Consider the following 57306-nt stretch of genomic DNA (forward strand, 5'->3'; position numbering starts at 1 on the left):
AGAAGAACGGCCCGATCAGGCTGGTCACGACCATGCCCACAACGCCGGTGTAAAACAGGCTGACATCGGCGCTGTCATAACGGCCGGCGAGCCGCGTCAACAGCGAGTAGAGCGCAAAGACGCAACAACTCGCCACCGGGATCAGCGTTGCCAGCGAAAACCGTTCGCCCAGCGGATCGATGATGATCATCACCCCCACAAGCCCGCTGATGATCGCCAGCCAGCGCCGCCAGCCGACCCTTTCGCCCAGGATCGGCACCGACAGCAGCGCCACGACGAGCGGGGCCGCCATGAAGATCGCCTGGCTCTGCGCCAGGCCGACGATCGAGAAGGAGAAGATCGCGATCAGGATCTGGGTGATCAGCAGCAGGCTCCGCACGATCTGGAGACCGAGATGATCCGTCCGGATCGCGGCGGCAAAGCCGCCCGGCCGGCGCGCCGCCAGCACCATGACGAAGCCCGCAAACGCCCAGAACCGCACCATGGCGATGAAGAACGGCGAATAAAGCGGGCCGAGATGGCGCGTGATCGCATCCTGCGCGGAAAAGATCGTGACCGCCGCGAAGGCCAGCAGAATGCCCGAGACTTTCATGCCGGCATTCCGGCGCTTCGCCCGGGCGTGTATGCGCAGGCGCTGCGCGCCGGGACTGGCGGGTTCGTCGAACCGGAATGGCGAATGGGCATGGTGAGCGGACTTTCGAAGGCGGTGCGGCCCGCAATAGCGGCGCAGCGCAGTATGTTATCGCTGAACCTAATCACGAAACACCGCCTTGGCAAAGGCCGGCGATGGCCCATGCGGTTCCGTCGGCGGATTTTTCCGGGCTTCACCGCCAAGACTGGTGACGGCGCGCCGATATGCCCATATAAGACCGCATGACTGACAGGAGTGCCGGGCATGAACGACCGCGAACACTGGGCGCCGCTGACGCGCATGAACGGGCTTGGCAACAAGATCCTGGTGATCGACATGCGCGGGCGGACCGACAAGGTCACCCCGCAGGCCGCCATCCGCCTCAACGCCCATCCCGACACCGCCTTCGACCAGATCATGGCGCTTTACGACCCGCGCGAGGATGCCCCCGACGGCTGGATCGACATCCTGAACTCCGACGGATCGATGGCCCAGGCCTGCGGCAACGGCACACGCTGCGTCGTCGACTATCTGTTTTCCGCTGACGGGCGCAGCCATTTCGATTTCCGCACGATTGCCGGCGCGCTCGTCGCCGACCGGTTCGAGGACGGGCGGATTTCGGTGGACATGGGACCGCCGGAATTCGCATGGGAAAAAATTCCTCTCTCCGGCTCGCCCGGCGACACCAAGCATATCGCGCTCTCCGAGCCCTTCGAGCCCGACCCAGCACTGCAGCGCTTTTCGGCGGCCTCCATGGGCAACCCCCATGCCGTGTTCTTCGTGCCGCGCGATGTCGACAGCTACGATCTCCTCGCCTTCGGCCCGCGCTACGAACATCATCCGATGTTTCCCGAGCGCGCCAATATCTCGCTGGCGCAGGTCACCTCGCCGTCCTCGCTGTCGCTGAAGACCTTCGAACGCGGCGCCGGCCTGACGCTTGCCTGCGGCTCCGCCGCCTGCGCCGCCGCCGTCACCGCCGCGCGCACCGGCCGCACCGGCCGCAAGGTCTCGGTCTACGTCCCGGCGGGCGCGCTTGAGATCGACTGGCGCGAGGACGACGACCACGTCATCATGACGGGGCCGGCGGAACATGAATGGTCGGGAAGAGTGGACCCCAACACGGGAGAATGGGAACGTTGAGTTTTTCTTCGTTGGGAAACGCGCTTAACAGCACCCCAGAGTTGTATTAAGCTTACCTCCGCGAGGGGGATCCAATGGCCACAGCATCCAATGACGGTCATTCAGGACTGCAGAGAAAGTGGCATCACCGGCTGACAGCACCGATACGCCAATTCTATAGCAACCCTTCCCGTCCCCAACTGGCTTTTTTCTGGCTCAATTTCGTATTGCCTGCCGGCTTTTATCTACTCGTGTCCGGCACGGTCCATTCGGTAGCCTTTTTTACCTACACCTTCTTCAAATATCCCTATGAACCGAGCTCCGCCCTCCAGATGGCCGCGATTGCCAATCTGGTACTCAAACTGATCTTCTTTCTCGGCATTGAGGTAGCCAACCTCTATGCGATGCGGCGCTTTCGCAGAAGCAGGCTGGCCTTTCTCGCCGCCTTCGTCTTGAACCCGCTTGCCCTGCCCACAGGCATGACGGCCTTCCTGCCTGCCCTTCTCAGCATTCTCCCCACATGGTCCGATATCGTGACTGAAGGGCTTTCTCTGGCACGCACCGGCGCAATTTCACCCTCCTCACTCTTGCTGCTGGTCCTCACCGGCCAGCCCGTCCTGTGAGGAAAGCGAGATGGCAAGTCCTTCCGAACGCCTTGGTAATGCCCTGACAAAACGCTACCGGCGCATGCGCGGCGATAACGCATCACTGGCAGATGCTCTGCTTTCAAGATTGCAGCAGGCGGACCCTGCGCTGAAGGCATTTTTCTGGATCAATTTCATAGTGCCGGCGGCCTACAGATTCTATATCAGCAAGCTCGGTCTCTGGAGCCAGTCGGCAGTCATTGCCCCGTTCAGGCAGGGCCTTGAAAACGGAACATATACATGGGCCGACATCTATGCCGACCCGGCTCGGGCGTTCATGCTCAACTGGTTTCCACTTGAAGTGATGCTCACGTCATTTCTCGTACTGCAGGTTCTGAATGTACGCTGCATGAAGCGGTTTTCTGAGCGCAGGCGGCTGTTTCAGCTTGTCCTTGCCAGCAATTTTCTTGCATTGCCCATCGGCAGTATCGGCATCTTGCCGGTTCTGCCGCGCCTACCCTTTGATCTTGCCACGTATGCCTTCCACCTCTTGCTGCTTTGAAGGACGCCCTTTCATTTCGCGGCCCGTTAGGCCATATAGCGGGCAAACCGGAATCCGAGAATTATGACCGTCCGTACCCTGACATTCGGCTGCAGGCTGAACACCTATGAGAGCGAAGTCATGCTCAAGGCCGCGACCGAGGCCGGGCTTGAGGATGCGATCCTGGTGAATACCTGCGCGGTGACCGGCGAGGCCGTGCGCCAGGCGCGGCAGGCGATCCGCAGGGCGCGGCGGGAAAACCCGTCCACCCGCATCGTCGTCACCGGCTGCGCTGCACAGACCGAGAAGGAGACCTTCGCGCGGATGCCGGAGGTCGATGCGGTGCTCGGCAACGCCGAAAAGCTCGAGGCCCGGCACTATCGCGACCTGCCCGATTTCGGCGTTTCGGCAGAAGAGAAGCTGATCGTCAACGACATCATGAGCGTGCTCGATACCGCGCCGCAGATGGTGGAAAGCATTGATGGCCATGTGCGCGCCTTCCTGCAGGTGCAGAACGGCTGCGACCACCGCTGCACCTTCTGCATCATCCCCTATGGCCGCGGCAATTCGCGTTCCGTGCCGATGGGCGCGGTGATCGACCAGGCCCGCACGCTTGCCGAACAGGGCTATCGCGAAGTGGTGCTGACCGGGGTCGACGCCACCTCCTATGGCGCGGACCTGCCCGGCGAGCCGACGCTCGGCCTGCTGGCGAAGACGCTGTTGAAACAGGTGCCGGAGATTGCCCGCCTCAGGCTGTCGTCGATCGACAGCATCGAGATCGATCGGCATCTGCTCGATCTTCTGGCCGACGAGCCGCGCTTCATGCCGCATCTGCATCTCTCGCTCCAGCACGGCGACGACCTGATCCTGAAGCGGATGAAGCGGCGGCATCTGTCGGCCGACGCGCTGGCCTTCATCGCCAGGGCGCGGGAACTGCGCCCAGGCATCGCCTTCGGCGCGGATTTCATCGCCGGCTTCCCGACCGAAACCGAGACGCATTTCGACAATCTGGTGCGCTTTGCCGAGGAAGCCGATATCGCCCAGCTTCACGTCTTCCCCTATAGCCCCCGCCCCGGCACGCCGGCCGCCCGTATGCCGCAGCTCGACCGGGCGCTGGTGAAGGAACGGGCGCGGCTTCTGCGCGAAACCGGCGCGCGGCTGAAGGCGCGGCACCTCGCCGACATGATCGGCAAAAGGGAAACCGTGCTCACCGAACGCGGCGAGAACGGCCATACCGAAAATTTCGCGCCGGTCGCCACCCCCGGCCTTGAACCGGGCCGGTTCGTGACGGCCCGCATCACCGGCCATGACGGCAAGCGGCTGATGGCGGATTTCAGCCCCGCCTGATAAGGCTTTTGGCCGCCCCGCGTTGACAAGCCTCCGTCGCAGCACGGATATAGGGGCAATGCGGGCGCGCCGGCTTGAAACAAACAGGAAAATATTCCCATGGCCCTTGGCTTCATGAAAAACGTCTTCACCTTCGGCAGGAAACAGGCCGCCGAGGAGAGCAAGCCGGAAGACGCAATCGCGCCAAGCGAAGCGGAAGCGGTTACCGCCGGCGAAGACGCCGAGGCCGCTCCTGCCGAAGAAACGCCCGTTGCGACCGAAACGCTCGCCGAGGCGAAGAGCGCCGATCCCTGGGACGATGACAGCATTGTCGGCGGCGTGGTCGGCCCGGGCAGCAAGCCGCAGCAAGAGGCGGAGAACGAAGCCGAGGCGTTGCCCGCCGCCGAGACGCATGAGGCCGAGCCGGAGCCGCGACCCGTTCCGGCCGAGGAGCCGGAGGAGACCGTCCCGGCCGAAGCAGCCTCCGCCGAGACTGCCGACGCGCCGAAGGCCGACAGCCCCGCCGAGCAGGAAAAGCCTGCGGAAGCGCCCGAACAGCCCGCGATCCGCAATCAGGGCTTCGAGATCGTCACCGGCCGGAAGGCCGAAGCCCCCGCCCCGCAACCCACAAAACGACAGACGTGGTTCCAGCGCCTGCGCGCCGGCCTGTTTCGTACCTCGCAACAGCTTTCCGGCCAGATCGCGGCCCTTTTCACCAAGCGCAAGCTCGACGAGGACGCGCTGGAGGAGCTGGAGGACCTCTTGATCCAGGCCGATCTCGGCGTCGAGACCGCGATGCGGATCACCGACACGCTGTCTTCAGAACGCTACGGCAAGGATGTCAGCGGCAATGACGTGGTGCGCATCATGGCAGGCGAGATCACCAAGGTGCTGACCCCGGTTGCCAAGCCGCTGCAACTCGACCTGTCCCACAAGCCGCATGTGATCCTCGTGGTCGGCGTCAACGGCACCGGCAAGACCACCACGATCGGTAAGCTGGCGGCAAAACTGACCCGCGCGGGCCTGAAGGTGACGCTCGGCGCCGGCGACACGTTTCGCGCGGCCGCGATCGAGCAGCTGAAAATCTGGTCGGAGCGCACCGGCGCGGAATTCGTGGGTACCAAACTGGGGGCGGATGCGGCGGGCCTTGCCTATGACGCCTTCAAGCGCGGCCAGGAAAACGGCTCCGATGTCGTGATCATCGACACCGCCGGCAGGCTGCAGAACAAGGCCGAGCTGATGGACGAGCTTGCCAAGATCGTGCGCGTGCTCGGCAAGCTCGATCCCGACGCCCCGCATACGGTGCTGCAGACGCTCGACGCCACCACCGGCCAGAACGCCATGAACCAGGTCGAAATCTTCCGCAATATCGCCGGCGTTTCGGGGCTGGTGATGACCAAGCTCGACGGCACCGCGCGCGGCGGCATTCTGGTGGCGATCGCCGCCAAACACAAATTGCCGGTCTATTTCATCGGCGTCGGCGAGGGCATCGACGACCTCGAACCCTTCGAGGCCGCCGAATTCGCCGAGGCGATCGCCGGCCGACAGGTGGAAGAGCAGGATTAAGGCGTCGCTTTTCGTTCAACGCCCCGAAATTCGCCGCTTTTGGGGTTGATGAGACGCGGCCGACAGGCCACTTAGCAGATCACGATCAAGAAACCGGCGGGACGATGACCGACACCACGAAAAAACTGACCACGGAGCAGAAGGAAGAACCGTTCCTGAAGCTTGCCTTCGAGCTCGGCCCGCTGATGGTGTTCTTCTTCGCCAATTTCCGCGGCGAATGGCTGATGAACACCTTTCCGGCACTGTCCGTGTTCGGCACGCCGCTTCTGGTGGCGACCGCGCTTTTCATGATCGCGACCGTTATATCGCTGATCGGATCGCGGATCGTGCTCGGCAATATCCCTCTGATGCCGCTGGTTTCGGGCGCGGTGGTGATGGTGTTCGGGGCGCTGTCGATCTGGCTGCAGGACGAGACCTTCATCAAGATGAAGCCGACCATTGTCAACGGGTTGTTCGCCGCCGTCCTGCTCGGCGGCCTCGTCTTCGGCCGTTCGCTGCTCGGCTACGTGTTCCACTCCGCCTTCCGGCTCGATGACGAGGGCTGGCGCAAGCTCACCTTCCGCTGGGGCCTGTTCTTCGTGTTTCTGGCCGTGCTCAACGAGGTGGTCTGGCGTAATTTCTCCGCCGATTTCTGGGTCAATTTCAAGGTCTGGGGCACGATGCCGATCACCATCGCCTTCACGCTGTTCCAGATGCCGCTGATCAACAGGCATACGGTGAACCCGGCGGAGGAAGAAGCGGAGGAGAGCTGACGCCTCTCTTCTCTTCCGCTTCAGTTCATCAGCTTCGATGCCGGGCCGATGCTGCGGTTGATCACCGGCAGGATTTCCTTTTCATAGGACGCTTGGTCGATCGGGCCGATCTTCTTGAAGATGATGGTGCCGTCGGCGCCGACCACGAAGGTCTCGGGGATGCCGTAGACGCCCCAGTCGATCGCCTCCGCGCCGTTTTCGTCGACGCCGATCGCGGCATAGGGATTGCCGAGCTCGTTGAGGAATTTCAGCGCGTTTGCCGGCTTGTCCTTGTAATTGATGCCGACGAGGTTGATCGCCGGATCTTTCGACAGTTCCAGAAGATAAGGGTGCTCGGCGCGGCAGGGGATGCACCATGAGGCGAAGACGTTCACCAGCGTGAACTTGCCATCAATCGCGGCATCGTCAAGCGCCGGGCGGTTGCTGCCCTCAAGCGCGGGCAGGTTGATCGCCGGCGCCGGCTTGCCGATCAGGACAGAGGGAATTTCGGACGGATCGTGGCCCGAGACGAACTGCCAGCCGAACACGCCGAACAGACCGACAACCACGACCAGCGGAATGGCCGCGACCAGATAGCGGCGCGTTTTGCCCTTCTCGCTTTCGCTCATGAGCGGCCCCGGACGCTGCGGCGGGCGGCGCCCGCCTTTTCCAGAGCGTCAAGCTCGCGCCGTCTGGCGCGGCCGTCGACGAGCAGCCAGAGCACCAGCGCGGCGAATACCAGCGCGGTCGCGCCGTAGGCGGCGTAGATGAAGAATGCGTGGCTCAATGAGTCATCCTCGGCGCTTCAGCCCGGCTGGCCGCGACCCGGCGCATGGCGGAAACGCGGCGGCGCAGGATCTCGTTGCGCATGGCGGCAAGATGCATGGTGAAAAAGGCGAAAGTGTAGGCGAGCGCCATCACGGCAAGCGGCCACAGGAACACCGGATCGATCGTCGGCCCGTCCAGCCGGATCACGCTTGCCGGCTGATGCAGCGTGTTCCACCAGTCGACCGAGAACTTGATGATCGGGATATTGACGACGCCGATGAGAATCAGGATCGCGGCAAGGCGGGCGGCGCGGGCCGGCTCGTCCACCGCGCGGTGCAGCGCGATGATGCCGAGATACATCAGGAACAGGATGAACACCGAGGTCAGCCGCGCATCCCAAACCCACCATGCGCCCCACATCGGCTTGCCCCAGAGCGAGCCCGTCAAAAGCGCCAGAAAGGTGAAGGCGGCCCCGATAGGAGCGGCAGCCTTGTGCGCGACATCGGCGAGCGGATGACGCCAGACAAGCGTGCCGAGCGCGGCAAAAGCCATCACCACATAGCACATCATCGAAAGCCAGGCGGCGGGCACATGAATATACATGATCCGCACAGTGTCGCCCTGCTGGTAGTCAGCCTCGGAGGTGAAAGAGAGCCAGAGCCCGACGGCGAAAAGCGCGACGGTCACGGCGATCATCGTCGGCAGCACGCGTCGGACGAGGCCCAGAAACCGCGTCGGGTTCGCAAGCCCCGAAAACATTCCGCCCTTTGCCATCGTCTGGTTCATCGCCGTCACCGCTTGCTGTCGATCATGGTTTCGCTCAATCATCCGCCTGACGCAAGGCCACAGCCGCGGCAACCGGGCCGACCACCGCAAAAAACAATGTGATCGCGGTGAGCAACAGGAAGGGCGGGAGGAACGGATCGATATCGGAGGTCACCGCATAGCTAGCCCCGACGCCGAAGATCAGCACCGGGATCGAGAGCGGCAGGATCAGGATCGGCACCAGCAGTCCGCCGCGCGGCAGCGAGACCGCGATCGCCGCGCCTGCCGCGCCGATAAAGGTGATGGCCGGCGAGCCGACGAATAGCGTGACGAAAGCCGCGCCAAGCCCGGCCGGGTCGATATTCATCAACAGCCCCATCGCCGGCGACAGGATCACCAGCGGCAGGACATAGCCGGTCCAGTGCGCCAGGCATTTGACCAGCACGATCAGCACCAGCGGCTCGTCGCGCATTTTCAGAATGTCGAGCGAGCCGTCGTCGCGCTCGGCGCGGAACATGCGGTCGAGCCCGATCAGCGTCGACAGCAGCACCGCGATCCACACCATGGCCGGGCCGATCCGCGCAAGCAGCGCCAGATCGGGGCCGACGCCGAAGGGCACGACCGCGACGACCGACAGGAAAAACAGCAGACCCACCAGCGCGCCGCCGCCGGCGCGGACAGACAGAAGCACATCGCGGCGATACAGCGCCCACATCGCTTAAGCCTCCGCATCCATGAAGGGGTCGGTGGCAAGCCGCACCGGGCCGGAAAAGCGCATTTCCCGCGCATTTGCGAGATCGAGCGGCTCATGGGTCGCCGCGATCACGATCCCTCCCGCGGCAAGATGCGCGTTCAGGAGGCCGGAAAACAGCGTCTTCGCCGCGCTGTCGAGCGCCGCGGTCGGCTCGTCGAGCAGCCATACCGGGCGATGGCTGCATAACAGCCGCGAAAACGCGATCCGCCGCTTCTGCCCCGCCGATAGAAAACCGAAAGGCAGGTCGAGTACGTCGATCAGGCCGACCGCATCGGCGGCGTCATCCACCGCCATCCCCGCGCCGTCGCCGAAATCGCCCGTCAGGGCCTTCCAGAAGTCGAGGTTCTCGCGCGCCGTCATCTCCGGCTTCATTGCGTTGAGATGGGCGAGGTAATGGGCGGCGAAGGCAAGCGGCAGGGGCTCGGCACCGTCGCCTGCAAGTAACCACGACTTGCCTTCCGCCCCGCCGACCAGCCCCAGCATTGCCCTGAGCGCGGTCGACTTTCCCGCCCCGTTCGGGCCCGTGAACATCAGGCTCTCGCCGGCGACAAGCGACAGCGAAAGCCCGCTGAAGATCAGCAGGTCGCCCCGGCTCACGGTCAGATCATCGGCCCTGACGGCAATTGTCATGATGTCTCTATCCCTGGAGCCGTCTCTGCCGTTCGAACGGCAAATTTAAAAAAAATTCAAATTTCAACACAGTTGATCTGGCACCTTTCTTAGAAATTATCTATAAGATGCGCAACCACGCCAGCGGCCGGCGTGAATCACATCCTTGCGCCGAACCTGGGGCATTTGTCCCACGTGCGGACAGCGGAAATGGTCGTACCCGCATCCTGATGTCGTAAGTACATGGGCGTTCGCACGGCTGGTCTAGGCCAATCAGAATGAGCGGGGTTTTATCCGTGGCTAAATCACTGGACAGTTTTGAATGTCGTTCCACACTCGATGTGGGCGGAAAAGAGTATGTCTACTACAGCCTGCCGAAGGCTGAAGCTAACGGGCTCGAAGGCGTCTCGAAGCTTCCGTTCTCCATGAAGGTTCTTCTGGAAAACCTGCTTCGCAACGAAGATGGCCGCTCGGTCACCAAAGACGACATTCTTGCTGTCGCCAAGTGGCTTAACGACAAGGGCACGGCCGGCGCCGAGATCGCCTACCGCCCGGCCCGCGTGCTGATGCAGGACTTCACCGGCGTTCCCGCCGTTGTCGACCTCGCCGCCATGCGCGACGGCATCGTCAATCTCGGCGGCGATCCGGAAAAGATCAACCCGCTGGTGCCCGTCGACCTTGTCATCGACCACTCGGTCATCGTCGACGAATTCGGCACGCCGCAGGCCTTCGCCCACAATGTCGAATATGAATACAAGCGCAATGGCGAGCGCTACCGCTTCCTGAAATGGGGCCAGCAGGCGTTCAAGAACTTCCGCGTTGTGCCCCCCGGCACCGGCATCTGTCACCAGGTGAACCTCGAATATCTCGGCCAGACCGTCTGGACCAAGGAAGAGGACGGCGCGGAAGTCGCCTACCCCGACACCTGCGTCGGCACTGACAGCCACACCACCATGATCAACGGCCTTGGCGTTCTCGGCTGGGGTGTCGGCGGCATCGAGGCGGAAGCCGCCATGCTCGGCCAGCCGGTTTCCATGCTGCTGCCGGAAGTCATCGGCTTCAAGCTCACCGGACAGCTCAAGGAAGGCGTCACCGCCACCGACCTCGTGCTGACCGTGGTTCAGATGCTGCGCAAGAAGGGCGTCGTCTCCAAGTTCGTCGAGTTCTACGGCGCCGGCCTTGATTCGATGACGCTCGCCGACCGCGCCACCATCGGCAATATGGGCCCGGAATACGGCGCGACCTGCGGCTTCTTCCCGGTCGACTTCGAAACGCTGCGCTATCTCGACATGTCGGGCCGCGCCAAGGACCGGATCGCGCTGGTCGAAGCCTATTCGAAGGCGCAGGGCATGTATCGCGAATCGGGCGGCGAGAACCCGGTCTTCACCGATACGCTGGAACTGGACCTCGGCGACGTCGTTCCGTCCATGGCCGGCCCGAAGCGCCCGGAAGGCCGGATCGCGCTCGAAAACATCGCCTCCGGTTTCTCCGAAGCCATGGTCGACATGTACAAGAAGGACAAGGGCGAGATCGACAAGCGCTATGCCGTTGAAGGCACCGATTACGATCTCGGCCATGGCGACGTCGCGATTGCCGCGATCACGTCCTGCACCAACACCTCCAACCCCTCGGTGCTGATCGCTGCCGGGCTTCTCGCCCGCAACGCCGTCGCCAAGGGCCTGAAGACCAAGCCTTGGGTCAAGACTTCGCTCGCGCCCGGATCGCAGGTCGTTGCCGAATACCTGGAAAAGGCCGGTCTGCAGGATGACCTCGACGCGCTCGGCTTCAACCTCGTTGGTTTCGGCTGCACCACCTGCATCGGCAATTCCGGTCCGCTGCCGGCCCCGGTCTCCAAGACCATCAACGACAAGGGCCTGATTGCCGCCGGCGTTCTCTCCGGCAACCGCAACTTCGAAGGCCGCATCTCGCCGGACGTTCAGGCCAACTATCTGGCATCCCCGCCGCTGGTTGTCGCCCATGCGCTGGCCGGCACGGTGAGGAAGGACCTGACGACCGAGCCGCTTGGCGAGGACAAGGACGGCAACCCGGTCTATCTCAAGGATATCTGGCCATCCTCGAAGGAAGTGCAGGAGACGATCGAGAAATACGTCACCCGCGAACTCTACGAGACCAAATATGCCGACGTCTTCAAGGGCGACGAGAACTGGCAGGCGGTTCAGATCCCCGACGGCCAGACCTATGCCTGGGACGACAACTCGACCTATGTCCAGAACCCGCCCTACTTCGTCGGCATGGGTAAGACGCCAACGGCTGTTTCCGATATCAAGGATGCCCGCATTCTCGGCCTGTTCGGCGACAAGATCACCACCGACCACATCTCTCCGGCCGGTTCGATCAAGGCGCAATCGCCTGCCGGCGAATATCTGATGGGCCACGATGTGGCGGTTGCCGACTTCAACCAGTACGGCACGCGTCGCGGCAATCATGAAGTGATGATGCGCGGCACCTTCGCCAATATCCGCATCCGCAACCACATGCTCGGCCCGAACGGCAAGGAGGGTGGCTACACCATCCACTATCCGTCCAAGGAAGAGATGTCGATCTTCGACGCGGCCATGGAATACAAGAAGGAAGGCGTTCCGCTCGTCATCTTCGCCGGCGGCGAATATGGCAACGGCTCCTCGCGCGACTGGGCGGCCAAGGGCACCAACCTGCTTGGCGTGCGCGCCGTAATTGCCGAAAGCTACGAGCGTATCCACCGCTCCAACCTCGTCGGCATGGGCGTCATCCCGTTCACCTTCGAGGACGGCGCGACCTGGGAAAGCCTCGGCCTGAAAGGCGACGAGACCGTCTCGATCGAAGGCCTCGCCGACATCAAGCCGCGCGAGAAGAAGATCGCCAAGGTCACCTTCGCCGATGGCACGGTCAAGGACGTCCCGATCCTCTGCCGGATCGACACGCTCGACGAACTCACCTACGTCAACAATGGCGGCATCCTGCAAACGGTGCTGCGCGACCTGGCGGCGTAAGGCTGCTGGTTTGACGGTTGAGAATCATGAGCCGGGCGGCACGAACCGCCCGGCTTTTTTGTGGTCAGGCGGTCTCTGCGTACCTGACCGCCCCGGCATTGATAAAACAGGCCTTGTCGAACAGGCCGAGATCGAGCGCATTCGGCAACCGCAGATCGGACAGGGTCGGAAAGGCCCGATTTGCCCCCTCGAAACGACGGTCAATCTGGGCGACGAAAACGAAAATATGGCCATGGCGACGGGCATGGGCGCGCAATACCCGGATCTGCTGGTCAAGCGGCGGGTTTTCGCGTCGCTGGTCCAGAAGTTGCAGATAATCGATGACCGCAAGCGTGCCGGCCGGCGCCGCGCCAAGCCTTGTGATCACATAGTCCGCCGAAATCCTGTCACTGTCGTCGAACACGAACCGGACCTCATCCGGCGTCCGGTTCAAGGCTCGGAAATGACGCAGCATGCCGACTGCCGTCTCCTCCAGCGAGAAGAAAAAGGCGCGGTGGCCGGCGCGCGCTGCGTTCAGCGCGAGTTCGAGCGCCAGCAGCGTCTTGCCCTGACCGGGACGCGCCGCCGACAGCAGCAGGTCGCCCGGCGCGAGCTTCTCATAGATGCCGTTGGCGGAACGGGCCGAGGGAACGGAGGCGGCAAGCGCGCTCCAGCTTTCAAAGCCTTCCTGGATCGCCAGGCGGTCCAGCGCACGATTGAGCGGAATGTCTTCTGCGCGGGCCAGTTTTCTGGCGCTATGTTTCAGCCGATAAACGGGTCGGGAGAGTTTCATGGATCAAACCTTCCATCCCGGACGAACGTGCAATCCCTCCTTATGCGATGGTCCGGACAGACGGTTTCATCGTGAAGCTCGGCACGTCAGGTGCTTTCCCGAATGGAGGGGGGCGGCGCGAGCAGCGCACGGTACGTATGATAACGGCAAATCCGATTCGGCAAAAGCGTGGACCAAACGGAACGCTTCCCAGCGAAAGGCGGAACGTTGTCCGGCCACCGGCGTTCACCCGATAACATCTGAAAAGCGCACCACCCGCGGAGCAACACGTGAGCGACAGCCCCGAGCAGGACCCGCAATCGCTGAGCGGCATCACGAAAGAGGCGCTGGACCATGCCGATGGCGCGCGGGTTTCGGTGGACGACATGCTGTCGACCTTCGGATCGGCCTCCTTCGTGCCGCTGCTGATCCTGCCGTCGCTACTGGTGATGTCGCCGCTCGGCGGTGTGCCGGGGCTCTCCTCGCTGTTCGGCATCATGATCGTGCTGATCGCGGCCCAGGGGCTGATCGGCCGCAACAGCATCTGGCTGCCCGGCCTCATCCGCCATCGCGCGATCGAACGCGACAAGGCAGCCAAGGCGATGAAAAAGATCTTGCCCGTCACGCGCTTCATCGACCGCCATTCGCACAGGCGGCTCTCCTTCCTGTTCCGCAGCCCGCTTGATCGCATTCTGCCGCTTGCCTGCGTGCTCGCCGGCGCGCTGATGCCGGTTTTAGAACTGGTGCCATTTGCCTCCGCCTTTCTGGGGCTCGCGGTCACGCTGATCGCCTATTCGATGCTCAGCCGCGACGGGCTGTTCGCGGTGCTCGCGGCCATTCCGATTGCTGGGGCCCTGTGGGTGGGCAAGACCGTGATCCTGTAACCTCACACGCGTTTTTCACCCCATCGTGACTTTCCGTTGATTCTGTATGGCGCTAGATTGGCCGCCATGTTTGATACGCGTTGGCCAATGTGGCCACGCAGCGATTGCAAACCGGTGAAGGCTCCTGCCGTGCTGAAGCAGACGATCATATCGGCCGCCGTTCTCGCGGCGTTCGCCGCCGCCACGGCGCATGCCGGCAAAATAGAAAAGCCGCTCGGCGTGGTGGAACTGTTCACCTCCCAGGGCTGTTCCTCCTGCCCGCCCGCCGACAAGGCCGCGGCAACGCTTGCCGATGACGGCGACGTGATCGTGCTCAGCTACCATGTCGATTACTGGAACTATCTCGGCTGGACCGACACGATGAGCAGCCCGGAAAACACCAAGCGGCAGTATGATTACAGCGCCGCGATGGGCCGTTCCGGCGTCTACACGCCGCAGGCCGTGGTCAACGGGCGGGCCGAGATGGTCGGCACCAGCCTGGACAAACTGCGAGCAACGCTTGCCGATCTGAAATCCGATGGCGATGGCCTGAACGTGCCGGTCAGCCTGCGCAAATCCGGCGATGAGGTGATCATCGATATCGGTAGCGGCAAGGGCAAGGCCGATGTGCTGGTGGTCTATTTCAAGAGCCGCGAGCAGGTCGCGATCAAGGACGGCGAGAACGAAGGCCGGACCATCGACTACCGCAATATCGTCACCGATGTGCAGACGGTGGGCATGTGGCACGGCGAGGCCACCAAGGTCACGCTGCCGGCCCGCGTTCTGGAACCGCGCGAGAGCGACGGCTGCGCGATCCTGCTGCAGGCCACCGACGCAGACGGCAATCCCGGCGCGATCTTCGGCGCGACGATGGTGACCGCGGACTGAGCCGCCGTAACCGCGTCCGAAAAACCGGAAAAGCCGCCGTTCCAGCACTTTCCGCCCGCTTCAGCGCGGAAAATTAACAACTTCTTTACCATGTTGCGCGAATCCTTGTGCCAGGACTTTTGATGCGGTTCTGCGCGCCGGGGGGATTTGCGCGCAGCCGCCAACATTTTGGGGCAGCGGTATGGCGCAGGCGCGGATGGCACAGGAGAGGGCAGAGGCAAGACCCGGTCTCGACGCGCTCAGCCAGACGATCGAAGGCCTCGAGGCGCGGCTTTCCGAGATGATGGAAGCCCGCGCGTCCGGCATGGCTCCGCGCGGACCTGCCAGATCGCCCGACTACCGCGACCGCGCCCCCCGCGAGCGCCGCCTGCCGGCCGAGCCCGCCAATGCCCGTCTCGACGCCGAACTGCGCGATATTTCCCGCACGCTGAAGGATCTCCGCCAGTCCGTGCGCGACGATTTCACCGCGAGCCTCAGGGACGAACTCGCCGGCCTTCACACCATGCTCTCCCAGATCGAGCGGCAGACCGATACCCGCGACATCGACGACGACACCCGCAGCGAGCTGCTGCGGATTTCCGAGGGCGTCGACTGGCTCTTGAGCAATGCGGCCGCCGATGACGACAGCCGGCTGATGGCCGAGTTCGATCATCTGCAATCGCTGCTGCGCGGCCTTGCCGATGCCAAGAGCGTGGCCCGCCTGGAAAGCCGTTTCGACAATCTCGAACGCCAGATCGCGCCCTTCGATCCGGCCCGGCTCGATCTCGAACTGACGGCGCTGGCGCGCGGTCTCGACGATGTGCGGCGTTTTCTTGAGTCCGATGATAGCGGCCACAGTCTTCAGGAGATCGAAGCCCGGATGGCGGGGCTTGCCGAAGCCATGGAGGTGCTTTGTGCGCGCATTCCCGCTTCCGGCGACCGGCTCGACGGCCAGATGCACGCGATCGAGCGCCGCATCGACGATATCGACCGCAATCTGGAGCGGATAGGCCGCCGCCAGAGCGAGACCGTGCGCGACCCGGCGGTGGAGCGGCTAGAATCCCGGCTTGGCGATCTTTCGAACGCGGTTGCCGCCGTCGACTGGCAGATGCGCGACCAGAGCACCAAGCAGGCGACGCTTCTGGAAAACCTCGACGCGGTTGCCCGCCGCATCGAAAGCCATAACAGCGCCGATGCCCATACCAGGCTCGAAACCCGCATCGAGGCGCTCGCGGGCGCGGTCGAGCGGATCGGCAGCGAGCGCAACACGCTCGGCAAGGCGGTCGCCACGCTTTCCGACAAGGTCGGCGATATTGATCTCACAAGCCTTGAGCGCCGGATCGCGGCGAAGCTGGACAGTGTCGGCGCGGGCAGACTGAGCGAGGCCGATCGGCGCGAAATCAGGGATCAGATCGGCCATCTGGCCGACCTGATAGAGAGCCGTGATCCCCGCGCGATCGAGGATGCGGTCAACCGGCTCAACGACAATATCGCCGGGCTCGACCTCAAGGGCGCCGAACGCCGCCTGGCGCAGAAGATCGACACGGCCGGCGCGGATGGGTTCAGCGCCCATGACCGGCGCGAGCTGAAAAGCCAGCTTTCCAACCTCGCGACGCTGATCGAAAACCGGCGCGGCATCGAGCCGGCAGCGCTCGAAGACGCCGTCTCCCGCATCACCGGAAAGATCGGCCAGATCGACTTTTCCGCCGCCGAACGCCGGCTCGCGGCCCAGATTTCCGCCATGCCGGTTGCCGGCGCAGACCCCGAACTGCGCCAGAAGATCGAAGCCAATCTTGTCGCCGAAAGCCGGGTGGCCGAGCGTCTGGACGCCCTCGACATCGCCGGCCTCGAGGAACGGCTGTCGCGCAAGATCGCCGCCGTGGAGCAGAACGGCGCGGAAAGCCGCCTCTCGGCGCAGTTGACGGCGCTTGCCAACCGGCTGGAGGAAAGCCGTCGCGACAAGAGCGGTCCCGAACTACAGAAGCTCGAACGCCAGATCGCCGAACTCACCACGCTGATGAACCGGCCGGAGCCGAAACTGCCGATCGGCGAGCTCGAGGAGCGGATCGGCGCGCGCATCGAGGCGCTGTCGGCCAGCAATGACGATCTGGTGATCGAGGCCGCCCAGCATGCGGCGGAAGAAGCGCTGAAGAATTTCGAGGCCGGACGCAAGGGCGAGAGCGACGAACATATCGAAATCATCAAGGGTCTCGCGGCTGATCTGAAGGCGCTGCGGATCCCGGCGAACGCCGATCAGGACAAGGCCAGCGCGGGCCTGCACGACACATTGAAGACGATCGCGAGCCGCCTCGATGCCATGCCCGGCGTCAAGACCCCGGAGGCCCCGGACGCCGCCGGGACGCCGGAAGCGCGCGAGAAGCCGCTGCCGCGTCCGCGGGTTCAGCCGTCCGCCCCCCTTGGCCCGCCGCCGTTCGAAACCCGTTTCCACGCCAGTTCTTCCGATGCGAAACCGGAGGAAGACGGTAGCCAGGACGTTCTGGATATCCTGTCGCGGGTGCGCGCGGGACAGAAGAGGGACGCGATGCCGAGCCACGGCCCCGTGCTGCCGGTGCATGAACGCCCGGTGTCGGAGAGCCGGAAAGGCGCGCGCTCCAAGCCCGCCGGCGTCATCAGCGAAGGTCTCGGCCCGCGCACGCCGCGCGCCGACCTGATCGCCGCGGCACGCCGCGCGGTCCACACGGCGGTCGAGGAAACCGGCGAAACGGAAACGACCGAGACGGCCGAGCCGCCCAAGGACAGGTTTTCCCGTCGACCGGTCTATCTCGCCGGCGGCGCGATCCTGCTTGCGATCCTGGCCTATCCGCTGCTGACCGGCATGGGCCGGGACCGCGACGCCATTCTCCAGGCGACGCAGTCGCTCGACGCCGCCACGATCAGGCGGGAAGCGCCGGCGCCCGCGCCGGTCAAGGTCAGCAACGTCGCGCCCGAGCGCGCCCCGGCCACGATCGACCTGACCATGACGCCGGTGGTCAAGAACAATTTCGCGCCCGAAGAGGTCGCAAGCGCGCCGGTGCGCGCCTTCAGCATGATCGAAACCGACAATGTGGTGACCGGCAGCATCGAGCCCGATGCGACCACGGACGCCGCCCCGTCGCCCGTGGCTGAAAAGCTCAAGAAGGCGGCTGCCGCGCTTGAAGACAAGGCGGAAGAAGCGGTGGAGACCGCCGCGGTGACCACACGGGATGTACTTGACGTGCTGAACGCGCCGGCAAAAGCGTCTCCCGACGCGGTTGAAGCGAAAATGCCCGTGGCCAGCGCGCCGCCGGCAGAGACCCCGCCCCGGCAGACCGAAGCCGCCGCAACGGCCTCCGAAACCGGTTTCCGGCCGATCACGGCCGATCTGCCGGCCGGCCTTGAAACCAAGCTTCTCGCCGATGCCGCCAAGGCCGGCGATCCGGCGGCGCTTTACGAGATCGGCCTGCGCTATCTCGACGGACTGGGCTTCAAGCAGGATCTCTCAAAGGCCGCCTTCTGGTTCGAACAGGCGGCCGAGCGCGGCTCCGCTCCCGCCGCCTTCCAGCTCGGCAGCCTCTACGAGAAGGGCACCGGGGTTGACGAGGACGCGGGCAAGGCCGTCTCGCTTTATCGCGAAGCCGCCGAAAAGGGCAATGTCAGCGCCATGCACAACCTCGCCGTCATGCTCGCCAATGGCGCGGACGGCGGCAAGCCCGATTTCACCGAGGCGGCCGAATGGTTCCAGAAGGCCGCCGATCACGGCGTCGCCGACAGCCAGTTCAACCTCGCCATCCTGCATGCCCGCGGCGCCGGCGCCGATGCCGATCTCGTGCAGTCCTACAAATGGTTCGCCGTCGCTGCCAAGGAAGGCGATGCCGAGGCCGCGAAGCGCCGCGACGAGGTGGCCGAAGCGCTCGGCGATGCCGATCTCAACCGTGGCCGCGAACTCGCCGAAAACTGGAAGGCCGAGCCGCTCGATGACGCCGCCAACCGCCTGACAAGCCCGAAAGAGTGGACCCCGGCTGACCTCGTCGCCGCCAGCGCACCCGTCGACAAGGAAACCGTGGTGCGCGATATCCAGACCATCCTCAACAAGAACGGCTACGATGCCGGAGCCGCAGACGGCGTGCTCGGCGCCAAGACCGATGCCGCGATCAAGGCGTTTCAGAAGGCAAACGGCTTTGCGGCGGACGGCGCGATCACGCCCGAACTGGTAAAGGCATTGCTGGCCCGCAACAGCGCCTGAAAAGAATTGCAATATCACGGCTTTGCGAATTGACTTGCAGGGCTTTGAGTCGCAGAAAGAAAGCATTCTTAAGAAGGCTGGATTCAACATCCGGCCCAAATGCTATTGGGGACACGCGTGTCGATCTACCTGCCGATTGCCGAACTTTCGGTCAATATTTTCGTGATACTCGGCATGGGCGCGGCAGTGGGTTTCTTATCGGGCATGTTCGGCGTTGGCGGCGGGTTTCTGATCACGCCGCTATTGATATTCTACCACATCCCGCCGGTGGTGGCGGTCGCGACCGGCGCAAGCCAGGTTGTCGCCTCCTCGGTCTCCGGCGCGCTCACCCATTTCCGGCGCGGCACGCTGGATATGAAGCTCGGCACGGTGTTGCTGACGGGCGGTATTGTCGGCGCGACCGTCGGCATATGGCTGTTCTCGATGTTGCGCGATCTTGGCCAGCTCGACCTGGTGATCTCGCTGCTCTACGTGGTGCTGTTGTCGTCAATCGGCGCGCTGATGCTGGTGGAGAGCATCCGCGCGATCAGGCGCAGCTCCAAGCAGCAATCCGTTTCCCTGCGAAAACCGGGCCAGCATAACTGGGTTCATCGCCTGCCGATCAAGATGCGCTTCAAGAAATCGAAGCTCTATCTCAGTGTCATTCCGGTGTTCGCGCTCGGCGGCATGATCGGCGTGCTCACCTCCTCGCTCGGCGTCGGCGGTGGCTTCATCATGGTGCCGGCGATGATCTACCTGTTGCGCATCCCGACCAATATCGTGGTCGGCACGTCGCTGTTCCAGATCATCTTCGTTTCCGCCTACACCACCGTGATACAGGCGACGACCAACTATTCGGTCGACATCGTGCTTGCCACGCTCCTGATGCTGTCGAGCGTTGTCGGCGCGCAATATGGCGTGCGCGTCGGCCAGAAGCTCAAGGGCGAGCAGTTGCGCGCGCTGCTGGCGATCCTGATCCTCGCCGTCGGCATCCGCCTCGCCTTCGGTCTGGTCGTCACGCCGAGCGATCTGTTCTCGGTCGTCTTCGAGGGGTCGCCGCAATGATCAAAACCGCCCTCCTTCTCCTCGCCGCCCTTGTTGTTCCCGCCGCAGCCCTTGCCCAGGTGCCGCAGCAGGAGACGCTCGAGATCGGCACCTCGACCAACCAGATCGCGATCACCTCGGATTTCTCCGGCGCCGATCTCACCGTGTTCGGCGCGATCAACGATGCCGATCCGATGCTACTTTCCAAGGGCGCCTACGATATCGTGGTGATCCTCGAAGGCCCGAAAGCCGAGGCCGATGTGCGCCGCAAGGAGCGCGTCTTCGGCATCTGGGTCAACCGCGAGACGGTCACCTTCGAGCATGTGCCGCGCTCCTATTCGATCTCGAGCACGCGGCCGCTGGATGAGGTGACCACGCCGCAGGCGCTCAATTCGGCCGGCATCGGCGTTTCGCATCTGCGGATCTCGCCCGTCGGCTATTTCGGCGATGCGAGCGACGTCGCCACCTTCCGCGAGGCGATGCTGCGGCTGAACGCCACGGAAGCGCTTTACGACAGCGAGCCGGACGGGGTGTCCTTCGTTTCCAACAGCCTGTTCAGGGCAAGCCTCAGGCTTTCGGTGAACATTCCCCAGGGCACCCATACGGTGCGCGCCTATCTGTTCAAGAACGGTCGCCAGATCGCCACCGAAACCCTGCCGCTGAAGGTCGTGAAGACCGGGCTCGAAGCCCGGCTCACCGTCGCCGCGCACGAATATCCGCTGTTCTACGGCCTCGGCGCGGTGGCCATCGCGCTGTTTTCGGGCTGGTTCGCCAGCGTTATTTTCCGCAAGAGCTGAGTTCAGCCATCATCAAGAAGGCGGGCGAGCGTGCTGCGGCCGAGCGCCGCCATGCCGGGATTGCTCGCCTCATAATACCAGACGAGCCCGATTGCCTGCGCAAACGCCCAGGCGGCGCCCCTTTGCCATTCGAGTTCATCCGAGCCGAGGCTCTGCCTGATGCGCGCCCGGCGCGTTGCATCGAAGAGATGCCAGCAAGCCACCAGGTCGAGCGCCGGATCGGCCGGCCCGAAGGCACCGCCATCAAGCACGCCCGCAAGGCGACCGTCTTTTGTCAGAAGATTGGCCGGGATCAGGTCGCGATGGCTCATCACGTCGGGTCCTCCCGGCGGCAGCAGTCGCAATCTTTCCCACAGGGCAGAAAGCCGCGCGACATCGAGCAGGCCGCGGCTGTTTTCAAGGCAGGTCGAAATCCAGGCGTCGTGATCCGTCAGGCGGCCGCCCCGCCCGCGCCCGTCAAACCGCCACCCTTTCGTATCCGCCTGCCTGAGCGCTGCGATCAGCCGGGCGATATCATCGGCAAATCCGTCGGACCCGGCCAGACCCACAGGCGTCGCGACCGCGCCCGGCAGAAATGTCTGCAGCGTCCAGTACATCGGATAGGCATCGCCCGGCCGGCCAAGGCCAAGCGGCTCCGAGCAGGGCACCGGACAACAGGCGGCCAGTTCGCCAAGCGCGCGCGCTTCGTCCTCAAGCCGGATGCGGCACGCATCGGCCGCCTCCAGTCGCCTGGGAAAGCGCGCCGCGATGTTTTGTCCGACGCGAAAGATCGCATGGTCCGTCCCGCCCGCAAGCGGGCTCACCGGCAGATCGCGATACCGGGGAAACTGGGCGAAGATCAGCGCGCGCGCCGCCGGGAGGCTGACCGGCACTTCATCGGCGTGCATCAGCAGCCAAGTGCTGCAAAGGGCAGCGAATAGACCCTGTCCGGCCCCAGCATGTGCACGTTGAGCAGCTTTCGGTTGAACAACCCGGCAAAGGCGCGGTGGCGCAGGTCGAGCCCGCCGCGCGTGGTGGCGAAGGCCGGCAGCATCAGCCGCGTCTCGTCGGCGGCAAAGCAGGGACGGCGGACGGATTTACCCGGGCGGTGCAGCACGGCGGAGGGGTGGAGATGGCCGCAGATTTCGGCCCCGGCATTGCGGGTCGGCTCATGGCAGAAAGTCAGTCCCTCGAACGCCCAGACATCGAAGACCCGACCCGGAAGCCCGCCAACGCCATCGGGATCGTGGTTGCCGTTGATCCACACCCAGTCGCAGCTTTCCGCAAGAGCCGAGAGTTTTTCACGGGTGTCAGCCGGCATTTCGCGCGCGCCGACACGGTCGTGGAAATTGTCGCCGAGCGAGACCACGCGCGCCGGGCGATAGCGGGCGATCACGGCTGAAAGGGCGGCAAGCGTGCGCCCGGTATCATAGGGCGGCAGGAAGAAGCCGCGCCGCGCATGGGCAGCACCGCGCTCCAGATGGAGATCGGAGACGACGAGGAGGCCGAGTTCGGGGAAGAAGGCAGCTCCGGACGCATCAAACAGAACGGCATGGCCCGAAAACCGGCGCGCGCGGCCGGCCTGCCCTTCCCGTTCCATCGCCTGCACGTTCATTCGCCTGCCTCTTCATGCATCATTTCCGCCGCCTCGAGCGCCGCCGCCAGTTCATCGGCGGCTTCCTGAAGCACGGCATCGCCGGCGCCGCCATTGACGCTTTCGCGGCCGATCTCCAAGAGCACCGGCACGGCCAGCGGCGAGACCCGCTCGAGCCGGTAGTGCACCAGATGGCCCTTGATTCGTTCCAGCATTGTGCCAAGCCGGGCGATATCCAGCAAGCCGGCCGCCGCGTCCGCTTGCGTTGCCTGCAGCAGGATATGGTCGGGTTCGTGGCTGCGCAGCACATCATAGATCAGATCGGCGGAGACCGTCATCTGCCTTCCGGTCTTCTCCTTGCCCGGAAAGCGCCGCTCGATCAGGCCGGCAATGGTGGCGCAGGCGCGGAAGGTGCGCTTCAGCATGTAGCTCTCGTCCAGCCATGCCTCGAGATCGTCGCCAAGCATGTCCTCGTCGAACAATTCCTTCAGGTCGAGCGTGCCATCGACCAGCATCGCGCCGATATCCTTCAGCCCCCAGATCGCCAGCGAATAGTCGGTGGAAACGAAGCCGGTGGGCGCGGCACCCATGCGCTCCAGTCGCCGGGTCAGAAGCATGCCAAGCGTCTGGTGCGCAAGCCGCCCCTCGAAGGGATAGGCCACCATGTAGAACCGATTTTCGAGCGGAAAGGTCTCCACCAGCAATTCGCCGCGCTTCGGCAGGTGGGAGTGCTGCTGTTGCAGCGACAGCCATTCGCGCACCGGGCCGGGCAGCGCCTTGCGGCGCTCCGGATCGTCAAGCATGGCACGCACGCCATCGGCGAGATAGGTCGACAGCGGAAACTTGCCGCCGGCATAGGCCGGTATCTTGGGGTCGGTATCGAAAGCGACCGAGGCCAGGCATTCATTCTCGCGAATGCCCTCGAAACGCAGCACCTTGCCGGAAAACAGGAAGGTGTCGCCGGGCCGCAGCATCTCGATGAAATATTCCTCGACCTCGCCCAGCGTCGGCCCGCCCCTAAGCGGCCCGCTGCGCTTGCCCGCTCTGACAAGCCTGATCTTCAGCATCGGCATCTCGACGATGGTGCCGAGGTTGAGGCGGTACTGGCGGGCGACATCGGGATGGGAGATCCGCCACAGCCCGTCCGCCATCTGGCGGATCTTGGCATAGCGCTCATAGCTGCGCAGCGCATAGCCGCCGGTCGCGACGAAATCGACCACGCGGGCGAAGGTCTCGCGATCAAGGCCGGTATAGGGCAACGCGGTGCGCACCTCGTCATAAAGCGCGTCGATCTCGAAGGGCTCGGCGCAGGCCATACCGAGCACGTGCTGGGCGAGCACATCGAGCGCGCCCTCGCCGATCGGCGGGCTATCCTGCGCGCCGACATAATTGGCGTCGAGGGCGGCCTGGCATTCCATCACCTCGAACCGGTTGGCGGGCACCAGAATGGCGCGGCTCGGCTCGTCCATGCGGTGGTTGGCGCGGCCGATCCGCTGGGCAAGCCGGCTTGCCCCCTTCGGCGCGCCGATATGCATGACGAGGTCGATATCGCCCCAGTCAATGCCGAGATCGAGGGTGGAGGTGGCGACGACCGCGCGCAATTTGCCGGCCGCCATCGCCGCCTCCACCTTGCGGCGCTGGCCGACATCGAGCGAGCCGTGATGCAGCGCGATCGGCAGGTTGTCGTCATTGATGCCCCATAATTCCTGAAACACGATCTCGGCCTGCGAGCGGGTGTTGACGAAGATCAGCGTCATCCGCCGCTGTTTCAGTTCCTCGTAGATATCGGGCGCGGCATAGCGCGCCGAATGGCCGGACCAGGGAATGCGCGCGGACGCCTTCAGGATGGTGATTTCAGGCCGTGCGCCGCCCTTGACCGTGATCAGCCCGGCATGGGGCGGGTCGCCCACCCCGGTCTGCGCCACCAGCCAGCGCTGCAATTCCATCGGATCGGAGACGGTGGCGGAAAGGCCGATGGCGGTGAGCTCCGGCCGCAGCCGCCTGAGCCGCGCAAGCCCGAGCGACAGAAGATGGCCGCGCTTGGAGGTGACCAGCGAATGCAGCTCGTCGAAGATCACATAGCGGAGATCCTCGAAGAAGCGGTCGGCATCCTTGCCGGCAAGCAGCAGGGCAAGCTGCTCCGGGGTCGTCAGCAGGATATCCGGAGGCTTCAGGCGCTGGCGCTGGCGCTTGGCCTGGGGCGTATCGCCGGTGCGAGTTTCCATGGTGATGGGAAGACCGGTCTCGACGACCGGGCGCTCCAGATTGCGGGCGATATCGACGGCGAGCGCCTTCAGCGGCGAGATGTAAAGCGTGTGGACCCCGCGCGGCCTGACACCGGGCTTTTGCGGCCCGCGCCGGTCGAGATCGGAAAGGGACGGCAGGAAACCCGCAAGCGTCTTGCCCGCGCCGGTCGGCGCGATCAGCAGCATGTCCTCGCCCGCGCCCGCGCGCGCCAGCAGTTCAAGCTGGTGCGGGCGCGGCTGCCAGCCATTCTCGGCAAACCAGCGGCGAAAGCGCTCCGGCAATGTTTCCGTTTCGTTCATGAGCGCAAAATGGCAATTATCGCGGGCAAACGCCAGCGGATATTTTGTCGTCCTACATCGCGATGTAGCGATCGCGCCGGTGATTGATGGCAAGCACCAGATTGATGACCACGGCACCCGCGACGGAACAGGCGATGATGAAGGGCGTCGCCACGAAGAAGGAGAGCAGCAGCACGCAGCCGTCGAGCATCAGTTGCACATAGCCCGCCTTCCAGCCGAACCGGTCCTGCAGATAGAGCGCCAGAATGCCGAACCCGCCGAGGCTTGCCGAATGGCGAAACAGGATCAGCAGCGCCGCCCCCACCAGAACGCCGCCGAACAGCGCGCCGACGAGGGGATCGGTCTCGCCGATCGATATGAAATCCGGCACCACCGCCGTGAGAACCGAAGTCAGCGCCACGGCGACAAAGGTCTTGAGGGTGAATTTCAGCCCCAGCCGCTTCCATGCGAAATAGTAGAACGGCAGATTGACGATGAAGAAAGCGAGGCCGAAATCGAGTGCGGTCGCATAGGTCAGCAGAAAGGCGAGACCGGCCGTGCCGCCGGTCAACAGCCCACCGGCCTTCAGCACCATCACGCCCAGGCAGGCGAGCATGGACCCCGCGATGATGCCCTGCGCATCCTCAAGCGCCGAATGGCTTTCGGAGGTCGAACTGACAATCCCGGCGAGAAAGCGGTTTTCGGACAAGGCATCAAGCTCCGGACATGAAAAATCGGGACCGGACCGGCCCCGATAAGTCCATCGCTCAAATCGATGCGCGCGTCAAACCGGAGCGTCCGGCAACTCGATTACACCACGTCGTCCTGGTTGACGCGGCCGCCCTCGCCTTCCCAGTTCAGGATGCGGCGGGTTTCGCTGCCGGTGAATTTCAGGCGTATGCCGACGCCGCCCTCCTTCTCCTCGGGCAGGAAAATCACGCCGAGCGCTTCGAGCGTCATCTTCAGTTTCTCGACCGAATTGTCGCCCAGATCGGCTGTGCCGTTCTCGAACGCCTCGATCCGATCCTCCGCGATCCCGCTTTCGGCCGAAAGCGTCGGGCGGTCGATCCGGGCGAGAATGCGCGCGGCGTGGCAAAGTTCAGGCGTGAAGGTCATGGTCAGCCTCCTTTCGGTCTGTTGGACACGTTTGGAGGGTAAACGCGCATGACCGTGCGGGGGTTCCGTCCACCCGCATGCCAGGGCGTCAGGAGAGAAGTTTGACCGCCAGAAACAGGATGCCGGGAACCGGTTCGCCCGCATCCTTGCGCAGGGCCGCCCGTTCATGGCGCTCCAGCGCGAAACCGGCCTCAGACAACAGGCCCTCGACATAGGCGAAGGCGTGGGCGTAACGCAGCGACGGTAGCAGGGTATAGGCCTCGGCCTCGCCGCCATCCTCGACCGAAAACAGGAACAGGCCGCCGGGCGCGATCAGGGCCGCGACATTCGCCATCAGGCTTTCAAGCGCGCCGAGATACATCAGCACATCGGCGGCGACGACAAGATCGGCGCGGTGATGCGCGAGCTCCGGCGAAAACAGCCCGCTTTCTTCCGGCGCAAGCAGAAGATCGGCCTGGGCGAGGCGCTGATACACCGCCTTCTCCTCCGCCTTGGCCAGCATGTTGGCTGACAGATCGAAGCCTTCGAGGCGGTCGACCCGCGCGCAGAACGCAGCGCCCGAAAGCCCGGTTCCACAGCCGAGATCAGCGCAAAGCCTGAAGCAGCGCGGCGCGCCCTCGCTCTTTTCCAGAAGCGCCGCAAGCCTTTCCGGCGCGTTGTAATCGAGCCGCTCGGTCAGCGCCGCATCGAAATGATCGGCATAGGAATCGAACAGCGCCTCGACATAGCGGCCCGGCGGATGGGCGGGCGGCTCGGACGCACCGAGAACGGCGAGCTTCAGGCTGGCGGCGAACAGGTCGTCATCATCCTCGCCCTCGAGCTTTTCGAGCGTTGCGATCGCCGCCGCGACATCGCCGGCATGCTCGCGATAGGCGGCCAGCAGCGCGAGGCCCGCCGGCCAGTCCGGCGCAAGCGCCATCGCCTGCTCCATCACCTCGGCGGCAGCGGCATGATCGCCGGCCTCGTCCAGCATGCGGGCATAATCGGCGCGGCGATCGGCAATCAGATCGCCCGAGGAAAGGGAAAGAAGGCTCATGTCTCGAAAACCGGTAGGGAACTGAGCGCCAATGTCGCTTTTCCATTCGAAAAGCAAGCGGAATCGCATCGCCGCTTTTTTCTTGAATGCGCCGCAAAGCCTCTTTATCTAGCCGGTAAAGGAGAGCGGCATGAGCAACAACGTCAACAGGTTCCTGGGCGGCACGGTCGTCGGAACGATCGTCCGCCTGCTGGTGGTCTCGCTGATCGTCGGCTTCATCCTGTCGGCGCTCGGCATTCATCCGCTCGACATCTATTACGGCATCATCGATTTCCTGCGAAACATCTGGAATCGCGGCTTTGCGGCCCTTGGCGAGGTCGGCCATTATTTCGTGCTGGGCGCGATCATCGTCGTGCCGGTCTTCCTGATCATCCGCATTCTGAGCTATCGCCGTTGACACAGATCGCCACCACCCGCCGCGTCCTCCTGCTGGGCGCGCTTGCCGCTGGCGTTGCCGCCTGCAGCCCGTTTTTCGGCAGCGACCTTCCGCGCGGTGATGTCGACAGCGAGGCAATGACGTCCACCTTCCTGCCCTGGGTCAATGATCTGCGCAAAAGCCGGGGGCTTCCAGCGCTTTCCTATTCGCGCGCCTGCGAGCAGGCGGCGATCGATCAGGCAAGCCGCATGGCACTGGCCGACAAGATGAACCACATCACCGGCGGCGAGAGCGTGCTGGCCCGGTTCAAGCGCATGGGCCTGCCGCTGCCGGCGGCCGAAAACATCGCCATGCAGCAGCGCACACCGGAGCGCGCCTTCCAGGCCTGGGTCAATTCACCGGGGCATTTGAAGAACATGTTGGGAAATTATTCCCATATCGGCGTCGCCCGCGCCGTCAGCCCGAATTCCGGCAACCAGCCCTTCTGGGCGATGTGCCTCAGCCAGTAAACGGTTTTGCAGCCCATTCCGCAACGCCGCTATCGCGCAACGCGCGCGGCGCACTGACGCCTGCTTCGCGCATGGCGGCGATGATGGCCGTCAGGCTGTCATCGATCAGTTGCGGCCCCTCATAGGTCATGCCGGAATAGATCTGCACCAGATCGGCGCCGGCGCGGATCTTCTCCACCGCCCGCGCGCCCGAATTGACCCCGCCGACGCCGATGAGCGCAAGATCGGGGCCGAGGCGCTGGCGCATGCGGGCGAGAAGCGCGGTCGATCGCTCGAACAGCGGTGCGCCGGAAAGCCCGCCGGCCTCGCCCGCCAGTTTTTCTTCCCTGAGACCCGCGCGCGACAGCGTGGTGTTGGAAACAATGACGCCGTCGAGCGTGCTGTTCAGAACTTCGGCGACGATATCATCGAGGCCTTCCTCGGTCAGGTCCGGCGCGATCTTCAGGAACACCGGCACCTTGCGGGCCGCCTTTTCCCGCGCCTCGGCGACCCTGCCGAGAAGCCGCGCGAGCTCCGCGCGCGCCTGCAGATCGCGCAGGCCCGGCGTATTGGGCGAGGAAATATTGACGGTGAGGTAGTCGGCGAGCCCGGAAAACCGCGTAATGCCGGCAACATAGTCGGCGATCCGATCCTCCGACGTCTTGTTGGCCCCGATATTGACGCCGATGACGCCCGGGCCCGTCGACCCGTTGCGGCGCTCGAGGCGGGCGGCAAGCGCGTCGTGGCCATCATTGTTGAAGCCCATGCGGTTGATGACCGCCTCGTCCTTCACCAGCCGGAACAGTCGCGGCTTCGGGTTGCCGGGCTGCGGGCGCGGCGTAACCGTGCCGGCCTCGGCATGGCCGAAGCCGAGCTTCAGCAGTCCGTCCAGCGCCTCGCCGTTCTTGTCGAGCCCGGCGGCAACGCCCAGCGGGTTCTTGAAAGAGAGGCCGGCCACCGTGGCCTGAAGGCTCGTGTCGCCCGCGTGGCGGGCGCCGGGCAGCAGGCCGGTGCGGATCGCCTTCAGCGTCAGGCCGTGGGCAAGCTCGGGATCGAGCGCGAAGGCGGCGCGGCGACCGCCGCAACGGTAGAGGTCGATCATGAAAGCAGTCCCGCAAAATCGTGCCGGCCGTTTCCGTCCACAGGCAGCGGCTTTTCCCAAAGAACGGCATCGAACGACAGATCGCCGTAAAGATGGGGAAAAAGCGCGCCGCCGCGCGATGGCTCATAATTCAGAGCGTCGCCCAGCGCCGCGGGGTCGACCGCGATCAGCAGCAGATCCGTCTGGCCCGCGAAATGCCGGGCGGCGGTTTCCTGCACCTGGCCGGCGGTCGAGAAGTGGATGAAGCCATCCGCGAGATCGACCGCCGCGCCCTTGAAGACGCCGGCGGACCGTGCCGCCTGCCACTCCCCATCGGTGACGATCTTGTAAATCGGTTGCTGGTTCATATCCGTCCTGTCGCTTTGCTGTCCGGCTCCGGGTTTGGCAAAGAGTGACGCAAATGTCCATCGTCACGCGGTTTCAGCGACCGAAAGCAAGGGGAAATCGCGTATTTCCGGGCATTATGCGCTTTTTTTGGGTTGCTAATACGGCGCGGCGACGAGCATAAATAGCAGGACCACCATTGTTGTGCCGTCAAACAGTTGCAGCAGCGCGAGGTCGAATGTTAAGGGTTGTGAAACTGCCTTTGGGAGGAGGCCAGGAATGACCGGACAAACCATTCTGATCGCGGACGACCACCCGCTGTTCCGCAGCGCGCTGAAACAGGCGATCGGCGGCATGTCGACGCCCTACGCCGTGGTCGAGGCGGGCGATTTCGAAAGCGCCCAGCAGGCCGCGCGCGACAATCCGGAAGCCGAACTGCTTCTGCTCGACCTCGCCATGCCGGGGGTGAGTGGCCTGTCCGGCCTGATCACGCTGCGCTCCGAATTCTCCAGTCTTCCGATCGTGGTGATCTCCGGCAGCGACGATGACGACACCATTCGCCGCTCGCTCGCGCTCGGCGCCTCCGGTTTCATCTCGAAATCGGTCGGGATCGACGAATTGCGCAACGGCATCCGCAAGGTGCTTGCAGGTGAGGTCTACACGCCTGAAAACTACGGCGGCGGCGAGGAAAGCGATCCCGACATCGCCGACATGCTGCAGCGATTGCAGACGCTGACGCCCCAGCAGTCACGCGTGCTCAGAATGCTGTGCGAGGGGCTGTTGAACAAGCAGATCGCCTATGAGCTCGGCGTTTCGGAGGCGACCGTGAAGGCGCATGTCTCCGCGATCCTGCTGAAACTCAATGTCGACAGCCGGACCCAGGCCGTCATCCAGCTCGGCAAGGTCAACATGGCGATGGTTGCGTGATGACATGTAAAAGACAGGATTTTATTCCTGTCCGCCTTTACGCTGCGATATCCGTTAAGCTATAGGTTAAGTGGATATCAACCGACCCGACGGCGATGTTTGAGAAACTCACCCACAGCGAGATCTGGAGCGCGATCGACCGGCTCGCCGCGCGCAACAAGCTCACCCCGTCGGGCCTCGCGCGCAAGGCCGGGCTCGATCCGACCACCTTCAACAAGTCGAAGCGGCGCGCGCCGGACGGCCGCGAGCGCTGGCCGTCGATGGAATCCTTCGCCAAGATCCTGGCGGCCACCAACACGTCGATGACGGAGTTCGTCAACGACAGCCCGGCGATTGCCGGCGGCGTTCCGGGACCGATCGGCAGCTTCCCGCCGCAGCCTTCGACAATACCGCTTCTGGGGCTCGCGCGCGCGGGCGCCGGCGGCTTCTTCGACGATGGCGGATATCCGGTCGGCCAGGGGTGGGACGAGGTCGACTTTCCCGTTCCCTCCCGCAGCGCCCAGGGGATCTACGCGCTTGAGGTGCAGGGCGACAGCATGATGCCGCTCTACCGCGACGGCGACCTGCTGATCGTCGAGGCTAATGCCGAAACCCGCAAGGGCGACCGCGTGGTGGTGCGCACCCGCGAGGGCGAGGTTCTGGCCAAGGTTCTGGTGCGCCGCACCACCCGCCAGATCGAACTGATGTCGATCAACCCCGCCCATGCCAATATCGTCTTCGACCTTTCAGACATAGAGTGGATTGCCCGCATTCTCTGGGCCAGCCAGTAATTTTCCCAACCCGAGAGATCGTTCATGTCCCGACCCGAGCTTACCCATTTTGACGCGCTGATCTATGTGATGGTGATGGCATCCGCCGTCGACAGCGCGATGAGCGACACGGAGATGGCGCGGATCGGACATATCACCCGCTCGCTGCCGGTGTTCGAGGGGTTCGACGAAAACGACCTTACCCGCATTGCCCATGACTGCGCCGGGATCGTGTCCGGGCCGGAGGGCATGGATATCGCGCTGGAGATCATCCGCGACACGCTGCCCAAGCGGCTTTACGACACGGCCTATGCGCTGGCCGTCGAGATCATGTCCGTCGATCAGGTCATCCGCGCCGAGGAAATCCGCCTGCTGCAGCTCCTCCGTGACAGGCTGCACCTCGACAAGCTGACCTGCGCCGCGATCGAACGCGGTGCGATCGCCCGGTACCGCACCGTTTGAGGCGATTTTCGGCGGCGTAAAAATATCAGCTTTAGTCTATTAGATAAAACTAAAGTATTTCTTGAATATATTCTCATAAAACGCCGTACACATGGCTGCACGGCACAGACCAAAATCTAGAAACAACATTTCTATCTTGCCTTTCCCTTCACCCTGAGTCTTTACTTGTAAAAAACAAAAGAGGGCGCGCGGTAAAGAGGGGTATCATGTCCGTGTTCAGGCAGGCCGCCATCCGCACGCCGGATCGCGCCTCTGCTGCCCTGCGTTCGCTCCCGAAAGCGATCCGGAAGGAGCGCCAGATGTTGCACCGCCTCGGCTTTGACGAAAGCGTCATCGAGGACGGGATCAAGGCCGCGCTCGCCAACAACACCACGATCGAAAAGGAGCTTCTTTTCAGCGGCGCGATCGCCTCGGTCGACTATTACAGGAGGCTCGCCCGGTATCTCGTGCTGCCGTTCGAAAGCCGCATCGATCCGGATTGCGTCACGGACCGCACCGGGATCGACCGCCTCCTGGCGGACCCCCGCGGCCTCAGGCTCGATAGCGGAGAGACCGAGCGCCGCTTCGCGGTGGTGCCCACCGTCGGCGATCTTGCCGACCTTCATCTCCGTCTGGCGTCGCGGCCCGAAATCAGGCGCTGCGTCATCATCACAACGCCGGAAGCCGTGCGCGCTGCGGTATGGAAAACCGGCGAGGGCCGGCGGCTCACCAACGCCGTCAACGAGCTCATGGTCTGGGAGCCGCGCTTTTCCGCGCGGATCGTCTTCTGGGGCAAACAGGGTTTCCTGCTCGGGGGAAGCGCGGCAACGCTTTTGGCCGGTCTGTTGTTCTTTCCCGCCGAGACCCTGCTGCTCGCCCATATCATATTCACGACGCTCTATCTGTTCGCTCTGCTCGTCCGTATTGCCGCGGCGCGGGCAAGGCCCCGCCCGCGCGCGCTCAAACCTGAAGCCGAGCCGCCGGACCTGCCGGTCTATACCGTGTTGATCCCGCTCTATCGCGAAGCCGGGATGATCCCGCAATTGTCGGAGAGTATGCAACGCATCAACTGGCCCCCCTCCAGGCTCGATATCAAGCTGGTTTGCGAGGCGGATGACGCGGAAACCATCAACGCCATCACGCGGGCGCGACTGCCGGCGCAATTCGAGCTGGTGGTCGTGCCCGCCGGCGGACCGCGGACCAAACCGAATGCGCTCAACTACGCGCTTTGCGGCGCCAGGGGCCGGTTCGTGGTAATCTATGATGCCGAAGACCGTCCGCACCCCGACCAGTTGCGCGAAGCCTGGAACACGTTTCGACAGTCGCCGAAGGAGCTTGCCTGCCTTCAGGCGCCGCTCACGATCTCCAATGTCGGAAAGAACTGGATCACGGGGCTTTACGCCTGCGAGTATTCAGGTTTGTTTCGCGGCATACTGCCCTTTCTCGCCCTTCACCGGTTTCCGATACCGCTCGGCGGCACCTCCAATCATTTCCGCATCGGCGTGCTGCGCGCCTGCCGCGGCTGGGATCCCTACAATGTCGCGGAGGATGCCGATCTCGGCCTTCGGATGCACCGGCTCGGCTATTATTGCGGGGCGATCACCGCGGAAACGCTGGAGGACGCGCCGACGGCGATCCGGCCCTGGATCGCCCAGCGATCGCGCTGGCTCAAGGGATGGCTCCAGACGGCGCTGGTGGCGCTCAGGGAACCGGGGCGGCTGCGCGACGAGTTGGGTCTGCTTGGCTTTGCGGTTTTCCTGGCCAATACCGGCGGGATGATCCTGTCATCGCTGCTGCACCCGCTCCTGTTCGTATCGGTGCTGACGACCGGCTGGCTGCTGCTCCACCCGGCCTCCAACCCCGGGCCGCTGCAGCAGATCCTGACCGGCATAGACCTGATCAACATCATCGCCAGCTACTGGATATTCCTGCGGCTCGGCGTGTCGAAAATGCGCAAGGAGGAAATGCTCGGCATGCGCGCAAGCGCCCTTTGGCTGCCGCTCTACTGGCTGATGCTGTCATTTTCGGCGTGGAAGGCATTCGTGGAACTCTACCACGCGCCGTATCTCTGGCGCAAAACCGAGCACAAGCCATCGGAAAAGTGAGGAGACCCTGGAGCGGGTAGCGGGAATCGAACCCGCGCGTTCAGCTTGGGAAGCTGACAGGCTACCATTACATCATACCCGCCCGTCCGACCATGCCGGAGGCCGTTCCATACCACTGCCCGCGCACCGGCGGCAAGCTGAAAAAGCGAGGGTTCAGCGAACCGGCTCCAGGCCGCCGGCAAGGGTGGGCAGCAGCTCCGAGACCGTCGGGTGGATGGGCACGGCCCATTGCAGGTCTTTGGCCGTGGCGCCCATATTGATCAGGTTCAGGACGGCGTGGATCGCCTCGTCCCCGCCGGGGCCGAGAATCGCGCCGCCGAGGAGCTTTCCGCTATCGGCGTCGGCGACGAGTTTCATCAGTCCCGCCGTTTCGCCCTTTTCCTTGGCGCGGGAGACGTTCGTCATCGGCCGGCTGGCGACCGCGACATTGTGGCCGGCCTTTTTCGCCTCCGTCTCGCTCATGCCGGCGCGGCCGAGCGGGGGATCGGTGTAAAGCGCATAGCCGGAGACGCGATCGTCAACCGAGCGGCTTTCGCCATCGAAAAGATTGGCGGCGACGATCTCGTAGTCATTATAGGCGGTGTGGGTGAAGGCCCCGCGTCCGTTGCAATCGCCAAGCGCAAAAATGCCGGGCTGGCTGGCCTGGAGATCGGGCCCGACGGTCACGAAGCCTCGGCCATCGGTGGCGACGCCCGCCTTGTCGAGACCGAGGTCATCGGTATTGGGCTTGCGGCCGAGCGCCACCAGCAGGTCTGTGCCGGTGGCGGTCCGGGTCTCGCCGCCGCAATCGGCATGCATGACGATGCCGTCGCCGCGCCGCTCGACGCGGATGCATTCCGCGCCGGTCATCACCGTGATGCCTTCATCCTCCAGAAAGCCGCGCACCGCCTCGCTGACCTCCGGATCCTCGCGGCCGATCAGATGCGCGCCGCGCTCCACCACCGTCACCTTGGAGCCGAAGCGGGCGAACATCTGGGCAAATTCCAGCCCGATATAGCTGCCGCCCAGCACAAGAAGATGCTCCGGCAGGCGATCGAGACCGACCATGTCGCTGTTGGTGAGATAGGGGATATCGGAAAGACCCTCGATATCCGGTATCGCGGCCCGGCCGCCCACATTGATGAAAATCTTCGGCGCTGTCAGCAGCTCATCGTCGAGCGCAACCCGGTCGGGACCGATGAAACCGGCATGGCCGCGCAGAAGCGCGACATTGTCGAGACCGGAGAGCCAGCTCTCGAGGCCGGACCGCGAGGCGCCGGCAATCTCGGCCGTGCGCGCCTGAACCCGCTTCATGTCAACGCTGATGCCGCCACCGATATCAACCCCGAAATCGGCCGCGCGCCGTGCCACATGGGCGGCGCGGGCGCTGGCGACCATCGTCTTCGTCGGCGTGCAGCCGGTGTTGACACAGGTGCCACCGACCTGATGACGTTCGATCAGCGCGACTTTTCGGCCCTCGGCGGCAAAACGCGCGGCAAGCGGCGGCCCCGCCTGTCCCGCTCCGATGATGATGGCGTCGAATGTCCTCATAGGCTCCACACGATACCCAATGCGGCAAGGATGGCAACCGCGTCCTCGATGAGGGCAGCCGGCAGATCGCGGCCGAACCGGGCTGCGAGCCGCTGCCGGACGGCAGCGCCGCCGAGCGTGCCGACCACCGCGCCGGCAATGCCGAGCACGAGACCCGCGATCCAGACGCCCGAGGCCGATCCGATCGCCGCGCCGCAGACCGCGCCCATGAAAATGCGCGCCCCGAATTGCGGAGGCACCTTGCGGCTGGGGGTGGAGGGAAGCTGGTCGGTGACGAATTCCGCGAGCGCCAGCACGCTCAATATGCCGACCGCCCAAGGCGAGGCCAGAAAGGAGAGCCATGAGCCGGAGAGATCGAGAAGACCCAGATAAGCGGCCCAGCTGATCGCAGCCGGCGCCGTCATCGCCCTCAAACCCGCAACAATACCGATTAACAACGCCAGAAGATAAAGCATGCCGCCAACTCCCAACCGATTGCGATTTGTCAATCTATCACGCCCTGTCCGGCGTGCAATCTGGAAAGCTGAATCGACGCGGCACTTGACGCCGGCGATTTTGCGGCTAAGTCTGGTGCAGTCCGGCGCATCCTGGAGGAGCCGCGACGAACCCGGTGCCGGGCCCCTCTGGCGAGAGTTTGACGGCGCTCTCGTGATGTCGGTACCGCCCGCAAATTAGCCGGCGGACATGGTTACCATGCTTCAAAATCTGACGTTTCGGACGCGTGCGCGTAATCTTCGTGCATGCGCGCTTTTCTTTCATAGCTCCCTGCCGACAGGGGAGGCCCGTCCATGAAAGCCTCCACCCTTTCCTATTTCAAATGGGCGTTCATCGTCACCATTGCAGGGCTCGTGGCCAGCACGCTTTACGGCTATTTCAGCTTTGGGCTGAGCGGCGCGCTTGCCTTCCTGTTCATCACCGCCGTGCTTGCGGTGCTGGAGATTTCGCTATCCTTCGACAATGCGGTCGTCAACGCCAACAAGCTCAAGACCATGAGCCATGTCTGGCAGCGGCGGTTCCTCACTTGGGGCATCCTCATCGCCGTGTTCGGCATGCGGCTGGTGTTCCCGCTGGTGATCGTGGTGCTTGCCGCCAAGATCGGGCCGCTCGCCGCCATTCACCTGGCCTTCGCCGAGCCGAAAGCCTATGCCGCGATCATGCATGACGCCCATCTGGCGATCGCGGCCTTCGGCGGCACATTCCTGCTGATGGTCGGCCTGTCCTATTTCTTCGATCATGAAAAGGACGTGCACTGGTTCGCGCCGCTGGAAAAGCCGATGGCGCGCCTGGCCGCGGTCAAGGGCATCGAAACCGGTATTGCGCTGGTTCTGGTGCTGATCTTCTCCAAACTCGTGGACGATGGCCGGGCGGAGGAATTCTTCTACGCCGCGATCTACGGCCTGCTGACCTATCTCGCGATCGAAGTCTTCAGCGGCCTGATCGACGCGACCCAGACGCAGACCGCCAAGGCGGCGGCGCAGGGCGGCCTCGGCGCCTTCATCTATCTCGAAGTGCTCGACGCCAGCTTTTCCTTCGACGGCGTCATCGGCGCCTTCGCGCTCACCAAAAACCTGCTGGTGATCGCGATCGGACTTGGCATCGGCGCGATGTATGTGCGCTCGCTCACAATCATGCTGGTGGACCGCCAGACGCTGTCGCATTTCCGCTTCCTGGAGCACGGCGCGTTCTACGCCATTCTGGTGCTGGCGGTGATCATGTATGCCCAGACGCTGCTGCACATTCCCGAGGCGATCACCGGGCTTGTGGGCGCTGGCCTGATCGCGCTTTCGCTCTGGTCATCGATCCGATGGCGCAAGCTGCAGGAACTCGCCGAAACGCTTTGAAAGCCGGACCGCCGACTATTCGGCGGCCGCCTTGTGGAAGATCGCGATCTGGTTGAGGAAGGCGCGCACCAGCGCGGGCTTGAGCGGCTTGTGCTGAACGGCGATGTCCTCCTCCTCGGCCAGATCGCGGACCTCCTGGGTGCGGTCGGCCGTGATCAGCAGCGCCGGGATATGGCGCTGGTAGTGCTCGCGCAGGATCGTCACCGCATCGACGCCGCTTGCGCCATTGTCGAGATGATAGTCGGCGATGATCACGTCGGGAACGATATCGATGGCGCGCGCCTCCTCGTGCCCCCGCGCCACGTGAACCTCGGCGCCCCAGCCGCCGAGCAGCACCCGCATGCCCTCCAGGATCGCCTCCTCATTATCGATGCAGAGCACCTTGAGCCCGGCGATCGCCTGCCCGGGCAGCTTGCCGGCCGGTTTGGCCGCGGGTTGAGCGCTGTCGACGCCCGCCTCGGCCAGCGGAACGGACAGGCGAAACACCGTCCCCTCCCCCGGCGCGGAAGTCATCGAGACCGGGTGCTCCAGCATCCGCGCCAGTCGATCGACGATCGACAGGCCGAGGCCCAGCCCCTGCGCCGCGCGCGCGCCCTCGTCCAGCCGCGTGAACTCCTTGAACACGCTTTCGGCCTTTTCGGCGGGAATACCGATGCCGGTGTCATGAACCTCGATCACCGCGTGATCGCCCCTCAGCCTGGCGCCCACCAGCACCTTGCCGCTGACCGTATATTTGATCGCGTTTGACACGAGGTTCTGCACCAGCCGCCTCAACGCCTGCGCATCCGAGCGCACCTTGAGCGAAGACGGCACCACAACGAGTTCCAGGCCCTTTTCATCGGCGAGCGGCCGGAAATCGGTCTCGACCCGCTTCAGCGTGTCGCCGAGATTGACGGTGGTGAAATGCGGCTTCATTGCGCCGGCATCGAGCCGCGAGATATCCAGCACCGCGCCGAGAATATCCTCGACCGATTGCAGGGCGGAATCGATCTTGTCGGAGAAGTCGCGGACCTCGCTTGCCGCCGGCAACCTTTCGCCGAGCGCGGTGGCATAGAGGCGGGCGGCGTTGAGCGGCTGGAGAATGTCGTGGCCGGCGGCGGAGAAGAACCGGGTCTTGCCGATATTCGCCTCGTCGGCCGCCGCCCGCGCCAGCCGCAGCGCCTTGTTGACCTCGGTAAGCTCGGCGGTGCGGGCTGCAACGCGCTGCTCCAGCGTCTCATTGGCCTGTTTGAGCGCGAGGTCGCCCTCGACGCGACGGGTAATATCGGTGAAGGTTACCACCATGCCGGCATCGGGCATGGCGCGCGACTGCACCTCGATGATCCGCTTGCCGCTTTCCAGCACCAGCGGAAAGGCGGTTTCGTGGGCGCGCAGCTTGCGCAGCGCCTCCTTCGCCTCATCGCCGGTCAGATCGCCGCGCGAGGACAGCCGGCCGATGATGTTGATCAGCGGATAGCCGACCTGGCCGACCTCTTCCGGCAGGTCGAGCAGCGCGCGAAACCGCTTGTTCCAGACGGTGAGCCGGTTGGCGGCGTCGAAGACGGCGATCCCTTCATCCATCTGCGACAGCGCGGTCTGCAGCAGGCCCTGATTATACTGCAGCGCCTCGCTCGCCTGATCGAGCAGGAAGGCGGCGTCGCCCGAGGCCGCCTCGGCACGCTGCAGCACCAGCGACAGCACCAGCCGCGCCGATGACGAGCCGATGGCGGTGCCCAGCAATTGCTCGGAGAAATGGATGAGCGCCATATCGGCCTGCTCGTCATCGGCCATCCTGCGCCCGGCCGTCCGCTCGAAGGTGGCGAATGACCGCGCCGTTCTCTCCGAGCCGAGATAGCCTTTCAGCGTCTCACGCAGCACGCCGACGGACACGCCAGTGCCGATGCCGCGCGCGGTCGACTGCCAGCGCGCCTGGCGCTTGACGAAAATGCCGGACTGGATGCGCTCCAGCGGTCGCGCCGGGCGGCTGAGCGAGCCGATCACGAGGCCGGCAATATTGACCAGCAGTGACAGGCAGGTGACGTTGAGCAGGATATCGGCGTCCGGGCCGGTGAACAGGCTCGTCCCAGGAATGAGGAAATTCATCACCATGCCGGCGACGGCGGATTGATCCGGCCCGCCGAGGCTCGGCACGAACAGCAGATAGACCCAGGTGACGAAGCCGAGCGACAGGCCGACGATCGCGCCGCGGGCATTGGCATTGCGCCAGACAAGGCCGATGAACAGCGCTGGCGCCACCTGGGCAATCGCCGCGAATGCCAAAAGCCCGATCGAGAACAGGCCGCGATCGCTGTCGATATGGCGGTAATAGGCATAGCCCAGCAGCATGACGCCGAGGATCGAGGCGCGGCGGACATTGAGCAGCAGCGCGTAGAAATCATGCCGCCGCCCTTCGCCGGCCATCATCCGCCTTCTCAGGAAGATCGGGTTGACGATATCGTTCGACAGCATGATCGCCAGCGCCACGGAGGCGACGATGACCATGGCGGTGGCGGCCGAGAAGCCGCCCAGAAACGCGATCAGCGAGATCAGCCGCTGGCCGGCGGCGATCGGCAGTTGCAGCACGTAGAGATCGGGATCAGCGCCGGGGCCAAGCGTCATCGCCCCGCCGATCGCCACCGGCAGCACCAGAATGTTGATCGCGATCAGATAGAGCGGAAACAGGAAGCGGGCGAGGTTCAACTCGCCTTCCGAGCGGTTTTCGACCACGGTGACATGAAACTGGCGCGGCAGAAGCAGGATGGCGCAGGCCGAAAGCCCGGTCAGCAATATCCAGCGGCTGATCGGCGTCTCATAGCTGAGGGCCGCGGCCGTCACCGCGTTTTCGCGCGCCTGGGTCAGAAGATCGGCAGGCCCGTCAAACAGAATGAACAGCGCGAACAGGCCGACCGAGGCGAAGGCCACCAGCTTGATCACGGATTCCATCGCGATCGCCAGGATCAACCCGTCCTGGTGCTCCGTGGCATCGGTGTGGCGGGTGCCGAACACGATGGCGAAGCTTGCCAGCGCCAGCGTGACCGCGAGCGGCAGGCCGACGCCATAGGCAGCGCCCGCCGACAGGAAACCGGTTTCGCCGCCCACCATGACCGAGACCGAATCCGAGACCGCCTTCAATTGCAGCGCGATGTAGGGGATGGCCGCGGCGAGCGAAATGATCGCCACAAGGGCCGCGACAATGGGGTTTTTGCCATAGCGGGCGGCCAGGAAATCGGCGACGGAGGTCAGCTTTTCCGCCTTCGCCAGCGTCACGATGCGCCGGACCACCGGCATGCCGACGGTGAATACCAGAATGGGACCGATATAGATGCCGAGGAATTCCAGCCCGCGCGTTGACGCCAGCCCGACGCCGCCGAAATAGGTCCAGGAGGTGCAGTAGACGGCAAGCGAGAGCGCATAGACCATATTGCGCCCGTCGCGCGGCCGCATCTGCCGCTTGGCCTGCCGATCGCCAAAACTGGCGACGGCAAACAGCAGCAGGATGTAAAGCAGCGCCGACAACAATATCAGCCAGCCGGGCAACATCCGTTCATTCTCCCGTTTCCGATTGCGGCGCTCCCGGCCGCAGGCCTCCACGATATGCCAAGGCCTGCGATTTTCAAATGCGACTGTCGCAGCACACCCATCAAAAGAATCAATTGATCAAAGCTTGAAATTCATGCATTCACCATCCGCGCCGTTTTATGACTGGCGCGACAGGAGACCACGCATGCGCCTTACCGAAAGCCTCAGCCGCCGCGCCCTCGAAGCGCCGGAAAGCGGCATCGTCGAGATCATCAATCACGCCCGCGGCCGCGACAACCTGCTGCCGCTGTGGGCCGGCGAAGGCGACCTCCCCACGCCCGCCTTCATCAGCGACGCCGCCAAGGCGGCGCTCGACAATGGCGAGACTTTCTACACCTACCAGCGCGGCATTCCCGAACTCAGAAGCGCGATCGCAGATTATTACGCCCGCCATTTCAAGGCCCGGCTTTCGCCGGAACACATCTATGTCACTGGCTCGGGCATGCATGCGATCAAGCTGATGGTCGAGGCGCTGACGGATGTCGGCGACGAGGCGATCTATTTCACGCCGTGCTGGCCCAATATCGCGGCCGCGCTCGGCGTTTCCGGCGCCCGCAAGGTCGGCGTGCCGCTGACCTTCGCCGATGGCCAGTGGTCGCTCGATATCGGGGAGGTGGAGCGCGCGATCACACCCAAAACGCGGATGATGTTCGTCAACACGCCCGCCAACCCCACCGGCTGGACGGCAAGCCTTGCCGATCTCAAGGCGTTGCTCGACATCTCGCGCCGCCACGGCATCTGGATTCTCGCCGACGAGATCTATGCGCTCTATCACTATGCCGGCGGCCGCGCCGCCTCCTTCCTCGACATCATCGAAGAGGGTGACCGGGTGGTGTTCGCCAATTCGTTCTCCAAGAACTGGTCGATGACCGGCTGGCGCGTGGGATGGGTCGTGGCCCCGCCCGAACTCGGCGACGCGATCGAAAACCTGGTGCAGTACACAACCTCGGGCGTCGCCCAGTTCATGCAGCGCGGGGCCGTTGCGGCAGTGACGACGGGGGATGATTTCGTTGCCGAGAACATCGCGCGGGCAACGGCCGGCCGAGACATCTTCTGCGACCGGCTGCTTGCGACCAACCGGGTCGAGACGCTGAAACCGGCCGGCGCGATCTATGCCTATCTGAAGATCGACGGCATCACCGACAGCCGCAGGGCGGCGCTCGATATCGTCGACAAGACCGGCGTCGGCCTTGCTCCCGGCTCCGCCTTCGGCAACGCAAGCGACCCCTTCCTGCGCGCCTGCTTCCTGCGCAATGGCGATCAACTCGCCGAGGCAGCCGACCGGCTTGCGGATTATATTGCGAAGCTTTGAGGGGCGGCGTAAAAACATAACCGCATAGCCCCCAATATTCTCTCCCGCTGGCGGGAGAGATGCCCCGAAAGGGGCAGTGAGGGTGGCGCGGCATCTCAAATCGTGACGGCGTTCGCGGTGATAGTCTCCCCCCTCACTGTCGCTTTCGCGACATCTCTCCCCTCCGGGGCGAGAAGATTGGGGGGCTATGCGGCAAGCCCGATGCTGTCACCTCGCGTTCAATAAGGGAAAATCGTGCGGCAAGAACCGCCCCCTACAGCTTCACCCGCCCCTTTACCAGTTGATCCTCCCACGCCAGCGCGTGTTTCACGATCGTGTCGAGGTCGTCATATTTCGGTTCCCAGCCGAGGATTTCGCGCACGCGGGCTGAATCGGCCACCAACGCCGGCGGGTCGCCGGGACGGCGGTCGGACATGTCGACGCGGAAGTCGACGCCGGAGACCCGCTTGATCGCGTCGACCACCTGCAGCACCGAGAAGCCGTGGCCATAGCCGCAATTGGCGACGAAGTTCTCGCCGCCGTTAAGAAGATGCATCAGCGCCTTGACATGGGCGTCGATCAGGTCGGTGACGTGGATGTAATCGCGCAGGCAGGTGCCGTCCGGCGTCGGGTAGTCCGTGCCGAACACCTCCATGCGGTTACGCCGGCCGGTCGCGGCCTGGGCGGCGATCTCGATCAGATGGGTGGCGTGTTCGCGGGTCTCGCCGGTGCGACCCGCTGGATCGGCGCCGGCGACATTGAAATAGCGCAGCGCCGCATATTTGAGGCCGTAGGCTGCGGCGCTGTCGCGCAGCATCACCTCGGTCATCAGCTTCGACCAGCCATAGGGCGAAACCGGCTGCAGGTTCTGCTCCTCGTCCAGAAGGTCCGCGCCGGGCTCGCCGTAAACAGCGGCGGTCGAGGAAAACAGAAACGCCTCGACCTTGGCGGCGACCGCCGTTTCGATCAGCGCGCGGGATTTGACGGTGTTGTTGTCGTAATAGGTCAGCGGGTCCGCGACCGAATCCGAAACCACGATCGAGCCGGCGAAATGGGCGATCGCGTTGATGCCCTCATCGGCGATCAGCCGGCTGACCAGCTTCCGGTCGGCGATGTCGCCCTTGACGAGCTTCGCCGCCGACGGCACCAGTTCGCCGTGGCCCGTGGACAGATCGTCCAGCACCACCACCTTCTCGCCGCGATCGACCAGCGCATAGGCCATGTGGGATCCGACATAACCGGCGCCGCCGGTAACGAGAATGGTCATTTTGTTCTCCCTTGCCCGCCGACGCTCCGGCAGGTTGCTTCATGCGTGGCTCAGCCAGCGAGATAATGGATATCGGACAGGCCGCGCAAGCGGGCGGCCGCCTGTTCCGGGGTCAGGTCGCGCTGCGGCGTGCCGAGCAGTTCAAAGCCGACCATGAATTTCTTCACCGTCGCCGAGCGCAACAGCGGCGGATAGAAATGGGCATGCATCACCCATTCGTCATGGGCCGCGCCATCGGTCGGGCGCTGGTGAAAGCCCATCGAATAGGGAAACGAGGTTGCGAACAGATTGTCGTAGCGGATCGTGACCTTGGACAGCGCCTCGGCAAGCTGCACCCGCTCATCGGACTCCATTTCCTCCATCGAGCGGATATGGCGCTTCGGCAGCACCATGGTCTCGAACGGCCACACCGCCCAATAGGGCACCAGCACAACGAAGCCGTCATTTTCAAACAGGATGCGCTCGCCGAGCGCCCGTTCCTGCGCGAGATAGGCCATCAGCAGCGGCGTGCCGTGCTGATCGTAATAGGCGCGCTGGGTTTCGGTCTCTTTGGCGGCGGCATTCGGCAGGTTGCGGCTTGCCCAGATCTGGCCATGCGGATGGGGGTTGGAACAGCCCATCATCGCACCGCGGTTCTCGAAAATCTGGACATAGCCGATATCCGGCCGCGCGCCGAGTTCAAGATATTGCTCGACCCAGGCATCGACAACCCTCGCGATGTCATCGACCGCCATACGGGCAAGCGTCAGGTCGTGGCGGGGCGAAAAGCAGATCACCCGGCAGATGCCGCTCTCGCCCTCCGCCATCAACAGCCCGTCGCGGAAGCTCTCGGCGGGCGCATCTTCGGTCAGCGCGGCGAAATCGTTGTCGAACACGAAGGTGTGCGTGTAATCGGGGTTCTTCGCACCGTTGATGCGGGTATTGCCGGCACAGAGATAGCAGTCCGGATCATGGGCCGGCATGTCCGGCACCTCGGCGTCCTCCACCTGCCCCTGCCAGGGGCGTTTGGAACGATGCGGCGATACCAGCACCCACTCGCCGGCAAGCGGATTGTAGCGACGATGCGGATGATCGGTGAATGTGTTCATGTCTACGCTCAATCCGTAAGGGGCCCGACGCCATTTTTCGGCGCACAGGCAAAGATTTCCGATATGTGCCCGGTGGCATCCTGATAGGCGGTGCGGACAGTGGCGATGAAGCTTTCCACCGCGCCGCTTTCCACCAGCGCCACCACCGAACCGCCGAAGCCGCCGCCGGTCATGCGCGCGCCATAGACGCCCTTCTGCGCCTGGGCGATATCAACGAGGCGATCGACCTCCTCGCAGGAGATTTCGTAATCGTCGCGCATGGAAACATGCGAGGCGTTCATCAGTCGTCCGAACGTGTCGAGATCGGAATTCTGCAGGGCTTCGGCCGCCTGCAGCACGCGCTCGTTCTCCGTGACGATATGCCGGCAGCGGCGATAGGTGAGGTCCGGCAGGAAATCGCGGTTCTCCTCGAGGTCCTCGAAGCTGACGTCCCTGAGCGCCCGGATTTCGCCGAGCGCCGGACGGAGCAGCCTCACCCCATCCTCGCAGGACTGGCGGCGCTTGTTGTACTCGCCATCGGCCAGCGCGTGGTGAACCATGGAATTGGCGACCACGATCCGCGCCCTCTGATCGATCGGAACGGGCCGGCTCGCAAGCGAGCGGCAATCGATCATCAGCGCGTGATCGACCACGCCATTGCAGGAGATGAACTGATCCATGATGCCGCAGCGCATGCCAACAAACTCGTTTTCCGCCTTCTGGCACAGCTTCGCAAGCTCGACCGTGTCGACCTCACGACCTGCAAGCGAGAGCAGGGCGTAGCCGACCACCACCTCGAGCGCCGCCGAGGACGAGAGCCCCGCGCCGACCGGCACCGTGGAAGAAACCACGATATCGGCGCCCGAGAGCCTCACCCCCGATGCCTCCAGCATCACCGCAACGCCAAAGGCATAATCGGTCCAGTCGCCGCGCGGTTCGGGTTTCGCGCCGTCGAGGTCGATTTCGGCGGACTTGCCGTTGTTGAGGGAGTGAATGCGGATCACCCGGTCGGGCCGGACGGTCGCCGCGGCCTGCGCCTCAAATTCAAGCGCCGCCGGCATCACGAAGCCGTCATTGTAATCAGTATGCTCGCCGATCAGATTGACCCGCCCGGGCGCGCGAAAGAACTGCGGCTCGCCGTCGAAATGGTCCAGAAAGCGCGCGCGCAACACGTCAACCGTAGGCATTGCAAATCCTCCCAATTCATGCCGCGTGCATTTGGGGTAGAAAACCCGGCCGCGTCAAGATGCGGTGCAATCGCGGAAAGCCGCGCCGTTTGCAGCGATCTGCAGGCAACTCGCCGACGGCTGTGTTCTGGCGGCCGGGCACATTTGGCACAGCCGAGTGAATCAATTGGCTCACAAACGTCTCCCACATTCCGGGTCATCCTCGGACTTGACCCGAGGATCCAGGACGCCGGGCACGAGGTCGCTGCAAATATTTGCAAATTCAGAGGCTCAAGCTGCCTGGATGCTCGGATCAAGTCCGAGCATGACTCAAGCACGAGGTTCGGATGACACATGATGGTCAATGCTGGTGCTTTGTCAGCAGTCTGGTGACTGAATCTTCTTGCGAATGATTTGCAATAGCGTTTGACAGACATGCCGAACATTGCCATATTAGTTGCAAATAATTCTTAACTGCATTAAAGGGAAAAAGATGAGCCTTGCCAGAACCGTAGCCGTGGCGGCGATCGCCATGATCGGAACCTCCGCGCTTGCCGCCGACAAGCCGAAAGTGGTCACCACCTTCACCGTGATCGCCGACATGGCGGAAAACGTCGCGGGCGAGCATGCCGAGGTGGTTTCGATCACCAAGCCGGGCGCTGAAATCCACGGCTATGCCCCGACCCCGCGCGACATTCTGAATGCCCGTGGCGGCGACATCATTCTTTCCAACGGGCTCAATCTCGAACGCTGGTTCGAGAAATTCCTGCAGAATCTGGGCGATGTGCCCAATGTCGTGGTCTCCGACGGCATCGATCCCATCGACATCGCCGGCGGCGAATATGACGGCAAGCCCAACCCCCATGCCTGGATGTCGTCGGACAATGCCGAAATCTATGTAATGAATATCCGCGATGCGCTGATCGAGATCGATCCCGAAAACGCCGAGGCCTACACGGAAAACGCCCGCGCCTATGCCGAGGAGATCGCGGCCCGGCTTCAGCCGATGCGCGCCATGCTGGCCGACGTGCCGGAGGAAAAGCGCTGGCTGGTGACGAGCGAAGGCGCATTTTCCTATCTGGCCCGCGACCTTGATCTGAAGGAACTCTATCTCTGGCCGGTCAACGCCGACCAGCAGGGCACGCCGCAGCAGATCCGGCACGTGATCGACACCATGAAGGAGAACGATATCCACGTGATCTTTTCCGAAAGCACGGTTTCCGACAAACCCGCCCGCCAGATCGCCCGCGAGACCGGGGCGGACTATGGCGGCGTGCTCTATGTCGACAGCCTGAGCGAGCCGGACGGCCCGGTGCCCACCTATCTCGATCTCTTGTCGGTCACCACCGAAACCGTGGCGAAAGGCCTCACCGAATGACAAAAGCAGAGCCCGGCCTTGCGGTGCAGGGGGCAACCGTCACCTACCGCAATGGCCACACGGCGCTTGCCAATGCCAGTTTCGAGATCCCGCGCGGCACGATCACGGCGCTGGTCGGGGTCAACGGCGCGGGCAAATCGACGCTTTTCAAGGCGATCATGGGCTTCGTGCCGCTTGCCCGCGGCACGGTCGAAATCCTCGGTCAGCCGGCGCGCGCGGCGCTGAAACAGAACCTCGTCGCCTATGTTCCGCAGGCCGAGGAAGTCGACTGGAATTTTCCGGTGCTGGTCGAAGACGTGGTAATGATGGGGCGCTACGGCCATATGGGCTTCATGCGCCGCCCCTCCCGCACCGATCGCGACATGGTCGCCGCCGCCCTCGAACGGGTCAATATGACCGCCTTCTCCAAACGCCAGATCGGCGAGCTTTCCGGCGGCCAGCGCAAGCGGGTGTTTCTGGCCCGCGCGCTGGCTCAGGAAGGGCAGGTCATCCTGCTCGACGAGCCCTTCACCGGCGTCGACGTGAAGACCGAGGAGCAGATCATCGCGCTTCTCGGCGAACTGCGCGACGAGGGCCGGATCATGCTGGTCTCGACCCACAATCTCGGCTCGGTGCCCGAATTCTGCGACCGGGCGGTGTTCGTCAAGGGCACCGTGCTGGCCTATGGCCCGACCGAAACCACCTTCACCCAGGCCAATCTGGAGAAGGCCTTCGGCGGCGTGCTGCGCCATTTCGTGCTGGAGGGTCCTGCCCTGCACGACGACGAGGACACGCGGCGGCTGAAGGTGATCACCGATGACGAGCGGCCATTCGTGATCTACGGCGAGCGCGGAACCGATACGGCGCCGACGGCAAGCCGGGGAAGAGGCGGCGATGCTTGACCGGCTGATTGAACCGCTTGCCTATGGCTACATGGTGAACGCGATCTGGGTCAGCGCGCTGGTGGGCTGCGTCTGCGGCTTTCTCTCCGCCTATCTGATGCTGAAGGGCTGGTCGCTGATCGGCGACGCTTTGTCCCATTCCATCGTGCCGGGCGTTGCCGGCGCCTATATGCTCGGCTTGCCGTTCTCGCTCGGCGCCTTTGCCGCCGGCGGCCTTGCCGCGGGCGCGATGCTGTTCTTCAACAACAAGACCAGGCTGAAGGAAGACGCGATCATCGGCCTGATCTTCACCGGCTTTTTCGGTCTCGGCCTGTTCATGGTCTCGATCTCGCCGGTTCCGATCGACATCCAGACCATCATCATGGGCAATGTGCTGGCGATCACGCGTTCCGACACCATCCAGCTCGCCATCATCGGCGGCGTGACGCTGGTCGTGCTGGCAATCAAGTGGAAGGACCTGATGGTGGTGTTCTTCGATGAGAACCACGCCCATTCGATCGGCATCAACCCGAATGCGATGAAGGTGCTGTTCTTCACGCTGCTCGCCGCCTCCACCGTGGCGGCGCTGCAGACGGTCGGCGCGTTTCTTGTGATCGCGCTGGTGGTCACCCCCGGCGCGACCGCCTATCTTCTGACCGACCGCTTCCCGCGCCTGATCGCGCTTGCTGCCGTGATCGGCGCGGTCACCTCGGCGCTCGGCGCCTATATCTCCTATTTCCTAGACGGCGCCACCGGCGGCGTGATCATTGTCATGCAGACGGCGCTGTTCCTGATCGCCTTCGCATTTGCGCCCAAGCACGGGCTGCTGGCCGCAAAGCGACGGGCACGCCTTGCGCTTAAGGAGGCCAGGCCATGAGCGATTTCTGGATGATGGCCACATTTCCCTTCCAGCTCGATTTCATGCTGAAGGCGTTCGCGATCACGCTCATGGTCTCGGTTCCGATGGCGCTCTTATCCTGCCTTCTGGTGCTGAAAGGCTGGTCGCTGATGGGCGATGCGGTTTCCCATGCGGTGCTGCCAGGCGTGGTGCTGGCCTATATGATCGGCCTGCCGCTCGGCCTCGGCGCCTTCGTCGCCGGCATGGTCTGCGCACTGTCGACCGGTTTCCTTGCGGAAAACAGCCGGGTGAAGGAGGATACGGTGCTCGGCATCGTGTTCTCCGGCATGTTTGGGCTGGGCCTCGTGCTTTACGTGAAGGTCCATTCCGCCGTCCATCTCGACCACATCCTGTTCGGCGACATGCTGGGGATCAACGGAGGCGACCTGATAGAGGCCGGGCTGATCGCGCTTGCGGCAACCGCCTTTCTGGTGCTGAAGCGCAAGGACCTGCTGGTCCATGCCTTCGACGAGCAGCACGCCCGCGCCATTGGCCTGCCGACGAAGATGCTGCATTACGGCCTGCTGATCGTGCTGTCGCTGACGGTGGTTGCGGCGCTGAAAGCGGTCGGCATCATCCTGTCGGTCGCGCTGCTGGTCGCGCCGGGCGCGATCGCGTTCCTGTGGACGCGGCAATTTTCGACAATGCTGCTGGTGGCGCTTGCCGTGGCGACGGGCTCGACGCTTGTCGGCATCTATGCCAGCTTCTACATCGACAGCGCCCCCGCCCCCACCATCGTGCTGGTGATGACGCTCGCCTTCATCGCGAGTTTCGTGCGGACCATGCTGGTGGCCGGACGCCGCGCGCGTCAGGCGGTCTCCACATCCCAGTAGAGCGGGAATTTCGGATCGAAGACGGTGACCGGGCCGGCCCCGGTCTCCCGCTTCTCCGGATATTCCACGGGCTCGTCGCGCTTGACCAGCGTGATCGTCTCCTCATTCGGCTTCAGACCGTACCAGGCCGGACCGTTGAGCGAAGCGAAGGCTTCGAGCTTGTCGAGCGCGTCCTCGTTTTCGAACACATGAGCGAGGCAGCTCATCGTGTTGGGCGCGGTGTAGATGCCGGCGCAGCCGCAGCCGCATTCCTTGGCGGGATCGACATGGGGCGCTGAATCCGTGCCGAGGAAGAACCGCTTGTCGCCCGAGGTCGCGGCCGCCACCAGCGCCTTGCGGTGTTCCTCGCGCTTGGCGACCGGCAGGCAGTAATAATGCGGGCGGATGCCGCCGACGAGGATATCGTTGCGGTTGATGATCAGATGATGGGTGGTCAGCGAGCCGGCAAGGTTCTTGCGCGCGCCCTTGATGTAATCGACCCCGTCCCTGGTCGTCACGTGCTCCATGGTAATCTTCAGCTCAGGCAGCCGCCACCTGATCTTGTCGAGCACGGTTTCGATGAACACGGCCTCGCGATCGAATATGTCGACATCCTTGTCGGTGACCTCGCCATGGACACAGAGATTGAGACCGATCTCGGCCATCTTCTCCAGCACCGGCATGGCATTGTCGATATTGCGCACGCCGCTGGCCGAGTTGGTCGTGGCGCCGGCCGGATAAAGCTTGACCGCCTTGATCAGACCTTCGCTGAAAGCCGATGCGACATCGGCGGGCTCGGTCGTCTCGGTCAGGTACAGCGTCATCAGCGGCGTGAAGGACATGCCGGCCGGAACGGCTTCGCGGATACGGTTGCGATAGGCTTCTGCGTCAAGGGCCGTCACGACAGGCGGCACAAGGTTGGGCATGATGATCGCGCGGGCGAAATGGCGCGCGCTGTCGCCGATCACGCCCTCCATCATCGCGCCGTCGCGCAAATGCAGGTGCCAGTCATCGGGGCGGCGGATCGTCAGGCTGTTCATTAAGTGTCTCCAGAGGACGTGTTCATCGCGGACATAGGGCTTTCTGCCTGAAATTGGAAGTTAAGCCGGTTCATGGGAGACTCCAATGCGAAAAAACAAGCTGACTGAACGCTTCATCTAAACCCCGGAACCACGTCTATCCCTCTTTATCAGACTTTTACGAACAAAAGGCTTGACCTGATTTGAAAGTCCACGCGATCCTATGAATTATCATGATCTCAGCGCAGAAATCAGGCAAAACCGCGTGGTGAATTCGGCCACGGAACGACCGTCAATCGCCCTTCGCGAAATTTTTAACTTAACACTCTAGAACCCAGATGGCGCGCCTGGAACCAACCTTGAATGATCGTTGGGGCGCTCGATTGGAAATTTGAATTTAACGCCCCCAAGCACGTAGAACCATGGAGAGAACGTGAAGTACCGACGGGAGATTGATGGGCTACGTGCGGTAGCGGTTTTGCCGGTAATTATCTATCATGCCGGTTTCGATCTATTTCCAGCAGGTTTTCTTGGAGTAGACGTATTCTTCGTGATCAGTGGTTACCTTATTACACTGATAATTTCCCAGGAAGTCTCCGAAGGCCGGTTTTCGGTTATCGATTTTTACGAGCGACGTGCCCGACGTATTCTTCCTGCACTTTTCGCAATGCTGGCGGTCACAACCATCGCATCATGGTTGATCCTGTATCCGAGTGATTTCAAACGCTACGGCGAAAGTCTCTTCGCAACGGCTGCGTTTCTCTCGAATGTCTATTTCTTTATTACAAGCGACTATTTTTCACCTGCAACAGAACTTATGCCTTTGATCCACACGTGGAGCCTTGCAGTTGAGGAACAATTCTATATTTTTTTCCCGCTCCTGCTTCTGCTTCTTGCTCGGTTTCGGGCAGGGGTCACCCTGGCAGTCGTTTTCACTCTCACTGTGCTCAGCCTTGGACTGGCTCAGTTCTTGATTGGAAAAGACGGATCGGCAACGTTTTACCTTCTGCCCACACGCGCTTGGGAACTCGGATGTGGAGCGCTTTGCGCGCTTTGGAGTCGGAAGCCCGCCCGGCCCAGGAGTAATTTTGCGACGACCGTCGGCCTGGCAATGATCATCATATCGATGACGCTTTTCGAAACGTCCGTTCCGACGCCTTCCATATGGACCACGGTCCCGGTTCTCGGGACCACACTTGTCATATTCTTTGGCAGTGAAAGCGGCGTTGCAGGTCGGCTGTTGAGTGCCCGTCCAACGGTCGCTATCGGCCTGCTAAGCTATAGCGCCTATCTTTGGCACCAGCCCTTGATGGCACTTACCCGGCAACAGATGGGAATTGAACCTCCCTGGCCGGTAATGCTTTTCTTGTCTATTCTGACCTTCGCGCTCGCCTATCTTTCTTGGCGCTTCATTGAACAGCCCTTTCGACGCCGCCAATATGGACCTTTGCCCTCGCGCCAGAGTATTTTCGCAGCTTCGGCCACAGGGTTGATCATTTGCCTCAGCCTTGGTCTCTTTTTGCATTTCGCAAAAGGGCTCCCTGGCCGCATGAACGCCGAAACCGCGGCAATACTTTCAGCTGCTCGAGATTCAAGCCCAAAAACGCGAACCTGTCTGGTAAAAATCGACACCAAAAGCACGCTGCCTGAGCTTGCGCCAGACGCCTGTCTCTGGCCGTCAAAAACAACCCAGAACAAAGGTCTCATTGTGATTGTTGGCGACAGCCATGCCAACGCTTTTGCTGGCAGCCTTTCGGAACTACTCCCCGAAGCGGGATACGACTTTAGGCAGGTAACGGTGGTCGGTTGCGCTCCATTTGTCGGCTTTCATATCGAACGGCCTAAACGCGATTGCCACGCTGCGAACTTGGCGATCGAAAACATCGTTCGCGCCATGCATCCTGAACGCATCATCCTCGCTTGGCGCGGCACGAACATGTATGCTGAACCGTTCGACAACGGAGAAGGTGGAGTTGACATGGATGCCGACGGCGAGATGGCTCTGGACACGGAATTTTACCCAGATTTGGCAACAGCTGATCGAAAGTACCAAGCTGTCGAAATCTTTCGGAGAGGGATAGATCGATGGGCAGAGAGCAGCCCGCTTATTTTGGTGGGTCCCGTACCCGAAGCAGCATGGAAAGTGCCCCAAACCTACGCTTGGTTCCGAAAAACAAAGAATGCGCACCAGCTTTCTACAGACCGCTCTCACTTTGAAGCGCGCAACGACAGAACCCTTGAGCTCCTCGGTGAACTGGCTGCAGAGAAAAAAGCTGACGTGGTCTTTCCTCACGACTATCTATGCAATGCAGAGCGTTGCTTCAACGCTCGGGATGAAGAGGTATACTACACCGATGATGATCATCTATCGATGGTTGGAGCAGGTTTGATTACACCGGCGATCTTGGATTTGTTAGAAAAGCAATCCGGCTCGAGGTGAATAGATGCTCATGCAGTGAGTTTTCGAGAACTTCGACTGTCTTCTGTCAACCCGCAGGCTTTATGCCACGAAACTGAATATTGATCTCATCGACGCCAGAATTCCGACGGACAGGCGCGTTTCATCTTGTCACGATGGAACGCTATAAGACCATGACACGCCGCAACAGAGTTTCAAATCCGCGTTTGATGTTTTAGATAAGGAAGACCATTCGAGCGGAGATAACCACATGACAGCACCACGCATCGACATCAATTGCGACATGGGCGAGAGCTTCGGCGCATGGGACAAGGGTGACGATGCCGAGATGCTGAAGATCGTCTCCTCGGCCAATGTCGCCTGCGGCTTCCATGCCGGCGATCCCGATACGATGGCGAAAACCTTCGTGCTGGCGCGCGATCGCAATGTCGCCGTCGGCGCCCATCCGGGCTTTGCCGATCTCATGGGCTTCGGGCGCAGGCGCATCCCCTACTCCGCGACCGAGATCGAGCGTCTGGTCGCCTATCAGATCGGCGCGGCGCAGGCGATGGCGCAATATGTCGGCCATCCGATTACCCATGTGAAGGCCCATGGCGCGCTCGGCAACCTCGCGCAGGAGGACAGCGAGGTCGCCCGCGCGGTCTGCAATGCCATCAAGGCGGTCGACCCCGCGCTGATCTGCCTCGCGATCGCGCTTGGCGAACAGCAGCGCATCGCAGAAGAAATGGGGCTGACGGTGGTGTCTGAGATTTTCGCTGACCGGGCCTATGGCGATGACGGCGTGCTGGTTTCACGCAGCCTTCAGGGCGCGGTGATCCACGACCCTGAAGAGGCCGCGCGTCGTGTCGGCGAGATGGTGCGCGAAGGCGCGATCATCACGCTTTCCGGCAAGCGCATCCCGACCGCGATCGATTCGATCTGCGTCCATGGCGATACGCCCGAAGCCATTCCGATCGCGGCTTCCGTGCGGGCAGGCCTTGAAAAACAGGGCTATGCCATCGCCAATTTCATCCACTGATTGCTACCCATATATCCGGCAGCGCGAAAACCGTTTCCGATTTTCGCGCTTATGCGCTAGGCACGAACCGGCCCTTCCGCTTGCCAAAGGCGGGGCATGACAAGGCCGGAGACGCCCATGACCGACAGCACCGCTTTCCGCAACATCAACATCCTGACCATGGCCCAGGCCGTGGGCGGCGCAGCGCCGCCGATCGTGATCTCGCTCGGCGGCATTATCGGCACGGTGCTGGCGCCCGATCCTGCGCTCGCGACCTTTCCGGTCAGCCTCTACAACGTTGGCGTGGCCATCGGCACACTGCCGGCGGCATGGGTGATGCGCCGCTTCGGTCGGCGCGAGGGCTATATCTTCGGCGCCATGATCGGCATCTGCGGCGGGCTTCTTGCCGCAACCGCCATCACCGCCGGCCTGTTCCTGCTGTTTTGCCTCGCGATCATGACCGTCGGGCTTTACGGCTCCTATATCCAGAGCTTCCGTTTCGCCGCCGCCGACACCGCCGAGGGCGACATGAAGGCCAAGGCGATCTCGCGGGTCATGGTCGGCGGGCTGGCAGCCGCCATCATCGGCCCGCAGGTGGCGATCTGGACGGTCGATGCCGTGCCCGGCCATCCCTATGTCGCAAGCTTCATCGGGCTATCCGTGCTGGCGTTCCTCACGCTGCTGCTGGTCTCGCGGCTGAAGATACCGCGACCTGTTGCGGTTTCGATCTCCGGCGGACGGCCGCTGTCCGAGATCGCCCGCTCGCCCCGTTTCATCATGGCCGCCGCGACCGGCGTCGTTTCCTATGCGCTGATGGCCTTCATCATGACGGCGACGCCGCTCGCCATGATCGCCTGCGGCCATTCGGTCGGCCAGGCGACGCTCGGCATCCAGTGGCACGTGCTGGCGATGTTCGGGCCGAGCTTCTTCACCGGAAGGCTGATCGCCCGCTTCGGCAAGGAGACGATCGCCGCGACCGGTCTGGCGCTGATTGCCGGTTGCGCGGTAATCGCGCTTTCAGGACTCGGGCTCACGCATTTCTGGCTGGCGCTGATCCTGCTCGGCGTCGGCTGGAATTTCGGCTTTATCGGCGCAACCGCGATGATCACCGACTGCCACACGCCGGAAGAGCGCGGCAAGGTGCAGGGTCTCAACGATTTCCTCGTCTTCGGCTCCACCGCCACCGCCTCCTTCCTCGCCGGCGCGCTGGTGCATATCGACAATGGCTGGAGCATGATGAACTGGCTGGTGTTCCCGGCCGTGGCGATGGTTCTGGTTCCGCTGATGTTCAGCCGCAGGCTTTTCGCGCGGGCGGGCTGACGACCTCATCGTGCTGCGCCCCGGTTACGGCATGCTCTTCGACGCCATGTGGCGCGCCGTCCATTCGGCAGCGACGGCAGCCCATTCCGCTATGTCGGATTGCCCGGCGGCGCGAGCCTTCGCCGCCAGCGCGTTCTGGCGAACCACCGCATGCGACAGGATAGCCTCGGCCGGACATGCCGCCAGCCCGTAGCCATCAGCAAAAACGGCAAGTCGCCGCAACTGCTCGGCACCGGAATAATCGTCATTGCCGATATCGAGCCAGGTAAAGGCAGAATAACCCAGATCCCAAAGCCTTGTCCCGGGTGCAAGCGTGTCGAAATCGATCACGGCATACGGCAGGCCATCCCGGAAAACGGCATTGGTGGGCGAGAAATCATTGTGACAGACGACTTCGGCGGCAGCCTCTCCGACGGCCGGAAACCCCGCTGTGGCGTCATGAAACCGTCTTAGCAAACCAGCAGCGGCAGCCAGGGCAGCATCCTCAAAATGGCCTAGTTCGGAGGGCACACTACCCTCGATATAGGTCAGGACCGCCCTGCACTTGTCATCGCGCCCACGAAAGCGTGGAGCGCCGGAAAAACCCGCGATCTCCAGATAAGTAAGCAAGGATTCGGCAAGGCCCTCACGCAAAGGCCGGCGCACCGTGTAGCCGAGCCGCACCACCCCAGGAGTAAAGCGGCCGCCGGAAAGGGAAATCTCCTCTTCGTCCATGCCGCTCTCCTGAAAACTCAATCCTTGTGACGCCGAGCCGGGAACAGGATGACGTCGCGGATCGAGGGGCCGTTGGTCAGGAGCATGATCAGGCGGTCGATGCCGATGCCCAGCCCGCCGGCGGGCGGCATGCCGTGGTCCATGGCGTTGAGGAAATCCTCGTCCAGACGCTTCTCGGTCTCGCCGCGTGCGTGAGACTGTTCAAGCTGTTCCACCATGCGGCGGCGCTGCTCGACCGGGTCGTTCAGTTCGGAAAACGCATTGCCGAGTTCCCAGCCGTTGACATAGGTCTCGAAGCGCTCGACGAGGCGCGGCTCGCCCGGCACTTCCTTGGCGAAGGGCGAGATGTCCTTCGGGAAATGGGTCACGTGAGCGGGCTGGATCAGCGTGTCCTCGACCTTCTCCTCGAAGATGAAGGCGAGGCATTCGCCCCAGGTCCAGTCGTCCTCGATCTCGAAGCCGGCGGCCTTGGCGGCAGCGCGGGCTTCCTCGTCGGTCGCGATCGCGCGGAAATCGATGCCGGTGGCCTCCTTGACCGCATCTGGCATCGGCACGCGCCGGAACGGGCCCTTGAAGTCGAGTTCGATCTCGCCAAAGGGCAGCTTTGTCTGGCCGTGGAGCGTGATGGCGAGCGTCTCGAACATGCGTTCCACGAGGCCCATCATGTCCTCGTAGTCGGCATAGGCCCAGTAGCACTCCATCATCGTGAATTCGGGATTGTGCCGGGTCGACACGCCTTCATTGCGGAAGTTGCGGTTGACCTCGAACACCTTGTCGGTCAGCCCCGAGACGAGGATGCGCTTCAGGTAAAGCTCCGGCGCAATGCGCAAGTACATGTCCATGTCGAGCGCATTGTGATGCGTCTTGAACGGATCGGCCGTCGCGCCGCCATAGATCGACTGCAGCATCGGGGTCTCGACTTCCATGAAGCCCTCGTCCTCCAGGAAGCGGCGGACGCCAGACAGCACCTTGGAGCGCTGGATGAAGCGCAGCTTGGAATCCTCGTTGCTCATGATGTCGAGATAGCGCTGGCGATAGCGCGTCTCGATATCGGCCAGCCCGTGATACTTCTCGGGCATCGGCTTCAGCGCCTTGGTGAGGATGGTGAGTTCCTGGGCGTTGATCGTCAGCTCGCCGCGCTTGGTGCGGCGCACGACGCCGGTGACGCCGACGATGTCGGCGAGATCGACCAGCGACCACAGTTCGCGCACGTCTTCCGGCGTCGTGTCCTTGTGCGAGAAGATCTGGATCTTGCCGGAGGCATCGCGCAGGTCGACGAACATGCCGGAATTGCGCATCGAATAGACGCGGCCGGCGACGGTGACGACATCCTCGGTGGTGACGTCATCGGGAAGGTCGGCATATTTTTCGGCCAGTTCCGCATTGGTCATCGTGCGGTGGAAATGCGCCGGATAGACGTCGCCGATCTTTTCGCGCAGGATTTCAAGCTTCTGGGCGCGGACTTCCGTTGCGTCGGAGGAGAGTTCTTCTGTCTTCTTG

51 protein-coding genes and 1 tRNA gene (2 of these 52 running past the window's edge) are annotated in these 57306 nt (G+C 63.3%); 27 read left to right on the forward strand and 25 right to left on the reverse strand.

What is annotated here, in order from left to right; genetic code table 11:
• Positions 1-592: the 5' portion of a DMT family transporter gene (locus Mame_RS21140; RefSeq protein WP_018064425.1), read on the reverse strand. It extends 308 nt beyond the left edge of the window; only the first 592 of its 900 coding nucleotides appear in the window; the start codon lies at positions 590-592; its stop codon lies beyond the left edge, outside the window.
• 303 nt (positions 593-895) lie between these two features.
• Here Mame_RS21140 and dapF point away from each other — a divergent pair, with 303 nt between their 5' ends.
• From dapF to Mame_RS21170, 6 genes are all read left to right on the forward strand, one after another.
• On the forward strand, positions 896-1771 hold the full coding sequence (gene dapF, locus Mame_RS21145; RefSeq protein WP_018064424.1) for a diaminopimelate epimerase: 876 nt from the start codon (positions 896-898) through the stop codon (positions 1769-1771).
• 74 nt (positions 1772-1845) lie between these two features.
• Positions 1846-2373 (forward strand): hypothetical protein, encoded by a 528-nt coding sequence (locus Mame_RS21150; protein WP_155122164.1) that lies wholly within the window; start codon positions 1846-1848, stop codon positions 2371-2373.
• Between the two features lie 10 nt (positions 2374-2383).
• Positions 2384-2896 carry a hypothetical protein gene (locus tag Mame_RS21155; RefSeq protein WP_018064422.1) on the forward strand — a complete coding sequence of 171 codons (513 nt, stop codon included), beginning with the start codon at positions 2384-2386 and terminating at the stop codon, positions 2894-2896.
• 63 nt (positions 2897-2959) lie between these two features.
• A complete protein-coding gene (gene mtaB / locus Mame_RS21160; protein ID WP_018064421.1) occupies positions 2960-4222 on the forward strand; it encodes a tRNA (N(6)-L-threonylcarbamoyladenosine(37)-C(2))-methylthiotransferase MtaB in 1263 nt (420 codons plus the stop codon).
• A gap of 99 nt (positions 4223-4321) precedes the next feature.
• Positions 4322-5767, forward strand: a complete 1446-nt coding sequence (gene ftsY, locus Mame_RS21165; RefSeq protein ID WP_018064420.1) for a signal recognition particle-docking protein FtsY — start codon at positions 4322-4324, stop codon at positions 5765-5767.
• A gap of 104 nt (positions 5768-5871) precedes the next feature.
• Positions 5872-6519 (forward strand): septation protein A, encoded by a 648-nt coding sequence (locus Mame_RS21170; RefSeq protein ID WP_018064419.1) that lies wholly within the window; start codon positions 5872-5874, stop codon positions 6517-6519.
• A gap of 20 nt (positions 6520-6539) precedes the next feature.
• Here the strand turns inward: Mame_RS21170 and Mame_RS21175 are convergent, their stop codons facing one another.
• Genes Mame_RS21175 through ccmA form a run of 5 tightly spaced genes read right to left on the reverse strand, consistent with a single transcriptional unit; the run spans position 6540 to position 9415 of the window.
• Complete coding sequence (locus Mame_RS21175; RefSeq protein ID WP_018064418.1) at positions 6540-7127, reverse strand: DsbE family thiol:disulfide interchange protein; 588 nt, start codon at positions 7125-7127, stop codon at positions 6540-6542.
• On the reverse strand, positions 7124-7285 hold the full coding sequence (ccmD, locus tag Mame_RS21180) for a heme exporter protein CcmD (protein ID WP_018064417.1): 162 nt from the start codon (positions 7283-7285) through the stop codon (positions 7124-7126). The genes Mame_RS21175 and ccmD overlap by 4 nt, the downstream gene beginning before the upstream one ends.
• Positions 7282-8052 carry a heme ABC transporter permease gene (locus Mame_RS21185; RefSeq protein ID WP_018064416.1) on the reverse strand — a complete coding sequence of 257 codons (771 nt, stop codon included), beginning with the start codon at positions 8050-8052 and terminating at the stop codon, positions 7282-7284. The genes ccmD and Mame_RS21185 overlap by 4 nt, the downstream gene beginning before the upstream one ends.
• A gap of 34 nt (positions 8053-8086) precedes the next feature.
• A complete protein-coding gene (gene ccmB, locus Mame_RS21190; protein ID WP_018064415.1) occupies positions 8087-8746 on the reverse strand; it encodes a heme exporter protein CcmB in 660 nt (219 codons plus the stop codon).
• Positions 8747-8749: 3 nt separating this feature from the next.
• The gene (gene ccmA, locus Mame_RS21195) at positions 8750-9415 is read right to left on the reverse strand and encodes a heme ABC exporter ATP-binding protein CcmA (protein ID WP_018064414.1); all 666 of its coding nucleotides are present in this window, start codon (positions 9413-9415) and stop codon (positions 8750-8752) included.
• Positions 9416-9690: 275 nt separating this feature from the next.
• Here ccmA and acnA point away from each other — a divergent pair, with 275 nt between their 5' ends.
• On the forward strand, positions 9691-12384 hold the full coding sequence (gene acnA, locus Mame_RS21200) for an aconitate hydratase AcnA (protein WP_026173406.1): 2694 nt from the start codon (positions 9691-9693) through the stop codon (positions 12382-12384).
• Between the two features lie 64 nt (positions 12385-12448).
• Here acnA and Mame_RS21205 read toward each other — a convergent pair whose 3' ends face one another.
• Positions 12449-13156 (reverse strand): DNA helicase, encoded by a 708-nt coding sequence (locus Mame_RS21205; RefSeq protein WP_018064412.1) that lies wholly within the window; start codon positions 13154-13156, stop codon positions 12449-12451.
• Positions 13157-13425: 269 nt separating this feature from the next.
• On the opposite strand from Mame_RS21205, the gene Mame_RS21210 reads away from it, so the two are divergent.
• The 5 genes from Mame_RS21210 to Mame_RS21230 all read left to right on the forward strand — a co-directional run bounded on the left by Mame_RS21210 (position 13426) and on the right by Mame_RS21230 (position 20907).
• On the forward strand, positions 13426-14019 hold the full coding sequence (locus tag Mame_RS21210) for an exopolysaccharide biosynthesis protein (RefSeq protein ID WP_018064411.1): 594 nt from the start codon (positions 13426-13428) through the stop codon (positions 14017-14019).
• A 129-nt stretch (positions 14020-14148) separates the two neighbouring features.
• The gene (locus tag Mame_RS21215) at positions 14149-14886 is read left to right on the forward strand and encodes a DUF1223 domain-containing protein (RefSeq protein ID WP_018064410.1); all 738 of its coding nucleotides are present in this window, start codon (positions 14149-14151) and stop codon (positions 14884-14886) included.
• Between the two features lie 196 nt (positions 14887-15082).
• Positions 15083-19087 (forward strand): peptidoglycan-binding protein, encoded by a 4005-nt coding sequence (locus tag Mame_RS21220; protein ID WP_155122165.1) that lies wholly within the window; start codon positions 15083-15085, stop codon positions 19085-19087.
• Positions 19088-19204: 117 nt separating this feature from the next.
• Complete coding sequence (locus Mame_RS21225) at positions 19205-20131, forward strand: sulfite exporter TauE/SafE family protein (protein WP_018064408.1); 927 nt, start codon at positions 19205-19207, stop codon at positions 20129-20131.
• Positions 20128-20907 (forward strand): TIGR02186 family protein, encoded by a 780-nt coding sequence (locus Mame_RS21230; RefSeq protein WP_018064407.1) that lies wholly within the window; start codon positions 20128-20130, stop codon positions 20905-20907. The genes Mame_RS21225 and Mame_RS21230 overlap by 4 nt, the downstream gene beginning before the upstream one ends.
• A gap of 2 nt (positions 20908-20909) precedes the next feature.
• Here Mame_RS21230 and Mame_RS21235 read toward each other — a convergent pair whose 3' ends face one another.
• The 6 genes from Mame_RS21235 to Mame_RS21260 all read right to left on the reverse strand — a co-directional run bounded on the left by Mame_RS21235 (position 20910) and on the right by Mame_RS21260 (position 27157).
• Positions 20910-21794 (reverse strand): aminoglycoside phosphotransferase family protein, encoded by an 885-nt coding sequence (locus tag Mame_RS21235; protein WP_018064406.1) that lies wholly within the window; start codon positions 21792-21794, stop codon positions 20910-20912.
• Positions 21794-22501: a ligase-associated DNA damage response endonuclease PdeM gene (gene pdeM / locus Mame_RS21240; protein ID WP_018064405.1), complete on the reverse strand. Its 708-nt coding sequence runs from the start codon at positions 22499-22501 to the stop codon at positions 21794-21796. Before pdeM ends, Mame_RS21235 begins: the two co-directional genes overlap by 1 nt.
• Positions 22498-25026: a ligase-associated DNA damage response DEXH box helicase gene (locus tag Mame_RS21245; RefSeq protein ID WP_018064404.1), complete on the reverse strand. Its 2529-nt coding sequence runs from the start codon at positions 25024-25026 to the stop codon at positions 22498-22500. The genes pdeM and Mame_RS21245 overlap by 4 nt, the downstream gene beginning before the upstream one ends.
• Before the next feature lie 52 nt (positions 25027-25078).
• Positions 25079-25714, reverse strand: coding sequence for a YitT family protein (locus tag Mame_RS21250; protein WP_018064403.1), 636 nt, complete (start codon positions 25712-25714; stop codon positions 25079-25081).
• Between the two features lie 101 nt (positions 25715-25815).
• A complete protein-coding gene (locus tag Mame_RS21255; RefSeq protein WP_018064402.1) occupies positions 25816-26121 on the reverse strand; it encodes a hypothetical protein in 306 nt (101 codons plus the stop codon).
• 88 nt (positions 26122-26209) lie between these two features.
• Positions 26210-27157, reverse strand: coding sequence for a methyltransferase (locus Mame_RS21260; protein ID WP_018064401.1), 948 nt, complete (start codon positions 27155-27157; stop codon positions 26210-26212).
• A 130-nt stretch (positions 27158-27287) separates the two neighbouring features.
• On the opposite strand from Mame_RS21260, the gene Mame_RS21265 reads away from it, so the two are divergent.
• Together Mame_RS21265 and Mame_RS21270 are read left to right on the forward strand one after the other, a co-directional pair.
• Positions 27288-27554, forward strand: coding sequence for a DUF6460 domain-containing protein (locus Mame_RS21265; protein ID WP_018064400.1), 267 nt, complete (start codon positions 27288-27290; stop codon positions 27552-27554).
• Entirely contained in the window at positions 27551-28042 is a 492-nt protein-coding gene (locus tag Mame_RS21270; protein ID WP_018064399.1) for a CAP domain-containing protein, read from the forward strand. The genes Mame_RS21265 and Mame_RS21270 overlap by 4 nt, the downstream gene beginning before the upstream one ends.
• Here Mame_RS21270 and Mame_RS21275 read toward each other — a convergent pair.
• The gene (locus Mame_RS21275) at positions 28032-29123 is read right to left on the reverse strand and encodes a quinone-dependent dihydroorotate dehydrogenase (protein WP_018064398.1); all 1092 of its coding nucleotides are present in this window, start codon (positions 29121-29123) and stop codon (positions 28032-28034) included. The genes Mame_RS21270 and Mame_RS21275 overlap by 11 nt on opposite strands.
• Positions 29120-29470 (reverse strand): DUF952 domain-containing protein, encoded by a 351-nt coding sequence (locus Mame_RS21280; RefSeq protein ID WP_018064397.1) that lies wholly within the window; start codon positions 29468-29470, stop codon positions 29120-29122. Before Mame_RS21280 ends, Mame_RS21275 begins: the two co-directional genes overlap by 4 nt.
• 256 nt (positions 29471-29726) lie before the next feature.
• Between Mame_RS21280 and Mame_RS21285 the strand changes: the two genes are divergently transcribed.
• The 4 genes from Mame_RS21285 (at position 29727) to Mame_RS21300 (ending at position 33669) form a co-directional block, all read left to right on the forward strand.
• A complete protein-coding gene (locus tag Mame_RS21285) occupies positions 29727-30374 on the forward strand; it encodes a response regulator (RefSeq protein ID WP_018064396.1) in 648 nt (215 codons plus the stop codon).
• 95 nt (positions 30375-30469) lie between these two features.
• The gene (locus Mame_RS21290) at positions 30470-31144 is read left to right on the forward strand and encodes a S24 family peptidase (protein WP_018064395.1); all 675 of its coding nucleotides are present in this window, start codon (positions 30470-30472) and stop codon (positions 31142-31144) included.
• Between the two features lie 24 nt (positions 31145-31168).
• A complete protein-coding gene (locus Mame_RS21295; protein ID WP_018064394.1) occupies positions 31169-31585 on the forward strand; it encodes a tellurite resistance TerB family protein in 417 nt (138 codons plus the stop codon).
• A 206-nt stretch (positions 31586-31791) separates the two neighbouring features.
• Positions 31792-33669, forward strand: a complete 1878-nt coding sequence (locus Mame_RS21300; RefSeq protein WP_018064392.1) for a glycosyltransferase family 2 protein — start codon at positions 31792-31794, stop codon at positions 33667-33669.
• Between the two features lie 8 nt (positions 33670-33677).
• On the opposite strand, the gene Mame_RS21305 is transcribed toward Mame_RS21300, so the two are convergent.
• The 3 genes from Mame_RS21305 to Mame_RS21315 form a co-directional block, all read right to left on the reverse strand.
• Positions 33678-33751, reverse strand: a tRNA-Gly gene (locus tag Mame_RS21305).
• 71 nt (positions 33752-33822) lie between these two features.
• On the reverse strand, positions 33823-35199 hold the full coding sequence (locus tag Mame_RS21310; RefSeq protein ID WP_018064391.1) for an FAD-containing oxidoreductase: 1377 nt from the start codon (positions 35197-35199) through the stop codon (positions 33823-33825).
• A complete protein-coding gene (locus tag Mame_RS21315; RefSeq protein ID WP_026173401.1) occupies positions 35196-35654 on the reverse strand; it encodes a DUF4126 family protein in 459 nt (152 codons plus the stop codon). The genes Mame_RS21310 and Mame_RS21315 overlap by 4 nt, the downstream gene beginning before the upstream one ends.
• 333 nt (positions 35655-35987) lie before the next feature.
• On the opposite strand from Mame_RS21315, the gene Mame_RS21320 reads away from it, so the two are divergent.
• Positions 35988-37040, forward strand: a complete 1053-nt coding sequence (locus Mame_RS21320; RefSeq protein ID WP_018064389.1) for a DUF475 domain-containing protein — start codon at positions 35988-35990, stop codon at positions 37038-37040.
• A gap of 15 nt (positions 37041-37055) precedes the next feature.
• Here Mame_RS21320 and Mame_RS21325 read toward each other — a convergent pair whose 3' ends face one another.
• A complete protein-coding gene (locus Mame_RS21325) occupies positions 37056-40559 on the reverse strand; it encodes a PAS-domain containing protein (protein ID WP_018064388.1) in 3504 nt (1167 codons plus the stop codon).
• 184 nt (positions 40560-40743) lie between these two features.
• On the opposite strand from Mame_RS21325, the gene Mame_RS21330 reads away from it, so the two are divergent.
• Complete coding sequence (locus Mame_RS21330) at positions 40744-41910, forward strand: pyridoxal phosphate-dependent aminotransferase (RefSeq protein ID WP_018064387.1); 1167 nt, start codon at positions 40744-40746, stop codon at positions 41908-41910.
• A 253-nt stretch (positions 41911-42163) separates the two neighbouring features.
• Here Mame_RS21330 and galE read toward each other — a convergent pair whose 3' ends face one another.
• From galE to Mame_RS21345, 3 genes are read right to left on the reverse strand one after another with little or no spacing between them, the layout of a single operon-like run.
• Entirely contained in the window at positions 42164-43156 is a 993-nt protein-coding gene (galE, locus tag Mame_RS21335) for a UDP-glucose 4-epimerase GalE (RefSeq protein WP_018064386.1), read from the reverse strand.
• Between the two features lie 50 nt (positions 43157-43206).
• Positions 43207-44244: a UDP-glucose--hexose-1-phosphate uridylyltransferase gene (locus Mame_RS21340; protein WP_018064385.1), complete on the reverse strand. Its 1038-nt coding sequence runs from the start codon at positions 44242-44244 to the stop codon at positions 43207-43209.
• 8 nt (positions 44245-44252) lie between these two features.
• Positions 44253-45410 carry a galactokinase gene (locus tag Mame_RS21345; RefSeq protein ID WP_018064384.1) on the reverse strand — a complete coding sequence of 386 codons (1158 nt, stop codon included), beginning with the start codon at positions 45408-45410 and terminating at the stop codon, positions 44253-44255.
• A gap of 511 nt (positions 45411-45921) precedes the next feature.
• Between Mame_RS21345 and Mame_RS21350 the strand changes: the two genes are divergently transcribed.
• The 4 genes from Mame_RS21350 to Mame_RS21365 are packed head-to-tail and all read left to right on the forward strand — an operon-like array spanning position 45922 to position 49358.
• Positions 45922-46767: a metal ABC transporter substrate-binding protein gene (locus tag Mame_RS21350; RefSeq protein ID WP_412768645.1), complete on the forward strand. Its 846-nt coding sequence runs from the start codon at positions 45922-45924 to the stop codon at positions 46765-46767.
• Entirely contained in the window at positions 46764-47648 is an 885-nt protein-coding gene (locus Mame_RS21355; protein ID WP_018064382.1) for a manganese/iron ABC transporter ATP-binding protein, read from the forward strand. Before Mame_RS21350 ends, Mame_RS21355 begins: the two co-directional genes overlap by 4 nt.
• Positions 47641-48504 (forward strand): metal ABC transporter permease, encoded by an 864-nt coding sequence (locus Mame_RS21360; RefSeq protein ID WP_018064381.1) that lies wholly within the window; start codon positions 47641-47643, stop codon positions 48502-48504. The genes Mame_RS21355 and Mame_RS21360 overlap by 8 nt, the downstream gene beginning before the upstream one ends.
• Entirely contained in the window at positions 48501-49358 is an 858-nt protein-coding gene (locus Mame_RS21365; protein ID WP_018064380.1) for a metal ABC transporter permease, read from the forward strand. Before Mame_RS21360 ends, Mame_RS21365 begins: the two co-directional genes overlap by 4 nt.
• Here the strand turns inward: Mame_RS21365 and pyrC are convergent.
• On the reverse strand, positions 49334-50377 hold the full coding sequence (pyrC, locus tag Mame_RS21370) for a dihydroorotase (protein WP_018064379.1): 1044 nt from the start codon (positions 50375-50377) through the stop codon (positions 49334-49336). The two genes, Mame_RS21365 and pyrC, sit on opposite strands and share 25 nt — an antisense overlap.
• A 412-nt stretch (positions 50378-50789) precedes the next feature.
• Here pyrC and Mame_RS21375 point away from each other — a divergent pair, with 412 nt between their 5' ends.
• From Mame_RS21375 to Mame_RS21385, 3 genes are all read left to right on the forward strand, one after another.
• On the forward strand, positions 50790-52796 hold the full coding sequence (locus tag Mame_RS21375; protein WP_018064378.1) for an acyltransferase family protein: 2007 nt from the start codon (positions 50790-50792) through the stop codon (positions 52794-52796).
• Positions 52797-53025: 229 nt separating this feature from the next.
• Complete coding sequence (locus tag Mame_RS21380) at positions 53026-53793, forward strand: LamB/YcsF family protein (RefSeq protein WP_018064377.1); 768 nt, start codon at positions 53026-53028, stop codon at positions 53791-53793.
• Between the two features lie 117 nt (positions 53794-53910).
• Positions 53911-55092 carry an MFS transporter gene (locus Mame_RS21385; RefSeq protein WP_018064376.1) on the forward strand — a complete coding sequence of 394 codons (1182 nt, stop codon included), beginning with the start codon at positions 53911-53913 and terminating at the stop codon, positions 55090-55092.
• Between the two features lie 24 nt (positions 55093-55116).
• Here the strand turns inward: Mame_RS21385 and Mame_RS21390 are convergent, their stop codons facing one another.
• Both Mame_RS21390 and lysS read right to left on the reverse strand, forming a co-directional pair.
• Positions 55117-55806, reverse strand: coding sequence for a phosphotransferase (locus Mame_RS21390; protein ID WP_018064375.1), 690 nt, complete (start codon positions 55804-55806; stop codon positions 55117-55119).
• A gap of 17 nt (positions 55807-55823) precedes the next feature.
• Positions 55824-57306, reverse strand: the 3' portion of a protein-coding gene (gene lysS, locus Mame_RS21395) for a lysine--tRNA ligase (protein WP_018064374.1). Its footprint extends 5 nt past the window's final position; the window shows 1483 of its 1488 coding nt (coding positions 6-1488); its start codon lies off the right edge, out of view; its stop codon occupies positions 55824-55826.

Source organism: Martelella mediterranea DSM 17316, assembly GCF_002043005.1.
Classification (GTDB): Bacteria; Pseudomonadota; Alphaproteobacteria; order Rhizobiales; family Rhizobiaceae; genus Martelella; species Martelella mediterranea.

Coding starts and splice junctions, on each gene's coding strand:
- dapF (WP_018064424.1), top strand. CDS start 896: ATGAACGACCGCGAACACTGGGCGCCGCTGACGCGCATGAACGGGCTT.
- Mame_RS21150 (WP_155122164.1), top strand. CDS start 1,846: ATGGCCACAGCATCCAATGACGGTCATTCAGGACTGCAGAGAAAGTGG.
- Mame_RS21155 (WP_018064422.1), top strand. CDS start 2,384: ATGGCAAGTCCTTCCGAACGCCTTGGTAATGCCCTGACAAAACGCTAC.
- mtaB (WP_018064421.1), top strand. CDS start 2,960: ATGACCGTCCGTACCCTGACATTCGGCTGCAGGCTGAACACCTATGAG.
- ftsY (WP_018064420.1), top strand. CDS start 4,322: ATGGCCCTTGGCTTCATGAAAAACGTCTTCACCTTCGGCAGGAAACAG.
- Mame_RS21170 (WP_018064419.1), top strand. CDS start 5,872: ATGACCGACACCACGAAAAAACTGACCACGGAGCAGAAGGAAGAACCG.
- Mame_RS21175 (WP_018064418.1), bottom strand. CDS start 7,127: ATGAGCGAAAGCGAGAAGGGCAAAACGCGCCGCTATCTGGTCGCGGCC.
- Mame_RS21185 (WP_018064416.1), bottom strand. CDS start 8,052: ATGAACCAGACGATGGCAAAGGGCGGAATGTTTTCGGGGCTTGCGAAC.
- ccmB (WP_018064415.1), bottom strand. CDS start 8,746: ATGTGGGCGCTGTATCGCCGCGATGTGCTTCTGTCTGTCCGCGCCGGC.
- ccmA (WP_018064414.1), bottom strand. CDS start 9,415: ATGACAATTGCCGTCAGGGCCGATGATCTGACCGTGAGCCGGGGCGAC.
- Mame_RS21205 (WP_018064412.1), bottom strand. CDS start 13,156: ATGAAACTCTCCCGACCCGTTTATCGGCTGAAACATAGCGCCAGAAAA.
- Mame_RS21220 (WP_155122165.1), top strand. CDS start 15,083: ATGGCACAGGAGAGGGCAGAGGCAAGACCCGGTCTCGACGCGCTCAGC.
- Mame_RS21230 (WP_018064407.1), top strand. CDS start 20,128: ATGATCAAAACCGCCCTCCTTCTCCTCGCCGCCCTTGTTGTTCCCGCC.
- Mame_RS21235 (WP_018064406.1), bottom strand. CDS start 21,794: ATGCACGCCGATGAAGTGCCGGTCAGCCTCCCGGCGGCGCGCGCGCTG.
- pdeM (WP_018064405.1), bottom strand. CDS start 22,501: ATGAACGTGCAGGCGATGGAACGGGAAGGGCAGGCCGGCCGCGCGCGC.
- Mame_RS21245 (WP_018064404.1), bottom strand. CDS start 25,026: ATGAACGAAACGGAAACATTGCCGGAGCGCTTTCGCCGCTGGTTTGCC.
- Mame_RS21255 (WP_018064402.1), bottom strand. CDS start 26,121: ATGACCTTCACGCCTGAACTTTGCCACGCCGCGCGCATTCTCGCCCGG.
- Mame_RS21260 (WP_018064401.1), bottom strand. CDS start 27,157: ATGAGCCTTCTTTCCCTTTCCTCGGGCGATCTGATTGCCGATCGCCGC.
- Mame_RS21265 (WP_018064400.1), top strand. CDS start 27,288: ATGAGCAACAACGTCAACAGGTTCCTGGGCGGCACGGTCGTCGGAACG.
- Mame_RS21275 (WP_018064398.1), bottom strand. CDS start 29,123: ATGATCGACCTCTACCGTTGCGGCGGTCGCCGCGCCGCCTTCGCGCTC.
- Mame_RS21280 (WP_018064397.1), bottom strand. CDS start 29,470: ATGAACCAGCAACCGATTTACAAGATCGTCACCGATGGGGAGTGGCAG.
- Mame_RS21285 (WP_018064396.1), top strand. CDS start 29,727: ATGACCGGACAAACCATTCTGATCGCGGACGACCACCCGCTGTTCCGC.
- Mame_RS21290 (WP_018064395.1), top strand. CDS start 30,470: ATGTTTGAGAAACTCACCCACAGCGAGATCTGGAGCGCGATCGACCGG.
- Mame_RS21295 (WP_018064394.1), top strand. CDS start 31,169: ATGTCCCGACCCGAGCTTACCCATTTTGACGCGCTGATCTATGTGATG.
- Mame_RS21300 (WP_018064392.1), top strand. CDS start 31,792: ATGTCCGTGTTCAGGCAGGCCGCCATCCGCACGCCGGATCGCGCCTCT.
- Mame_RS21310 (WP_018064391.1), bottom strand. CDS start 35,199: ATGAGGACATTCGACGCCATCATCATCGGAGCGGGACAGGCGGGGCCG.
- Mame_RS21315 (WP_026173401.1), bottom strand. CDS start 35,654: ATGCTTTATCTTCTGGCGTTGTTAATCGGTATTGTTGCGGGTTTGAGG.
- Mame_RS21320 (WP_018064389.1), top strand. CDS start 35,988: ATGAAAGCCTCCACCCTTTCCTATTTCAAATGGGCGTTCATCGTCACC.
- Mame_RS21325 (WP_018064388.1), bottom strand. CDS start 40,559: ATGTTGCCCGGCTGGCTGATATTGTTGTCGGCGCTGCTTTACATCCTG.
- Mame_RS21330 (WP_018064387.1), top strand. CDS start 40,744: ATGCGCCTTACCGAAAGCCTCAGCCGCCGCGCCCTCGAAGCGCCGGAA.
- galE (WP_018064386.1), bottom strand. CDS start 43,156: ATGACCATTCTCGTTACCGGCGGCGCCGGTTATGTCGGATCCCACATG.
- Mame_RS21340 (WP_018064385.1), bottom strand. CDS start 44,244: ATGAACACATTCACCGATCATCCGCATCGTCGCTACAATCCGCTTGCC.
- Mame_RS21345 (WP_018064384.1), bottom strand. CDS start 45,410: ATGCCTACGGTTGACGTGTTGCGCGCGCGCTTTCTGGACCATTTCGAC.
- Mame_RS21350 (WP_412768645.1), top strand. CDS start 45,922: ATGATCGGAACCTCCGCGCTTGCCGCCGACAAGCCGAAAGTGGTCACC.
- Mame_RS21355 (WP_018064382.1), top strand. CDS start 46,764: ATGACAAAAGCAGAGCCCGGCCTTGCGGTGCAGGGGGCAACCGTCACC.
- Mame_RS21360 (WP_018064381.1), top strand. CDS start 47,641: ATGCTTGACCGGCTGATTGAACCGCTTGCCTATGGCTACATGGTGAAC.
- Mame_RS21365 (WP_018064380.1), top strand. CDS start 48,501: ATGAGCGATTTCTGGATGATGGCCACATTTCCCTTCCAGCTCGATTTC.
- pyrC (WP_018064379.1), bottom strand. CDS start 50,377: ATGAACAGCCTGACGATCCGCCGCCCCGATGACTGGCACCTGCATTTG.
- Mame_RS21380 (WP_018064377.1), top strand. CDS start 53,026: ATGACAGCACCACGCATCGACATCAATTGCGACATGGGCGAGAGCTTC.
- Mame_RS21385 (WP_018064376.1), top strand. CDS start 53,911: ATGACCGACAGCACCGCTTTCCGCAACATCAACATCCTGACCATGGCC.
- Mame_RS21390 (WP_018064375.1), bottom strand. CDS start 55,806: ATGGACGAAGAGGAGATTTCCCTTTCCGGCGGCCGCTTTACTCCTGGG.